The sequence below is a fragment of the Bacillus silvicola genome, assembly GCF_050524305.1.
Lineage (GTDB): Bacteria > Bacillota > Bacilli > Bacillales > Bacillaceae_G > Bacillus_A > Bacillus_A cereus_AT.
This window is the reverse complement of sequence record NZ_JBNGVC010000002.1, coordinates 230,686-287,125: the sequence shown is the minus strand read 5'-3', so window position 1 is coordinate 287,125 and position 56,440 is coordinate 230,686. Positions and strand designations below refer to the sequence as shown.

Genomic DNA, 56,440 nt, shown 5'->3' with positions numbered 1-56,440 from the left:
GCCATGTTTCTCTCTCCCTTCTCATCGTTTCATTACACATGTAATAAAGATTGGTCTCCAATCATTTCTGAAACAGTTTCAATTACTTTCTCCGGCGTTGGTAAATATAACTTTTCAAGTGGTGGCGAGAACGGAACTGGTGTATGTGGTGCTGTAATTCGTTTAATAGGTGCATCTAACAAATCGAATCCTTTATCGGCTACAATTGCTGCAATATCTGTTGCGATACTACATCTTGGATTTGCTTCGTCAATAACAATTAGCCGATTTGTTTTTTCAACAGATGCTAAAATCGTATCCTCATCCAACGGTGATAAAGAACGTGGATCGATTACTTCTACTTCAAGTCCCTTTTTCGATAATTGCTCAGCAGCTGCAAGTGCTGTATGAACTTGTTTTCCAATTGCGATGATTGTTACATCAGAACCCTCGCGTTTAATATCTGCTTTCCCTAAAGGAATTGTATAGTACCCTTCTGGCACTTCACCTTTCATATTGTAGAGTGTTTTATCTTCAAAGAAGATTACTGGGTCATCATCTTCAATTGCCGCTAATAATAAGCCTTTTGCGTCATACGGAGTAGAAGGAACGACAACTTTTATACCTGGAATGCTCGTAAATAACGCATATAAACTTTGCGAATGTTGTGCTGCTGCGCTAAAACCAGCACCATGCATCGTACGTACTGTAACTGGCACTTTCGCTTTACCACCGAACATATAGCGGAACTTTGCACCTTGATTTAATACTTGATCAAGACAACTACCGATAAAATCATTAAACATTAATTCAGCAATCGGACGTAAACCTGTTGCCGCCGCTGCCATCGCCGCTCCCATATAACCTGCTTCTGAAATTGGTGTATCTAAAATACGATTTCGGCCAAATTCTTGTACAAGTCCTTTCGTAACACCGAGTACACCGCCCCACGCTTCATCATCTTGCAAGTGATCAACTTGTGCACCACCTGCAACATCTTCTCCGATTAAAATTACGTTTTCATCACGACGCATTGAAATTTTCATCGCTTCATTAATTGCAGTTGACATACTTACTGTTCTAGTCATTATTTTTCACCCTCCTCTTATTTGTAAGAAACGTATACATCTTTTAATAATTCTGCATCCTCTGGATATGGACTATTTTCACTAAATTCAATTGATTTTTGGACTGCTTCATCTACTGCCTTTTCCATATCAACAAGTTCATTTTCTGTTAATAAGCCTTCATGAATTAAATGCTTACGGAAATGCACAATCGCATCTTTTTCATTTAAATGCTCTTCTTTTTCTTCTGAAGTTTTATATGTTTGTGCTTCCCCTTCAAAATGACCGTAGTTACGATATGTCATACATTCAATAATTGTTGGTCCACCGCCATTACGCGCACGTTCTATCGCTTCTTCCGCGGCTTTATATACTGCAAGTAGATCTTTCCCATCCACCTGAACACCTGGAATATTGTAAGCTTTCGCTCGATCTGCAATGGAATCACAACTTGAAGCATATTCAAATGTCGTTGCTTCACCGTAACCATTATTTTCTGCGATAAAAATAACTGGTAACTTCCAAATCGCCGCTAAATTAACTCCTTCATGAAATGTCCCTTCATTATTTGCTCCGTCACCGAAGAAACAAACACTTACATCTTTCGTTCCTTTATATTTAGCTGTTAATGCTGAACCGCAAGCAAGTGGGAAACCGCCGCCTACAATTCCATTCGCACCAAGCATTCCTTTATTTAAATCGGCAATATGCATTGAGCCGCCTTTTCCTTTACATAATCCTGTCGCTTTCCCAAAAAGTTCAGCCATCATACCGTTTAAATCACAGCCTTTTGCGATACAATGTCCATGTCCTCTATGCGTACTTGTAATACTGTCACTATCTGTTAAGTGGGCACATACACCAACTGCTACCGCTTCTTCACCTGCGTATAAATGAACGAAACCTGGCAGCACGCCTTGAGCGAACAATTCATGTACCTTATCTTCAAACTTACGAATCTCTAACATTTTTTCATACATCCAACGAGCTTGTTCTTTCGAAATTTCATTCCCTTTACTTTCAGTTGTTTTTAACATGTCCAGCCCTCCTATTTTCTTGTTCATCTTTTATATTGCAAGTACTGTGCCAAATTCTAATCCTTGATTTAATAGGTTTTCTCTTTTCTTTCATAATAAAAAAGTGGACAAAATGAGACGTTTGTCTCGTTTTGTCCACTTTTGTTCACCTAATTTGAGAATTATTATCTTATTCATTATCAAAACTCTTCTGTAACTTCCGGATATAAATAATTTGACCAATATGATAAGCATTATGAGTTGTTACGTTTGCTAGCACTTCCCACCACTTCGCACTTACTAGAAATCCAATTACATCACTTTCTACCCTCTCTTCATTGATGAGCTTTTGCCATTGTAACAGTTTCTCTAGTAGTTTTTCTCTTAACTCATCGAAAGATTGATTATCTGAAAGCATAAAACTTTTGTTATTATCACCAATAGCAGGCACGGCATTAACATTCGATTCTTTGTACCTAGTTTGCCACGTTGAGTTCCAATACAGTAAATGTTGTACAATTTCAGCTATACTATTACTCTCTTCATTCGGTTTCCAGAAAGCTTCTCTCTCAGATAAATCTTTCACTGCATCTGAAAATGGAATATACCAACTAGGATCATTTGCATTCGCCAATAATTGATCTGCTAATACATCTTTCACATGGGCCATTTTTCTTCCCTCATTTCATTAACGTATTCATACTCACTTCTTTATATACGCTGAGTCCGAATAATTCCCTCTTTTAAAAATCATTAAAAAATCTCGTATAACATTAATGGGTACTTCTCTCAAAATGAATGTTAGAATAATAGATTTTCTTATCATAACTCGTTATGATAAAAGAAAAAGAAAGCTGGCAGAAAATGAATAAAAAAATCGCAATTATTACAGGATCCTCAAGTGGATTTGGGCTATTAACTACACTTGAACTTGCAAAAAAAGATTATTTAGTTATCGCTACAATGCGAAACCTTGAAAAGCAAGTAAACTTACTATCTCAAGCTGCTAAACTCAACTTACAACAAAATATAAAAGTTCAACAATTAGATGTAACAGACCAAAGTTCTATACATAGCTTCCAATTATTTTTAAAAGAAATAAACAGAGTAGACCTTCTCATTAATAATGCAGGATATGCAAATGGGGGCTTTGTAGAAGAAATTGCAGTAGAGGAATACCGTAAACAATTTGAAACGAACCTTTTTGGAGCTATATCAATCACTCAGCTTGTCTTACCATATATGAGAGAACAGAAAAGCGGAAAAATCATTAATATAAGCAGTATTAGTGGCCAAGTTGGATTCCCTGGTCTATCCCCTTACGTTTCTTCAAAATATGCATTAGAAGGATGGAGTGAATCCCTTCGTTTAGAAGTAAAACCTTTCGGAATAGATGTTGTATTAGTGGAACCAGGCTCTTATAACACCAATATATGGGAAGTTGGTAAACAACTAGCTACAAATCAATCTGAAACTACTTCTCCTTACAAAGAATATATGGATAAAATACAAAAACATATTAATAGCGGCAGTGATACATTTGGTAATCCGATAGATGTTGCTAATAAAATCGTTGAAATTGCTGACGCAAAACGTACTACATTACGATATCCGATTGGAAAAGGCGTAAAATTTATGATTTTTGCGAAGAAAGTTCTTCCTTGGAGATTGTGGGAGTTTCTTGTTTTGAGGAGTTTTAAGAAGATGTAAGTGGCTTTATTGAAAAAATATGTAAGGGGTGCTAATTAAATGCTAGGTTTACCCTATGGTAAAGTGTTTTTAGTTCCGTGGTCCGAAGAGTGGGAATTTGAGTTTTCAAAAGAAAAACAATTAATTGAGGAACAAATTGGAAAATACATTTTAGCGATACACCATATTGGAAGTACTTCCATCCCGCATTTAAGCGCAAAGCCTATTATTGATATTGCGATTGAATTAAGAGATTATACGGTCGGTTTAAACTGTATTAAAGGGTTAGAACTACTAAATTATAAATACAGAAAAGATGTACTACCTGAAAGATACTATTTTAACAAAGGCGAGCCAAGAACTCATCAAATTCATATGTATGAACAAGAGAATACATATTTAATAGAACAATTAAGTTTCCGAGATTACTTAAGAAATAATACAACTGCTCGCATGCAGTATGAGCAGTTAAAGATTCGACTTTCACAAGCAAACCCTAACAATAAACATAAGTATGCGGAGGACAAAGCTAGTTTTATTAAATGTATATTAGATAAAACTAGCGTCTGAAAATATTTTCATTTCCAAAACAAAAAGCAACCATTTATCACCTAACAGATACATGGTTGCTTTTCACTCCATCCCCTTGTTTTCTTCTTTTACGTTAAAAACGGCTGGAAGTAAAGTAACAATGCAATCATAATAATAAATGCAACTAAGCCGATTATCGAAAGAATGCATTCTTTCGATTCCCTATTATATTTCCACTCCATCCATGCCCGTAACGTCCATAAAGTTCCGAAAAAAATGAACATAACATATCCTACATTTTCGCTATTTACATAAGTAAAACAAGTTATGAAATAAATAATAAATAATACTATTTCCAATTTCATATGCAAACTATTCACATACTTATAACCGAAGAACCCCCTCTTCTTCATATTCAATTTTTTTCTTAGAAACTGTTCTAAAAAGTAACCACCTATACCTAGTACAATAATAATAATAAAATAGCAGAGGTTCCCATTTCGCTCCCTCCTATTACCTAATTTATTTTTAGAAATAAAGTTGATTTTATTATGATTACTTTCTACTAAACAATTTAAAATTCCACCAAATTATTAGTGTGCTTTCAATAATTATTTTGTCATGCAGCAGGTGGAACAAAGTAAAACATCATCGAAATCATAAGGATAAACGAAGTTAATCCGAATAACGAAATAATATACTCTTTCGATTTTTTATCATACTTCCATTCCATCCATGCTCTTAAAATCCAGGAAACCCCTAAATAAGTAAAAATGACATACGCAATATTAGCGCTTTCGAATTTGAATATATAAATAAAACTATATAAGTTGAATTAAAAGATTACAATCGAATGCATAATCGATCGATCACTTTTTCAGGTGTGCGATTTAATTCCTGAATAAAAGCCTGTACATTTTTTTGAATTTCATAAATCGATGAATAAAAAACATTATGAATGATGTCTGATTTGAGCCATTTCCATACCCCTTCAATTAAATTTAAATCGGGACTGTAGGGAGGTAAAAACACTAATTCTAAGCGATGACAGTGTTTCCTTAAAAGTGGTTGGATGAGCTTCGCATGATGAATACGCGCATTATCTAGAATAAGAGCTATTTTCCCGTTGGGATACAGTTCAAGTACATGCTGAAGAAAACGAAGAAATGCTTCGGCATCATACCGCTCCTCTTCTACACAAACTAACTCACCTGTTTCATAATTAAGTGTACCAATAAGTTTAACACCTTGGTGTTTCCCATAAGTAGGAATACTGCGTTGTTTTCCTTTTAAAAACCATGTATGCTGCAGTGCTTGGTAATCGCGGATCATGGACTCATCTTGAAACAGAAGATGGTCAATCTCCTCGTTTAAAAGTTTTTTTTTTATAGGCGGGGAAGGTAACTTCCCTAAACTCTTGTTGTTTCACCGGGTCTGCTTTCGCTAATGTATACGTCGGTTTTGTGTAACTAAGCCCTAAATCATGTAAAAGTCGAGACACCCCGCGAAGTGTGTAACTTACGTTCCATTCTCTTTTAATGAAAGAAGCGATAATGGATAAAGTCCAATTATGTTTAGCTGGAAATCCAACATCAACGGGTAGATGAGATGCAATCACTTGAACTAACTCCTGTTCTTGTTCAGGGGCTAATTTACGTGGTGCTCCTGTTGATTGTCCCATGAGTAAGCCATGCAATCCTTTTTCTTTGTAAGCATTCACATAATTATAGATTGTTTTTTCAGAACGACCAATCATGTTCATTATTTCTTTTATAGAAAAGCCTTGTACATAGAAATAGATCGTTTGATAACGTTCATACATTCGTTTCGTTTTAGTCGTTTTCATTGCTACAAGTAGGCTTTCTTTTTCGTTTTGGTGTACATGTGTCATTTTGCTCCGCTCCATTTGTCAATATATGTTACTTATTATATTTCGACAAACAGTAGCTGTAACCTTTTAATTCAACTTATATAGTTATTAAATAAACAAAAATTAGTCCTATTTCTAATTTTTTATGTAAGCTATTTACATGTTTATTATATCCCCATAAGCCTTTCTTTGGCATATTCAACTTTCTTCTTAAAAATTGTTCTAAAAAGTAGCCCACTATACAAAAAACAAAGATTATAATCCAAAACGTATAGGTTCTCATTTCCATTCCTCCTATTAACTCATTGAATTATTTAAAATAAAGTGGATGATATTACAGTTATTCTCTTCTAAATAATTTAAGATTCCTATAGGGTATATTGGCTTCTCCTTTAATTCGTCTAGACTTTTCCAAATTAATATAATATCTTCATGTTCTTTATGCCTTATTTCATTTGTAATTATCTCTTCAACCGTTCCCCAATGTATTAATGTACAATGATGTCCTTTTTCGTTGTTCCACTCAAAAATATGCTCATTTACAACAGCTAACTCTTGAACATCGATCTTCAAATCGTATTCTTCCATTAATTCTCGCATTATTGCTTCTTTTGCTATTTCACCAAATTCAATAGAACCGCCTGGAAAACGATAAAATGTTTTACTTAAATCACATTGTACAAGTACTTTAGAATGATCTTCATTTAAAATCATTACTTCAGCACGTAATTTAGGTATTTTCATTTTGTCTCCCCATTCATTCCACATAGGATTAAATCCAATAACTATAAAAGAAAAGATTAATCATAATTCCTGTTATTATTAATAATGGAACTGTTCCTAAAGAAATGACATATTCCCTCGATTCTTTATCATATTTCCACTCCATATATGATTGAAAGCAGTATAAAGTTATTAAAAATAATAGGGGTAAATTACTAATATAAACGGGATTTAAAGTGGCACATATCATCGTTACAATTATATAAGAAATGATAAGAGCCCTAGTACCCCATTTATGAGCGTTGTTTACATATTTACTATTCCAGTCAGTTTGTTTCGGTATATTTAATTTTTTTCTCACTACTTTTTCCAAAAAAACTAAGAATACGATCCATAATACTAATAAAACCCCTTTAACTAAAAGCAGCGATGTCTCCTCCTTTACCTTTTCACCGGCTGATCACTTGGGTACGTAGCATGCATTTTGTTTTCAACGTCCCAACTAATAATTGTAGCACTATCTCGTCCGAATTGATGATGAACGTGCTCTAATACATGCTGAACACTTTCGTCAAGTTCTATATTATTTCTATTCATGTCATTATATAGATTTAATGGCGTTTCATAACGACGTTCGCCGCATTCTAATACTCCATCTGTAACCATTACAATTCGATTTTTTCCAGTACGTAATTCACGAATTCCTGTTGAATAGCACGGAATAGGTAAATCAAATGTATTTACATTACCAATCCATTCATAAAATTGACGTTGGTTTAATGTATATTGTCCTAATTTATGTAATTCTTCATGAAATACATAAACTAAACAATCGCCAATAGATAGCCACCATATATAATTTTCTTTTCTTATACATATTAAGCAAGCTGTTTCACCTTTTACTCTTTTGCACTTTTCTTTAAATGATTGTGATTGAAAAATTGTAAGTATATGATTTTCAACAGATCGAAATACTGTTTTAATTGATTCTTTCATAATCGCTTTTATATTTTCATATTCTTTTTGGATTGTATTTACTACTAAATCAACACTTTCTGCACTATTATGTCCGTCTAATATAACGGCGAATTCCCAATCACCATTCGACCAAACTAATGCACCGTCTTCATTCTTTTTTGCTCTGGCACTTATATTTCCGCCGTATTTACCAAGTACGATATCACCATATTGCTTTACCGAAACTTCATCTAAACACATCTCTCTACTTCCAACCCATGAATATTGTGTATTATTTGTTATATGCATACTCATTTACCATATACTTTCGTATTCTTTCACATAGTTTTTGTATTTGCTCTGAACCTCCATGCGGTGCACCTGTCCATCCCGCTACTTCAGTTGGTGACCAAAACTCTTTCGGTGTATTCGGATAACGCGGTATGATGTGCATATGCATATGGGGTACACCATTCCCTGAAACGAAAGTGTAAATATGTTCTGCACCTTCGCTTTCTTTTAACGCTTTACTTATTCTACTTGTTATAAGTCCGAATGCTTTTGCCTCATTTTCAGCTAATTCAGCGAGACCAGGTACATGTCTTTTTATATCAATCATTACGTAACCAAGATATGTTTCTTCTGTATCCCAATGGACATGTCCAACGTATACGAGATCGTCTTCATATATAGCACCACCTGGAACTGTAATGTTTCCTTTATGTTTTTCGCAAATAAAGCAGTTTTGTTCTACTTGATTGTTTATTGACATATCCATCACCATCCTTTCCATTTATAATATCATATAAAAAGGAAAAATAGGGTTTATATTCCGAAAATTCAATCTCTTGAATCGTCATCTTTTCTATAAATTTATATTCTACGATTTAAACAAATTTCATATTAAAAGTTTGCAACACATTATTTCTTCAAAACTGTAATCCCAATTCCAACTGCAATCCCAATCGCTATTCCGATTGCTATATGATCAGTAAATACACCAGGAATTACACCGATTACAACACCTATAGCGACACCAATTGTCATAGCATCATTTCTTTTTTTATTTTTAGACAAAATTGCATCTCCTCCCATCATTTCTCCCTGTTCAATATCCATTTACACAAACGTAATGATATTCTAATATATTCATTGTTCACTTGAATATTCCCCCAAAATATACTTTAAAATATATTTTTCCATTTTCTGTACATACTCCTCTTATTATGAAAAAATTTTCGAGTAACCATTAAATATACATAGGCATTTACTATAAGAAAGATTCGTAATTCATTGAAGGAGGAACGATTCAAATGCATCCTCATTGGAATCCAAACTTAAATCAACAATATGTTTACTCACCTCATACTGCAAGGAATACACTGCATTATGATTCGCAATACATGATGCAGCGCATCGCAAGCCTTGAAAGCCAATTGGCTAAATTAATCTCCTTAATCGAGGAAAATAATCATTTAATTAAATCAATGGAACAACAGCAAAACCAAGTTTGTGCACCAGCTGGAGGTTCTGTTATTGTTCGTATGTAATTCGAATGCAAAAAAACACACTTTGTTGTATAAAGTGTGTTTTTTTGCATTATTTTCTTTTTGTATGAAACCCTTGTGTAATGCGGTCTAATATAATCGCAATCACGACGATAGCTAGTCCAGCTTCAAATCCCATTCCGATATTTACTTGTGTAACAGAGCGATATACATCGACGCCAAGTCCTGGCGCTCCTACAAGTGAAGCTGTTACAACCATTGATAGCGAAAGCATAATACTTTGGTTCACTCCAGCCATGATCGTTCCAGTTGCAAGTGGTAATTGTACTTTAAATAGTTTTTGTGATGCTGTGGATCCAAATGCATTCGCTGCTTCAATTAAATCTTCTGGAACTTGTCTAATTCCTAAGTCTGTAAAGCGAATTGTCGGTGGCATTGCAAAAATAACGGAAGCAATAATACCAGGAACAACGCCTACACCAAAAAACGTAATGGCTGGTATTAAATAAACGAAGGCTGGCATTGTTTGCATAAAATCTAATGTCGGTTTTAGAAATTTTGAGAAACGTTCATTTTGAGATGCTAAAATGCCAATTGGAATTCCGACAATAATTGAAATAATAACAGACGTAAGTACGAGTGCTAATGTTTGCATCGTTTGTGCCCAGTAGTTAATATTTAAAATAAATAATAATCCGATGAGCGTAAAAATGACTAAAGATAATTTCCTCGTTGTGTACCAAATGAGGAAACATAGGATAATAATCATCAATATGGCTGGTATTATTGTTAAAAAATTAGTGAGTAAATCAACGAATCCGCCGATAATATATGAGAACCCTCGAAACAGCCCTTCAAAGTGCTCATATAAACTTGCAACAAATGAATCAACCCATTCGCCTAATGGAATGCGCGGAATATTATTCATCGTCCTTCACCTCTTCCTCAATGTTTCCTGCAAGAGCTTGAATGACACTTTCACGTTTAATAATTCCTCTTAACCTTTTCTTCTCATCGATTACTGGTAACGGATATTTCATCTCCGCCATTTTTGCATACGTTTCCTCAAGTAAAGTATCTAAATAAACGTGCGGAATATCATTAAGTAATAAGTCAGCAATTGGCCACTGCTTTTGTACCGCCTTGCTCGCATCGTCTGCTGTTAATATACCTAAGAACTCATACTTTTTGTTTACAACATATACTGTAGAAACACCCGCATTCCTCATAATTTGAAGGGCTACACGCGGTCCACGGTCAATTAATAAAGTCTCCGGTCGTTTTAATATAGATTCCGCCGTAATTACTTTTCCTAAATTCACGTCCGCAACGAACTTCTCTACAAATTCATTGGCAGGGCTCATCATAATTTCTTCCGGCGTTCCAATTTGAACGATTTCTCCATCTTTCATTAATGCGATACGATCGCCAATTCGAAGTGCTTCATCTAAATCATGCGTAATAAATATAATTGTTTTTTCCATTTTATCTTGTAACTCTAACAGTTCATCTTGCATTTCTTTTCGAATTAGTGGATCTAATGCACTAAATGACTCGTCCATTAGTAATACATCTGGATTATTCGTTAGTGCCCTTGCGATTCCAACACGCTGCTGCATACCACCACTAAGTTGACTAGGGTAATTATCTTTATGATGATCAAGTCCTACTAACTGTAGTGATTCTAACGCCTTATTTTCTCGTTCCTCTACTGGAACTCCTTGAATTTCTAACCCGTACGCAACGTTTTGTATCACTGTACGGTGCGGAAATAAAGCGAACTTTTGAAACACCATGCTCATCTTCGTTCTTCTCACTCTTCGTAATTCTTCTTTTCCCATCGTTGCAATGTCTTCACCATCTATGTATATATGCCCCGCTGTCGGTTTGATTAATTGATTTAGCATTCGAACTAGCGTTGATTTCCCGCTACCGGATAAACCCATAATAACGAAAATTTCTCCGGTGTATACTTCAAACGTTGCTTTTTTCACACCAACGTTCATTCCTGTCTCTTTTAAAATTTCTGATTTGCTTTTTCCTTCTTTTAATAAGGTAAGCGCTCTTTGCGGGTGTTTCCCAAATACTTTTGTTACGTTTTCAACACGCACCTTTGTATTATCCATGTCACTACTCCTTTTCTACCCATGTATTTACATAGTGTTGCGATTTTGCAAAGAAATATTACATAAAAATGACATTCATAAGCTTTCTTTAAAATTCTCATTTCCGTTCATAATAAGAATGCTTACTTATACATTTATTTAAAAAGGCAAACGTTACTTAGGAGGTTTTCGATGCGAAAGAAAATATGGCTTATATGCCTTGCATTATTTATTACTATGATTTTCACTTCATGTAATGCAACAAATGCAAATTCGAAAGGGAAAATTAAACTTGGTGTAACAAGTTGGAAAGAAAATATTGCAACTGCAAACATGTGGAAAGTTTTATTAGAAGACAAAGGTTACAAGGTTGAGCTCATGTATTTAGAAAAAGCTGCGATTTGGACTGGCGTCGCCCGTGGCGATGTTGATGCTAATTTAGAAGTATGGCTGCCTGTTACTGATAAACCGCTAAATGCTCGTTATAAAGATGACATTGTCTTAAAATCAAAATGGTATGAAGGCACTGGTCTTGGTTTGGTCGTCCCTTCTTATATGAAAAACATAAACAGCATAGAAGATTTAAACGCACATAAAGATGAGCTAGATAATAAAATTGTTGGGATTGAACCAGGTAGTAGCCTTATGAATTTAACGGATAAAGCAATGAAGGCATATGATATAAAATTAAAACTTGTCCAATCTTCAGAAGCTGCGATGATGAGCGAACTAAAGAAGGCATATACGAAAAAGAAACCAATCGCTGTTACGCTTTGGAATCCGCATTGGGGTTTTTCAGAATTTGACTTGAAATATTTAAAAGACCCTAAGAAAGTATATGGTGAAAAAGATGACATTTATTACTCCGTTCGTAAAGGTTTCGAAAAAGATCATCCGGATATTGTGAAATACTTTGATAAATGGAAAATGAATGATGAACAGCTTGGTACGTTAATGGTCATGTTAAATAAAACGAAAGATCCGGAAGAAGCCGCGCGAAAATGGATTAAAAAAAATCAAGCTTTAGTTGATGAATGGGTAAAAGAATGACAAAAACAAGCTAGGGAATTTATCATATTCTCTAGCCTGTTTCATTTTATTTTTTCTCAATAACTGCATCAACAATTCCATATTCCTTCGCTTCTACTGCCGTCATAAAATATTCTCTTTCTGTATCATGAGCTACCTTTTCTACTGGTTGCCCTGTTCGATCAGATATGATTTTGTTAATATCATGTTTTAACTTCAATATTCTTTTTGCTGTAATTTCAATCTCTGTTGCTTGCCCTTTTACACCGCCGAGCGGTTGATGAATCATGATTTCACTGTTAGGGAGCGCAAATCTTTTTCCCTTTGCGCCAGCTAATAGTAAAAGCGCACCAAATGATGCCGCAAAGCCCATACAAAGTGTTTGCACATCTGGTTTAATAAGGTTCATCGTATCTAATATTGCAAATCCCGCTGTCGTTGAACCGCCCGGACTATTGATATACAAGAATATATCTTTTTCTGCATCTTCCGCTTCTAAAAATAATAATTGTGCTACTACACTGCTTGCAACTTGATCGTTAATTTCTGAACCAATCATAATAATTCGGTCTTTTAATAATCTTGAATATATATCATAGGAGCGTTCTCCTAATTTCGTTTGTTCTACTACGTAAGGAATTGCATTCATATTAAATCCCTCCATCTATTTTATGCCGCACTAAGCATACAACTGTAAGAAGAAGGTTTTTTCATACTGAATAATAACACCGGTTGTATTGATGGTAACTTAGTGAAGTCTATTGTTGGGAGAAGTTTCGTCAACAATTCAGGTCTTTCTTCACGAATAGAAGTTACAACGATTTCAACATCATCCGTGTACTCCACTATTTCAATGCCTTCTTCACTTACAGTTTTCAGCCTATTTCTACTCCTAAATAACGATGCTTTCACTGCACCTTCTGATACCGAACATACTTTAGCAATATCCGCGATACTATATTGAAAAACATCCTTTAATAATAAAATTACAGACTGTTGCACATTTAACGAAGACAATAATTCCCCTACCATTTCATGCAAATCTGCAATTTTTTCATGTGGTTCTTCAAATGTAATTTGCTGTTCTAACTTTTCTTGAACGGATTTTGATTTCATTTGATCTAACCATTGATTTCGAGCAATTTTATACAGAAGCGTTATACAAATTTTCTTCTCACTATACTTTTGAAGAACTTTGCAAATTGCTTCTTGGGCAAGGTCTTCCCCATCCCATTTATTCTTCGTCAAAAACGTACAGTATCTTTTTACCTCTGCATAATGTTCAATTAATAAATTTATATTTGAATGATTCATATCGATATGATTCTTTAAAACCTGAGTTACTTTTGTGCACAAAATAACCACTCCTTTTCAGCGCTTACTTATTAAACGATTGAACAAATAAAAAAGTTACGGTACTTTTAATAAATTTTATGTTTATGTTCATGGATACGGGTCATAAATATGTTATATAGAATTTTACATGAGGAGGAATCAATTTGCCAAAATTAACAGTGGAAGGTACCAGAACTTTTGACATTAAAGAAGGAACGAAATTAGTATTAGCACTTGAAGATAACGGTGTACACATTCTTCATCGTTGCGGTGGCAAAGCCAGATGTACAACTTGCCGAGTTGAAGTCATTGCAGGTGATTTTTGTGAGGCGACAAATGATGAAAAACAAGCTATTACGGAAAAAGGAATTGAAGACCACTTACGATTATCGTGCCAAATGCGTGTACATAAAGATATTACTGTTCGCCCTATACTTACAGTTGAAAATTCCGGTTTAGATGCTGGACCGCGCCCGGCGGAGTAAAATGATGAATTTAAAACAGCTTGCAGGCGAATATGCTGCTGGCTTTGTAAGAGATGGTATGACGATTGGACTTGGTACGGGTTCAACCGTATATTGGACGATACAAAAGTTAGGTCACCGTGTACAAGAAGGGTTATCTATTCAAGCTGTACCGACATCAAAAGAAACTGAAGTATTAGCAAAACAATTATCTATTCCGCTAATCTCTTTAAATGAAATTGATATACTTGATCTCACAATTGATGGAGCAGATGAAATTAATTCAAATTTACAGTTAATAAAAGGCGGCGGTGGTGCATTACTTCGTGAAAAAATTGTTGCCTCTTCCTCTAAAGAACTTATTATTATTGCAGATGAATCCAAACTCGTTTCACACTTAGGTGTCTTTCCACTTCCTATTGAAATCATCCCCTTCTCTTGGAAGAAAACTGAAAAACGAATGCAAGATTTAGGATGCGAAACACGTTTACGTATGAAAGATGGCAGACCATTTATAACTGATAACGGCAATTTAATTATTGATAGTATTTTTCCAAACAAAATACTGAATCCAAATGAAACACATACAAAGTTAAAAATGATTACCGGTGTAGTTGAAACAGGATTATTTATCAATATGACGAGCAAAGCGATCATCGGAACAGAAAACGGTATAAAAGAATATTAACCATTTTAAAAACTGATTTTCGCAAGTCAGTTTTTTCTTTTTGCTTTTATAGCATTACAGTATGATATACTATGAAAACACATTCATATCACACTAGAAAGGGCTGAACAATTTGCAATCCAAACTCATAACAGAACTTACAGATTTAGAAACTGCCTTTCACATTCGAAAAGAAGTTTTTGTAAAAGAACAAGGTGTCCCACTTGAAGATGAATTCGATAAATTTGATGAAATCGGTGAGAAATGTAAACATATTTTAGTTTATTATAACGAGCTTCCTGTAGGAACTGGTCGTATACGATTCGTTGACGGAATGGGTAAACTAGAACGAATTTGTATTTTAAAAGACTATCGCAAATACGGATTAGGCAAAGTAATAATCAAAGCACTAGAAGATATTGCTCGTAACAAAGAAGCAAACAAAGTTAAACTACACGGTCAAACACAAGCTGAAGGGTTTTATGAAAAATTAGGCTATCAAACTTCTTCTGATGTATTTATGGAAGATGGAATTGCGCACATTCTTATGACGAAAGTGTTATCATAATAGAAAGGTTACTATATGATTCTACATTATGTATTCGTATAGTAACCTTTCTGTAGCTTATTCGTTTAAAAGTCTCTTTGTTGAATATTCTAGATTAATACAAAAAGACGACGCTGAATACGTCGTCTTTTTTATAAGCAGAAAAGTTAATTCTCAAGCTTCCTTTTTTTGCATCAAAGCCCATCATCTTTCATTTCATCAACTCCTCGCTTCATATAACATAAAAGTGTCTATATCATTTAATATAGACACCCTTTCACATGTATAGTTTTAATAACGGCCTGTAAATTTAAAAATTTCATCAACTGCTTGCTTATACCCACCTGATTTTCGGAGAGACTCCTTCAAATTCAAAGCAGCTTCTTTACATGGCGGATTATTTAATACTATTTCTACACTTTCACTTAGTTGATTCGCAGTTAATCCTTGCATTTGTAATTTAACTCCTGCCCCGAGACTCTCCACTTGCTTTGCGATTACTGGCTGATCTGCACTTTGCGGAATTACAACGAGTGGAACCCCGTTATATATCCCTTCATGCGTACTGTTCATACCGCCGTGTGTAATAAATAGTTTCGTATATTTGAGAAGTTCAGTTTGTGGTACATAGTTTTTCACAATGAAGTTTTTAGGAATATTACCTAAATTACTTATTTCCGTTTTGTTGCCAATAGACATAACAATTGTATGCTTACTATTCTCGAACGCCTTCATACAAAGTTTATAAAAATCAAGCGCTTCATTAAAAACAGTACCTAATGAAATGTAAATCAGGCTTTTTTCTTCAATTGAAGTGTAATCAAAACCTTCATTTTTCACTTGTGTAGAGATAGATGGACCTACAAATTTGAATGTTTCATTAAATGTATCCCCAAAAGGTTGGAACTCCTTAATTGTATACACAATAGTAAGTGAAGCTGGATTACAGAAAACTTCATACGGTGAGTTTATATCAACACCATATTTTTCTGTAATTCCATTAGTCAAGTTTTCAAAATCATTATGTATTCTATCCTGAACTTCCAGTGGGATACTTTTAGAAAGATGGTCTAACATTTGTTTAAATGATTTTTCATCTTGTGCAAAAGATGTGCATGAATTTATGGCTGGAAGATTAAGAATTTGAGCAATTAAGCGACCACAGCCAAACATCGAATCATGAATAATATAATCAAAATGTTCGCCTTCAATTTGTTCTAAAACACTAGGTATTACAACATCCGTTGTATGTAGAAGGCCGTTTATTCTTTCCTGTAAATAATTTCGACCACCGGAAAGAAATGCTTGTATAAATTTTTGATCATCAATCGTTCGTACAGTAGCACCTGTCTTCTCAATACGCTCCCTGAAAGCCTCTATTGAAAAATAAACTACCTCTTCACCGCGAGAAATCAGTTCTTCTACAACATGTAATGTTGGATTTATATGTCCTTCTGATCCAGCGTTAATGAATAAAACACGTGCCATTCAAAACACTCCTTAAATTTTAAAATTTCTATGTTGTAAAGAATATGGATACGTCCCATACTCTTTACGGTGTTATATGTATCATTTTCCTGCTAAATTGACCTAGCAAGCCTAAAACCGAGATCATCTATATGAAATGTAGGATGACTACGACGGCGACAAGTGGCACCGCAACCTCTAGCTGCTTCAGCCCAACTACCACCACGAAAAATGCGGTATGACCCGTACACTGTTTCATCATACAAATCATAGCACCATTCCCAAACGTTCCCTAACATATCATAAAGTCCCCATGCATTCGGCTCTTTTTTACCGACGTCATGAATTTGTCCACTTGAATTTTCATTATACCATGCTATTTTCTGAAGTTCCCCATACGTATATCCCGTTATTCCAGCTTTACATGCGTATTGCCACTCTGCCTCAGATGGTAATCGGTAACCGTTGGACTCTACATTACAACTAACCTTTTGGTCGTCATCACTAATGGAATAATACTCTGTTAATCCCGCTTTATTAGAAAGTAAATTACAAAAGGCAATTGCATCATTCCATGAAATATTTACAATTGGTTTATTACTATCTTTATCATTATTTGATACACTATTTGTAATAGCATAATATATTTCCATCGTTACAACATATTTTGCCAGAAGATATGGCTTAATTTGAACTTGCCATTCTTTTTTTATTCGATCATCTCTTAATGTTACTTCTCCTGCTGGAATTTTCACCATATAAGAATCAATCGAGCGAATGATTTCATTCAATGTTATCCCCTCCATTTTAAAATGGAACAAAATTTACTCTTTGAGTGCATAAGTTTATACTTGCTGCACTTCTTTTAAAAATCGCTGCACTTCTTTTGGAGATTTTAAAATAATAATTTCTTTATCCTGACTTAATTGATTTAGTCTTTTGAAAATTGCAGGTCTTTTCGACTTAGGATATTCCCATATCCATTTAAAAAATTGTAAGTCAAATCTTTCTTCACATCCAGTGCCCATATCCGGTCTTGTTTTATTCCGATAGTGCACAATTCTTTTAAAAGCACGATAAATACATATTGTTCTATGTATATCAAGAAAGATAATTGTATCAGCTGCGTTAATTCTTATGTCCATTGTCCCGCCATAATTCCCATCAATAATCCACTTTTCTTCTTTAATTAAGTCATTTTGAACTGTTCTTTGTTCCTCCCTCGGAACACCTTCCCAATTCGGTTTCCAAAATAAAGCATCAAGATGATGCACCTTAATATTTAGTTTATTACCTAACTGCCTTGCTAATGTAGATTTTCCTGAACCACCAGAACCAATTAATATAATTTTTTTCATATGAGTACGATTCTTTCTATAGATTCCTCAATTTCTTCCTTATTAGCAAAAATCCATAAAAACATCTCTTCATTTAACTTTAGTAAATCTTTTAACTGAACAAAATAAGTAATAAATATAACTTGAATTGAAAGCATTACATACCAAATTGATTGTAGCTCTTCTCTCGTTAAAATGTTTTGCTTATAATATCCTTTAAAAATTTCACTTACAATTTGTAACCATTTCCCTCTTAATGTTTCATCACTAAATATCTCACTTAAAATACTTGTACAGCAATAGCATAAATCGAATACTCTAACGTTTTCTTCTAGAAGCTCAAAGTCGATAAACCCTTGAAAATCACTTTCTTTAAATATTACATTTGATAAGTGCATATCGCGATGAATAATTTGTTTCGGTAATGAGTGAACCGTTTCCTTGAAAGCTGTATGTATTTGACCCATTTTTTGAATTACATTCCGATGAACATGCTTATTCTTTACTAAATTCGGTAAAGCCCATTCGTATACCACTTTATATAACTCTCTTTTTATTAACTCGTTAGCACTATTCACTGAATTTAGTTCGTGATGTAAATTAGCTATTTCCTCTCCAATTTTGCTTCCTAGCACTTTTAGCTTTTCTGTATCTTTTATTTCTAGTACACTTCCGGTAACATATTCGTACAAACAATAATTCTTCTCTTTATAAAATACGTACCTTTCATCATTTCTCGTTTTTACTAATTTTTGTACTTTAACTCCTTTTTCATGAAGCTGTTCTAATACATTTAGTTCAACTAAAAACTGTTTTATCGATCCCTTTTCCTTTAAAATATACGCTTTTTTATTACAATGAATCTTCGTTACGTTAGGTTGTATTTCAGTAGCTGTGACATCTTTATCTTGAAACCAAAACTTTGCAATTTCCAGTGCATGCTCCATATACAAATCACCCTTTTTTAAATCTCTTATTTTTTCCGTAACATAAACTCGCAAAGCATTCCTACTCCAACACCAATTGTGTAAGCCACTAAATCACTCCATAAAAATCCGTAACCTAATACGAGTCCACCTAAAGTCGTTGCGCGAATGCTATCAATCCATTCCGCATGGTACAATTGGCTAATTTCAATCCCGTAACAAAATATCAAACTAATAGAAGCTAATTTCTTCGTTTCTATTTTAGGAAACAAAAATCCGAATCCAGTAAAAATCATTAATGCCCATAAAGCATCACCTAAGTACTCATTTAACAAATCTGGTAACACAAAAGCAAACTTTCTTGAACTAAGACCTAAAATAATAACAACTATAGTAAACATTGCATATAGTAATCTATTTCGTTTCGTATTCATTTCAAAATCCCCTAATATATAATGTAAAACTATAAATAGCTAGTAAAATATAATCATTTTACTAGCTATTTATAGTCAGCTTCACTTTGTATTTAATCCAATAACTCTTGTTGCTTTTTCTTTGAAAACGATTGCAATACTAAATCATATGACCAATCTATCATCTTATTAATTTGTTCTTGTCCTACATCTTTATGTATGTACACTGTATTCCAATGCTTTTTGTTCATATGATATCCAGGAATTATTGTTTCTGGGTAATCTTCTCTTATTCTTAATGCGAGTTCTGGATCACATTTTAATGTAATTGCAGCTTTTTCACCTTCTTCATGGTTTACTATCGCAAATATTTTATTATTGAGCCTCATACATGTTGCACTCCAGCCATCTGGAGAATCTTCTGTCGCTTTTCTTTTCGATAAACAATACCCTCTCGTTGCATTCATTCTTCTGGCACCTCTTATTCTTTCACTATTTGATTACGATGCATTACTATTTGCTTCGTCGCTTGAAATTGCTGTTCACCATAAAACTTTATTAGTTTCTCTCCGCAAAATAGACTAACAATATCAATATGAGATAACTCTTTCAATAACATTGTAAGCATATTCTCTCCAATACCTTTATTTCTTACACTCTCATGTACGACAACATCTTCTATGTACGCTCGAAAAACACCATCTGAAACGACTCTAGCAAATCCAATTAATTCATTTTCTTCCCATACTCCAATTGCTATGCAATTCTTTAACATCTTTTCAATATCGACTTCTTTTCTTTCTGGCCACCAGCCTACAGAATCGTAAAGTTTCTTTATTTTTTCTACACAGATTGGTTGTTCATGTTGTAATTTATACGTGTACATTTTTTCTCCCCTCAACTAGTATACATAATATTATTATACTCTCTTTTCTAAAAAGTGTTGACTATGCCCTTTAGGATGATCTTCAACAACACCATATTCTCGGTATCCGTGCTTTTTATAAAAATCTGGTGCTTGGAAACTAAATGAATCTAGTAAAATGAGTCTACATCCTTTTTCCATCGCAATTTCTTCTATTTTATGTAACAATTGACTACCATAACCATCATGACGAACAGATTCATCAACCCATAAAAAATCGATATGAAGATGATAAAAATACATCGTTCCTGTTACCCCGCCAAAGATTTTTCCATCTTCATCTTTCACTACGAAGCTTACTTGTTCCATCGGTTGCTTTACTTCATCTGTTAAAATAGACATGTTATATTGAATTACTTTATTTTTTATGTATTCTCCTTCAGTGCGAGTACCATTCTCTATGCGTTTCATATATTTCTTCCTTTCAACTTAGTAAGCTATAATTAATTTCTATTTCTTCTCTTTAATATACTAATGAATACAAATCCACCATATATAATAAAGCAAGAAAACCCAATTATCCCTGGTACAGAGACATAACCAGTTCTCACATAACTTATAACGGCAAAACTAGCGATTAATAATAAAATAGATGGCCAAAATATAAGAGCTGTTTTTCTTCGTCTCTGTTTCGATGTACTTTCTTTCACTTCAGAAATACGTGTACCAAAAAGCAATACAATACAAATGAGAATCGCTGCAAAGTAAATAGTATCTAATGACAATGTACGATCATATAACGCGATGCCAACTTCCAAAGCAATAATTGTTACAATTAAAATGATAATCGTTGAAGTTTTTAAGTTTCTTTTCAATCATTCACCCCGCGATACTTTTTTATATTCTTTGTACAAACACTTCAAAGCTTCTGTAATTGTTTCATCTACCATTTTATTATTAAATCGATTAGGTAAATCTTTACCTCCAATTACATAAAGAAACGGAAATTCATGAAACATTCCTATTATACCAATATTTATTGTAGCCGTGGGTAATCCACCGGTCATATGTGCTAGATGATAATAAGGTATACTTTCATAATCACCTTGTTGTCTTACCATTCCACTTATAATTGGTTCCCATAATTCTGGTGCGGATTTATGTCCTTGGAAAATATGTAATAAAAGCGAAAGAACTTGTTTTAATTCTCCAATATTTTTCTCATCTTTAGGGTTTTCCTGTATATGAATCTTGGAAAAGTTCGTTGAAACATATTCTCTGATAGTATCCCATCCTCCGCAGTGCATAACAATTGACTGAGCGATATAGCTGTCGTGACATGCTACCATTACTTCAACAGCTTTACTAAGTGTTAATGTAGCTCTGTCTTGTAAGTGAGGATATAACTGCGCACTATCTTCATTTGGATTATACTTAATGTGATGAAGTTTATCACTCCAACTAATTAGTTTATCCTTTACCATCTTTGCTACTGCAAATCCAATTGCAACTTTTGCTGCTGATGCTAATGGAACATATAGCTCATCGTTATGGGTAGCAACTATATTTCCATTCTTTGTTGAATAAACAAGTATTCCAACTTGACCAATTTGTATTTCTTTTATTTTTCCAATGACAGCCTGCATATTAATCCCTCTTTTTATATCGTTTTATCATCTTCTCAAAATTCGATATAGAATATAAGAATCCTTTTTTGTTAAATGATATTCACGAATACAATAAGAAAAAGATAGTATGAAATGTCTTCACACTACCTTTTTAAATGAATTATTACGCATAACGAATATATCTATTCTTCGATAGGATTTCCAGGCCCGTTAAGCTCCAATTGATAAAAAGCTAAATCTAGCCATCCATTGAACTTATAACCAGCCTTTTTTATTGTTCCCGAATAAACAAATCCGAAGTTTTTATGCATTGCAATGCTTTTTTCATTTTCCGCATCAATTCCAGCAATTAAGGTCATATACTCTCTTTCTTTTGCAATTGTGATTAATTCTTCCATTAAAGAAGACCCAATTCCATTTTTTCTATATTCCTTATGAACATACACAGAATGCTCAATTGAATATTTATAGGCAGGCCAAGCTCTAAACGGACCAAATGTCGCAAATCCTACTACTTTATTATCTAGTTCGTATACAAAAATCGGATAGCCATCAGCCTTTTTTTGTTCATACCAATCTATTCTATTTTCAAGGGTTACAGGTTTATATGCATATACAGCTGTTGTATTTAGTATCGCATCATTATAAATATCTAAAATATATGTTACATCTTTTTCCGTTGCTTCCCTTATCATAGTTTTCTTCCTTTCATATACGTTATCTTTTTTTACTACCTATTCGTTCCTATTCGTTACACGAACACTAGCTTTTCGGAAGCCATCATAAATGTTTAATGCAGCAGATACTATATAAATAAGAATACCTCCACCAATTAACCACTTTTTAAATTCCTCTGGAGAAGTAGTAAACACATTTGCCACATACGTAATAAATCCTTCGTTAAATAAATGCGGATTTACTACAATTACAATGAATGCTATTGTTCCCGCTAGTTGAAGAATAGCATTCCCAATTGCCAACTTTTTTGTCCATTGTCCCTGCACTAACTTATAAAGAGATATACCTATTTCAAACACAATCATAATCACAACGATTGGCCAATATTGAAGTAAAACCTCTTGATTAAACGTCGGCGCGACAAACTTCAATCCATTTTCCGTGCCATGGTATACGCCAACAAGATGATTCGCATAAAAGTAAAGTGTAGCCCAAACCGCTGTCCACATCAAACCTCCAAAAACTTCAAACTTTGAGATCGACTTTTTCTTTGGAACATACGAAATATTTTTTAAATCATCAGGAGTCCATTTTTTAAAACTTGTTGTTAATGGGTGTGGATCCTTTTCTTTATCAGTTCTTTCTATAACAGCAAATACAAGTGTCAACCAGAAAAATACATGGAGGCCTACTTCGACAATTTCCCCAATGCCTTTACCTATCAATTTTAAAATAACATTTAATACTGCTTGATCACCACTATAGCCTATAAAATTTTCTGCAACCATTGAAATGAGTGCAATAACAGCTGCAATTGGTATAATCATTTTTAATAACGTCGTATATACATCAAAATAACGTGGTCCAATTAAATGCATCGGTCTTTCCAAATACCCATTAGCCAATGAAACTGGACTTCCTAATTTTTCGAGTACGCTCTTCACATCTTCCTCATTATAATCGTCAGGTAACATATCCTCTATTGTTGACCGTAGTTCAAGTGTAATATCTTCACGATTTTTTTCAGGTAATCTCCTCGCAACTTCCTGGATGTAGATATCAACTAAACTCATTCTCATTCTCGTCCTCCTCCTTTAATAAGTTATAAAGTTCCTTCGAATCCTTTATCCATTCCTTTTTCAACTGCAAGAATATCTCTAATCCATATTCACTTAAAACATAATATTTACGAGGTCTACTCTCTGTTTTATCCCAACTACTCGTCACTAGCTCTTGCTTTTCTAAACGGCGAAGTAGTGGATATAAAGTACTTTGACCTATTATAATGCCTGATTTTTCTAACAATTTAACAAGTGAATATCCATACTGCGGCATTCTTAGTTGACTTAAAACCGCTAATGTCAATGTCCCTCTTCTTAGCTCAGTAATTAACGAATTTAATAAAGCATCCATGTATTCACCTCATTTCCATTACTATATGTCATACAGTATATGTTTTATACTATGTATCATACAGTATTATTGTGACAAAAACAATAATTATTTACCAAAAAAATACATAATTAAAAGCACAAACTACATGATTTGTGCTTTTCTAGCCAACTTAAATATCTATAACACGCTTAACTTTGTATCTCTGGTAATATAAACTCTCCTTTTTCTTTAGAAAATGGGACAACCTCTACAATCGCCTCAACATTGATTACTCCATATACATGCGGGTATTCTTGACCGTTTGAAGCAAGTTCATATTTTATTTCTGCTTTTACAAGAGATGGATCTATTGTAAGTAATAAAACATCTTTTTCATGATTGAAATGTTTTTGAGCAACCTTTAAAGCTTGTTCAAATAATGAACAATGAATAAATCCCTCTTCTATAAGTGATTCTTCATTAATTTCTCCAGTTGTTTTTGCGATTTCCCAATTTCTTTTTGTTATTACTTTTGTTATCATAGTTATTTTCTCCCCCGTATCATTATATAGAAAAACAAGAGGTCTTCTGTACATTACTAGAAAAGCCTCTTGAATTTATTATATATTTTTATCTCTTAATTAAAGGTGATACTTCCCCACTATAGAAAATCCATAAATCATGAAGCGATCTTGTACATCCGACATACAATAACTTCGCATCGTGTTTTGTATTTTTGTAATGTTCTTCATCAACATCGATTAGAAGTACTGCATCAAATTCTAATCCTTTCGCCAAGTATACAGGTACTACCGAAATACCACCTTCATATTTACTTTGATCTGCTTCAATAACATTGACTGTCAACCCTGCATTTGTTAATTTTTCATATATATCACGGCATTCATCATCTGTTCTTCCAATTACCGCAATTGTTTTCACATCTTCATTTTGTAAATGCTTTAACGTCTTCATAATTTCAGTGAATTGATCTTCTGCATGGATCACCTTCACGTCTTCACCGCTACGGAAAACTGGTGTTGCCAGTCCCACTGGAATCTCTGCATTTTTAATTATTTCATTCGCGAATTCAATAATTTCTTTTGTAGAACGATAACTTCTCGTCAGTTCATAATAACCTGTTTCTTGGAATACTTCCTTAAAAGCACCCCAGTCTCCAATTCCTTGATAATCATAAATCGCTTGAGATAAATCACCTAATATGGTGAAAGAATTACCTAGTGTAATTTCTTTTAACACATACACTTGGAATGGTGAAAAATCTTGCGCTTCATCAATAACGACGTGATGGAACTTTTGTCCAATTTCAATTCCTGTTATGCGATGATGTATGTAAATTAAAGCTGGTAAGTCTTCTACATACACTTCTTTTTTACTACAATTCTTTTCTGTTTCTTGAACAAGTTCTTCAGGTAATACTTCGAGTATTTCTTTACTCTTTATTATTGAATTATATAGTGAAAGCGGGCTCATTTTCGGCCAAAAATTCATATATGTGTTCAATCTCTTTGTCGCTTCTTTTTTTAGTAATTTTTTCTCGTTTGTTTCTCCAAACTTTTTAAGCTCAATTTCAATCCAGCGCTTCATACGGCCGACTAAACGTTCTCTTCTTTTCTTTAATGGATAGTGTTTATATTCAACCTGCATCCATTTTTTAACGTCTTCCACTGGAATAACAGCTTTATCCCATGCCTCAAAATCTTTTGTTGGCACTAAATCTTTTTCAAATTGAATCATTCTTTCTTCAATAAACGACTTAAATTCCAACGTGCCTTTCAATTTACCTAGCATAACCTTTTTTTCATCGCGATTAATTGAAAAAGCTTCTTTCAATTTTTCTTCTGTCTTCTTCAGTTTCACCGAACCCTCTAACAGACGCAACGCCCAATCTGGAAACGTTGTTTGACTAATATTTCCTACACCTAATTCCGGAAGTACACTCGAAATATAGTCTAAGAACAAACTGTTTGGAGCGAATACGATCATTCTCTCCGCTTCTAGTTGTTCACGGTATTCATAAATTAAAAAAGCAAGGCGATGTAAAGCGATCGTTGTCTTTCCGCTCCCTGCAACCCCTTGAATTAATAATGGTAAGTTTCTTTCCGCACGAATAATATCATTTTGCTCCGATTGTATAGTCGAAACGATATCTTTTAATTTATTATCTTTATTCTCACCTAATCGATATAGAAGAAAATCATCAGTATGCGAGACATCTTCATTTCCTTTTACATATGTATCAACAACACGTTCTAATTCTCTCTTTCGAATGGAAATGTTTCGTTTTAAATAAACATCGCCTTCTACTAATCCGTCTGGTGAATGATAAAATGCTAATTCTTCACCACCGGTAAATGAATAAAACATACTAGCGACAGGCGCTCGCCAATCAATGACCATCGGTTTCATCGTATCTTTATCTGAAACCCCTACTTTACCGATGTAAATCGGCATAACATCTTCTTTTCCATCCTCCTGGAAGTCTAATCTTCCAAAGTACGGCTCTTGCACACCGATACGTAAGTTTTGTCTATTAGACTCCCTCATACTTTCAAGAATTTGCTCTTTAAAATCTTCTCCATAATAAACTGGGATTTTTTCAAGTTGCTCTAATTGCTCATCCATCGTGCATAAAATATCTTTCATTTTCTGTAATTCTTCTTCAAATATATTACTCATTTGATGATTCCCTCCTGTCCGTTCTAATTTTTTCAGTCGAGATACAATTGTATAAAAAATCCATTCATAAAGTCAATAGTTTGAGTAAGAATTTTCTAAAATATAAAAGAGTAGAGATTAATCTCTACTCTTCTTTACTTTAATTCGATATGACAAACATTCAGTTAAACTTGCTAGTTCTTTATATTTCCATTGCTCAAAATCAAATGCTCCCCCTGGGAAGAATCCTACAATACTTAAACCTGCTTTAGTACATAAATCACTAATCTCTTCAACTGTATAACAACGTAAAGACTGTGTTACAATCTCATTAGGCTGATTAGGGTTCCACCAATGATCTAACATTCTTTCATTTATACTATCATATTCATATTTTCTCATAGCTGAACTTAATGGCATTTCTTGTCCACTTATCTTTTTCCAATACAAAGGTTGATAAATATCAATAAGTGCACATCCATCTTCCTTCATCCAATCTTTAATCCGTTTTAGTAGAAACAATTGCTCATCATTTGTTCCTACACCAAATCCATCTAAATAACTAACCACATCAAATTTTTCCTCAAAGTTAATTTGATAAAAATCTCCACAATGAATGGCAATATCACTACTAGAATGTTCTTTTGCAAAGGAAACCAGCTCTGATACAAGTTCAACAGTTGTCATTCTCACATGTAACTTAGACATCGCTCGTGCAAATCCACCATTCCCCGCACCAAGTTCCAACATCGTTTGAAACGGATATCCAACTTGTTCTTGCACCTCTTTAGCAACCTGCTCTATCCAGCTTTCTGTATTTACATCATAATTCGACAGTTCAAATTGTTTTTTGTAAAATTCCTTCACATTTAATTCGTTCATTATTATTCTCCTCCTGTAATAGTTTTTTCTTCTACAGGTTAGAAACTAAATTTCTGATACCCATAATAATCCCCTTTCACTTAACACTACCATTTCAAAATAGTAAAATATTCCCTTTCAACTACATTTAATATAATATCAAAATATACTGAATATTACAACCGAACTCCTTGCAACTTCTCTATTACATGATAATATCTATAAAGTATGTTAAATAACTAAACTTAAATACTCGAAAATGGAACGTGCTTTCTTATTAAAAGATTAGGTAATGCCTCTTTAACATGTCTTATTACTTTGCGCAAAATTGTAACATCCTGCAGCTGCTCGTTATATTCTTCTAATTGCATCAAATACTCATAATTACTTTGAAATATTTTACTTTTTAACATTCCGTTCAAATCCATAACGAGAAAAAGTGTTAACACAGATAAATATTGTCTCTCACCTTCCAAAGATCTTCGTCTTAAAAAAGTGAAAACTTGGTCTTTCGTTTGAAGACAATTATATTTTTTTTGAAAAGATATACCTAATACACGCTTTTCGATTATCTTTATTTGCTTTTTATGCTGTATACACTCCAGTACTGAATTATACAGTTTGTGAGTTAATTGTTGTTTACTGCAAATCATCATTAACCATACTTTTATACCATGCTTATCTCCTAAATGCTCTGTTGCATCTAAAATTTGTTGCAAATAAGAAATATTTGATGTCTTATCAGTTCTCCGTATATTAAATTCATGGTCTATGTAAATAAATTTTTGAAGATATAGTTCTAACAAAATATTTATCATTATTAATATTTCTATATTAGATTGATAAGGAGTTTGTATCGTTCCTTTATCATCATCTATACTTAATAAAAAGAAAAATTCAGGTATTGTTAAACTTTCCATTTGTCATCACCTTCCTTTAGTCAAAACTTTTATTTAAATATATTCACTGTTTAGTTCGTAAGTCCTCTTGCCCTATTAATGAACTAATACAGGATCAGGACAAAAAGTAACCTTGACACTAAAAAACAAATAAGACCCGAATAATGAACATTTTACAAAGCGTTCACTACCCAGGTTTTATATTACTCATAACTATAAGTATTTTTTATTTCTCTCTTTGATACTCCATCCAATCACCAAAATCAATAATCTTCTTCAACATCTCTTTATCCTGAGCAACATACACATATGCATGTATTTCTTTATCAGCAAAATATACTGTTTGCGTTATCCGGTCATATAAATCAGTCTCTGCATTACCTGTATATTCTTCGAGTTCATCTAACTTTTGCAAAACCTCATCATCTACTTCGTAAACTTCCCCATATACCTTTTCCCCGTTTGAACAAATCATTGCCGGATACCCTTCATTAGTATCAAATAATTTACCATACGTCCATGCTTCCTCTGCGATGCATGTTGCACCTTGCATATAATGAGCATTCGTTTGCTCTTTTCTTAACGTGCCATACACAAAAACGTGATGCATATATCCCTATCCCCTTTATATGTCTCTACTTTCTTATTTGTAAATAAGCACGAATCATAAAGTAACTCACTTCATCTGGAAGCTGTTCTTTAATAGATTTCAAACCGCCTTCTGCATTTTGTACGGCAGTTTCAATTAGAGCTTCATACTCTGCTGGAACAAAGCTGTTCCAGTCTACTTGCATACCATCTTCAAAGCAACGGATTAAATGGTTTTCAATCGTTTGTCTCGATAACCCCCGTTCCTTTGCAACCTCATTTAAATCAATACCCTGTTTATACATTTCATATGTTTCTAAATGAGAATTTGCTGAAGCTTTCCCTGACTTTTTACGTTCTGAAACAACTTCTGTCTTAATTGTTTCAGCATAGTTCGGGTTTTCCTCAATAAAGTGCTGTACTGCTTGCAAGAAGTGAGAGCCGTACTTCACAAGTTTGTGCTCTCCAATTCCTTTTACAGTTAGAAGTTCAGAGTCACTTTGCGGCATTTTCGCACACATATCTTTTAATGTTTGATCAGAGAAAATAACGAACGGAGGTACGCCTTCTCCTTGTGCAATTTCTTTACGCACTTCACGAAGCACTTCAAATAAAGGATGGTCTTGAACAATTTGTCGTGTTTCTACTCGTTCTTTACGTAAAACGTTCTCTTTACCAAGTAGCACTTCTTTACCTTTTTCCGTTACTTTTAATGTCGGATATGTACCATGTTCAACTGCGATCAACTCGTCTGAAATTAAAAACTCAATAAACTCACTGACTTCTTTCACACTACGATTGGATAAAAGTCCGTAAGTTGGTAAAGTATGAAAATTAAATTCAATAACTTTTTTATTTTTCGATCCAGTTAATACTTGTGCAATCATTTGTTTTCCAAATCGTTGGTTCGTTCTAATCATACATGATAAAACCATTTGTGATTCTCTCGTTACATCGATACTCTCACGATCGTCCGTACAATTACCACAGCGACCACAATCTTCCTTCGGCTCTTCTCCGAAGTATTGCAAAATAAATGATTGTAAACATTGTTCTGTATGACAGTAATCGGTCATATTTTGCAATTTTTCAAGTTCGTTTGAAAAACGTGATTCTCCAGTTGATTGATCGATTAAAAAGCGTTGTACTTGCACATCTTGAGAAGAATATAACAAAATACATTCACTATCTAATCCGTCACGACCAGCACGTCCTGCTTCTTGATAGTAACTTTCCATATTTTTTGGAAGTTGATAATGAATAACGTAACGAATATTCGATTTATCAATCCCCATTCCAAACGCTGATGTCGCTACCATAACACTAATTTCATCTCGTAAAAAGAGTTCTTGTTGTTCATTTCGATCGTGATCGCTCATACCAGCATGATATTTCGATACCGAAACTCCCGCTTTCCCTAAATCTTCATATAACTGATCGACTACTTTTCTTGTAGCTGCATAAATAATCCCAGATTCCTTCTGATTTTGACGAATATAATCTGCTAAATACGCATTACGATCCTGTCCTTTAATTACTGAAAATGATAAGTTCTCGCGCTCGAACGTTGTCATAATTGTATTTTCTTGATTAATTTCAAGCGTATTGCAAATATCATCACGTACTTGTGGTGTTGCTGTTGCTGTTAACGCTAAAACGAGCGGTTTTTCTGGAAGATAATCTAATATGCGATGTATATGTAAATAACTCGGGCGGAAATCATGTCCCCACTGCGAAATACAGTGCGCCTCATCAATTGCAATCATCGGGATTTTCATATCGATAAGTTGATCAACAAACTCCATAGAATCAAGTCGCTCAGGCGCCACATAAAGCAACTTATAATGTCCTTGTTTCGCCAATTGAATTCGTTGATTCGCTTCTGCAATAGAAATAGAACTATTAATATATGTAGCGGAAATACCATTTTGTATTAATGTGTCCACTTGATCTTTCATAAGTGAAATCAAAGGCGATATAACTAATGTCGTTCCTTCGAATACTAGTGCGGGAATTTGATAACAAATTGACTTACCGCCGCCCGTTGGCATAATACAAACTGTATCTTTCCCATCTAATACATTTTTAATTGTTTCATCTTGTCCTCTTCGGAATGACGAATAACCGAAATAAGACGCTAAAAGTTCTTGTGCTTTTGTAAACAAAAAAGAGTCACCTGCTTTTCTTTATCTTTCATCTATTCCCATTATATCATCAAACTGATTCTCGCCACTTTGAATTTTATAAGTATTTGGGTTCTATTTTCTTCCTACGTTTTCCAACATAAAAAAACAAATCTAGTACACAAGAAGAAAGAATTTCAAAATAAATATTCATTTAATTTACCTTCCTAGAATACTACTAATCGTATACATATGGATTTGAGGAGGTTAAATTATGAAGCGTCGTTACAATAATTCCAACAAACCTAAAGCGTCAAATAAACAACTCCAATTCTCTAATAATGATGCGTGGAAATATGAATCATTTTATAAGTATCAGCCTTTATTTTCTTATAAAAAACTATTTAATTTCCTTTCACAACTTTTTAGGCGTTAATACATGTGCCAAATATATATCATTCAAACAAATTTTCTCAACATTAAACTTATAGACTTACTATAATACAGTTGTTATCCTATATAATAATCTGTTGGATAAACCCCTTATGTTGACCTGCTTAAATTAGCAGGTCTTTTTTATACTTATATATCGTAACCTGATTAAAAAGTCTTTTCTCCATTTTAGAACCCTATTCTGCTCTCCACAAATGATTATAATTCCAAAAAGCAAAATATAAATCCTTTACATTCATACAAGCAATTGATTTTTTTCTCAATACACAAAGTGAATTTCATTTGTTACTATGAAGTTACTCCAGATGAGTTTTTGCTCATCAACATTATCTAGTAAAAGGAATTTGCCGCGGGAAGCAGATTCCTTTTACTTTATTAAATAGTCCTCTTTCCATTTGGACACATTTACCAGGTTATTTTGAAAAAATTTTATGTTAATATTACGTAGTCGAGTCCGACATCTCGGCAATGCCCTTTTTAAGGTCCTGCAATTTCCCTTGCAGGACCTCTATTATTTTAAAATTCTTTTGATTCATATATATCATAAGTATGTTTTTATTCCCCTTCAACTTTCTCCTTTTCCAACTCTCAAAAAAACTCCTGGACATGTAACTTAAAAATAACGTTTATCATATTGTGAGATATACATGTTCAAAGGAGTGTAACTATTTATGTATACTTATTGGCAATCGTATTACTCCCCTTATCATATTACTAATGAAAACTTTGATTCATTTGTACGAAATTACCGAGTTAGTAAAAACGAAAACTTTTTAAAAGGATATATGCGTTCTTTATGGGAACAGCACGTCGCTTGGACGCGATTAGCGATTATAGGCATCGTCTTTAACTTGCCAGACGTAAACGTTACTGTTGGACGTCTTCTAAAAAATGCAACACATATGGGGCTTTCACTTGAACCATTCTACGGTGAAAATGCAGTAAAAAAATATAGTGCATTAATTAAAGACCACTTAGTAATTGCAGCCGATCTTGTTAAAGCCGCCAAAGCTGGTGATCAAAACGCAGCAGCCGCTATAGAAAAGAAGTGGTACGCTAATGGAGATGAAATTGTTGAGTTTCTAACCAGTATCAACCCATATATAGAAAAAGAAGAATTTAGAAAAATGTTTTATGAGCATTTAGCATTAACGAAAGCAGAAGCACTTGCCTTCCTAAATAAAGATTATGATGCCAGTGTAAAACTATACGATAAAATTGAAAAAGAAGCATTAGAAATGGCCGACATGATAACAGACGCAATCGTAAAACAATTTCCGCAAGTGTTTCAATAAAAATAAGCCGATTTGAAAAAAACAAATCGGCTTATTTAGTTTTCTATCAATGATATTTCACCACTCCTCTTTACATTTAACGTATATCGATATATTTTATTAATATCCGTTTTTTATAGGAGGAAATAGTTTGATTAACGCAATTGGTCTCGTATTTATTCTCACAAATAAGCACGAGAAAAAGAAAAAAGTTTATCTGAATGAAAAATTCGCATTAATAGACATTATTGATTCTAAAGAAGTATTTGATGATGAAGGAAACTCATTAGTAGAACTAACATGTAAATACAGTATATATTTAGACGAAAAATACTACTGTAAATCTCTCGATGATTATACTGGACAAGTATTCCCCTTCTTAAGCGCTAAAATAGGAAAAGGACTTCTTAGAAACTTAAATTATTACTTTTCTTACGTTGATGCCTATGATAAAAAACCACCTGTGAAAGAAATAAGACCTCTAATGAAACACGTAACTAACAGATAGAGGACAGTATTCAAAAGAAAGCACCTAACTTCAGATGCTTTCTTTTTTTGAATCAGTAACCCGCTAACTTTCATCTCCTTCTAAATATATGTACCCAAGCATACTTTAAAATAAAAACATTGGAGGATTAGGCTGAATGAAATATTCAGAATCAATCGTAAGTAAACGGCTTCGAAAAATTAGAACAGTTGGTGTATTTTTTATACTATTTTTAATCGCGTGGCTTGGATATACAAAATCCCTTTATGGAAATGGTTTTCTTTTAGAAAAGAAAAATTCAGTGGAAGTAATGAATACTAGCGTTACTGGAGAAATAGAAAAGAATTTCCATGTAAACTTACAAGGCTTTCGCAAAACGAACCTTGATACACTTATAGATGCTAGTAAAACTGATCCGAGTGAATTATCATTAATCGAAATTATTAACACATCTTGTTCTCAAGATTGCATAGGTGAACCTTCAACTTACGTAAAATCGAATCACGGATATATCTTTTATAAAGAAGCTAACGGTAGCCATGTATCTTTAAAAATTAAAAAGCAAGATTCATGGGAAATAGAAAAAAAATCCGTTCAAAATGGAATTTAAAAGGTTCATACAAAAAAAGAGTACTTTACTTCAAAGTACTCTTTCAAAGAAAATTACCACTTACGGCATTTGTCATCATCGTCGTCACGTTTACGATTGCGACGGCAATCATCACAATCACAGTCACGTTTACGTCTACAACCACAATCATCAAAATCTCTGCGTCTACATCTACAAAACATTAAATCATCCCAAAATCTATTACAATCTCTACGTCTACAACCACAATTATTACACATGAATATGATTCCCCCTAATATAAAATAGAATTCATCATATCCTATGATTGAAAGTATAAAACGGCTTGTTTAATAGTCTAATTTAAATGTATAAATGTGATATAATTTGAATCAAGTACTAATTCATGCCTATATTTCCTGATGCCCTTCCACAGCCCCCTTCAATTTCTGCAACATATATCCAATTCCTTTACACCCTTCTAATGGATATGTAATGATTTCTTCTGGATATAATCTTGTTACAACTTTCTTATGCTTTTTTCCTGCAAGCAAAACAATTTCATCAAAATGAATTAAGTATTTATCAATCATCTGTTTTTGTAATTGTTCTATACTAATAATCTCATCGCTCTTTGAATCAAACGCGAGATCATAGTTTTCTTGTACAATATCATTTGGTCTTAAAAATCCATGCTTTGCTGATAATATAACCCAATTCTCGAAAAACTCAGTTGCATACGCCTGACATGCTTTTCCGAATGGGCTAATATATACATCTTTTGCCTCCAGCGGTCCGTAATCTAGATACTTATCCCAAATTTTCTTTTTTCCGCATGGAATTATGCATAACCTTTTCATCGTTATTTCTTACCTCACTTCTAACTTTTTAAATATAAAAATATAGAACTCTCTACTTCTTCATACTCAGCTTCTATATCTCCAATCCCCTCTAAGTTCCAACTATTATTTTTTTCTAGCGGTTTTTCAATCATAATGATATGAATTTGATTCATATTTTTAAAATCTTCTTCAAAAGATGCTAAAACAGGTTGATTTATCATATATGTTTTATTATGTATACAAACACTTAAAAAGGTTTTATGTAATGCTTTATTTCCTTTTAATTTTACATTCATTGGATTAAACATGTTTAATTTTATATCCCCTACAATATACAGGTGATATCCTTTTTCCTTATAAAATTGTTTAAAATCCTCTTCTCTTTCGTTTTGAACAAAATGAAGGATTTGCTTCGTTTCCTTACTTATTGCAATTTCATTATTTAAACTTAAAACAACATTTTTATTTTGTTTTAAACAAGCATATAACGATTTATCACTATTAAAGAAGCATGTTTTCCATTCAGGATGGATTTCATCTAATAATAAACATAAAAGCATTCCTGAGCTATAGCAGCTCTTTCTAATGTTACAATTAGCTTCATATGCATCTAAAATAAATCCGCTATATTTTCGTAATGTTTCACTTTTATCATTTTTATATACTGCATTGTAAGCATTCATTTCAACATACCAAGCAGGCCCCTCTATGCTTTCAACCATACACTCATAAGTTATAAACTCTTCTTTCATAAAACTTGCTCTTTGCTCTCTTAGTTCAATAAATTGCTTAATATAATTATTTTTCTCAGCTTGTGACTTACAATGAACAGCATCATATAAACAAATTCGTTCTTTATTTCGCAATTCTATATTTTCTTCTGTTATAGCATATTGAAATCCTAGAGACTCATTTGGAAATCTACTTTCTTTATTTAAATATTGATAGCAATGAAAAAGTTCATGCACCACAACCGCAAGTAAACTTTCATAATCCTTATACCTATTCATATTCACGATGGCAGTCGGATAATCTTTGAATAAGATAAATGTATCACCTTTAAATTGTTCATCCCACTTTAAAATGGCATACTCACCATCATCTTTCAAAAATAATGGATGATGGAATACATACACATGCTCATCATTATATAATGCAAATGCAGCCCTCTTAAAACCAGGCCATAGCCCATTCAATAAATGCATATTTACATCTTTCTTTATTCGATTTAGTATATTGTTCATTATATATAACACCCCAATATTATTCTACATACACCTATTCTATTCCACTTTAAAACAACCCTTTTATTTACATAAATATTAGAAAAACATATAACTTATCTCAATCTATAATGTATTATGTAAATATACATGTGATAATTTTATGAAAAGGAGGTGAATAAATGAAAAATATATTCCCTGCACTATTACTCTATATTATTGTTTGCATAATCTCTATTATCACTCCAGCATCTCAAGGCTATAATAATGTTGGCTGGAAGTTGTTTGTTGGGCAAGCGTATGCCATACCTATTTTCATCATTACGGCTATCATTACCTTTTATATAAACAAGAGAAAATCTACGAATAAACAGTTATAAGGATAGCTAATGCTATCCTTATTTTAATTCGCTAAGCAGATCCCAAATAACCCTTGTAGTACTTTCTATCCTTGCTTCCGAAAAATCAAATGTAACACCTGTTTTCCTATATATTTCCTGTATAGGTAAGTTCCAATCTGATCTCGCTCCCTCTTTATAGAAAGTAATCGCTTTTTCTGGATCCTCTCGATAAATTTGAAATAATTGCATTGCTCCTATTTGTGCAATTGCGTATTCAATTTGATAAAAAGGAAACTGAACATAGTGAAATGACTCTAACCAACTTGCACCGATTTCATTCTCTAATCCTGCAATATCGACTGATGAATATTGATACCTTTTACATAGTTCAATATATTTCTTATCACGCTCTTCTGATGTATGGTTTGGGTTTGTATAGATCCAGTGCTGGAATACATCTCCTGCAACTGACGACATTAACAAAGACAAAGCGCGATATAATTGTACTCGCTGCACTTCTTTATATTCATCCGCTTGCTTATAAAAAATATTCAGCTTCTCCATTACTAGTAACTCAAGACCCAGGGAATAAAGCTCAGCCACCTCTTCACGAAGATATCTTTCCTGCATACTACTATCATTGTTAAATTGTTTATAAAAATGAAATGCATGTCCCACCTCATGTATTAGTGCATTAATTGCATAAAATGATGGACTAAAATTAGAATACACAAAAACCTCTTTACTATGAGGCAAGGTAAAACAAGCAGCTCCTGGTGCTTTATTTTTCCGTTCTTCTACGTCAATTAATCCAGCTTTCCTTATATGAGTAAATTCCTCATAAAAATATAAATCCGTCTTCTGAAACATTTCTTCCACCCCATTCAATAACTCAATGGCATTTTGAAATGGTGTTTTTGGTAAATTACAAGGAGTAAGGTCCCAAGGGCGATATGTTTTTACACCAAGAGTCTTTTTAGAAAAGCTCCCTAACTGTTCCCAAATCGGTACTACATACTTTTCTATAGATTCATGAAGCTTATAACACTCTTCAATACTATAATCTCTATTTTTTTGTTTGAAAGCATATTCACTATAATTATTAAATCCAACATTTAAAGCTATCTCATTCCGCAATTGTACGAGTTCATTCATAATACAATCTATTTCTATTTTCACTACACTTCTTGCTTCGCATAAAGCATACCAAGCTTTTTCTCGAATTGCTCTATCGGGGGTATCTAGCTTTGCTTTTACGTATGCATACGTCTTTTGCTCACCTTTCCAATTAATAGATATGTTAGACATTATTTCTCTATACTCCGTAATTAGCTCTTGCTCTTTAACGGAAAGGGAAATGTTCTTTTCATTAAACATTTTACTCTTCACAAATCTTGCTTTTTTCATAAATCCATATTTCTGCTCATCTAATAAGTTGGAAAGCTGACACTCTCTAAATTTCTGGTCAAATTTTGCATTGTATCTTTTTAAAAGTGGCTGAATTGTATTTTGGTTATACGTATATAAATCACGTATATTTCTATCATTTGTATCTCTATACATGGCGATTAAACTACTTGTTATCCCCTCTTCTACTTCAGCGTTTAAACGCAGTTCCTCCAAAAGCCAACTCTCTAATTCTGAAACAGACGTAATATTTCGCTCTAAAAGGGACTGTAATTTACTCTCCAAATCATTAAACATACACAATCCTCCTATTTTAAAATTAAAATTTTCTGTTTTTTAGAGATAAAAAAAGACAAGCAGCCAATCCGACTACTTGTCCTTTCTGTTTATCCATACTCAATAATATTAAGCTTGGAATGCTTCTGTTAATACAGGAACGATTTGTTTTTTACGAGATACAACACCTTTTAAAGTAGCAGTGTTGTTTTCTAGAGATACGTTGTATGCTTTCTCAACAACGTTTGCTGCTTTACCGATCGCAAGACCGACAGAATCGTTAGTTAAGATATCAGTTACAACGAATAAGAATAGGTCTAAACCTTTTTCTTCTACTACTGTAGAGATAACTTTTTCAAGTTCCGCTTGGTGTACAAGAACATCGTTTGTATCAACAGCGTTTACTTGTGCGATTTCAACTTTCGCGTTACCCATTTGGAATTCTTTAGCGTCAAGGGAGATTAATTGCTCCATTGTTTTTCCGCTTAAGTCAGCACCAGCTTTTAACATTTCTAAGCCGTAATTATCTGCATCTACATCAGCGATTTCCGCTAATTCGCGAGCTGCTGCTACGTCTTGTTCTGTGCAAGTTGGAGATTTGAATAGTAAAGAATCTGAAATGATTGCAGATAACATTAAGCCTGCAACTTCTTTACGAATTGCAACACCATTTTCTTTGTACATTTTGTTTAAGATTGTAGCTGTACAACCAACTGGCTCACAACGGTAGTATATAGGATCGCTTGTTTCAAAGTTAGCAATACGGTGATGGTCAATAACTTCTAACACACGAACAGATTCGATATCGTTAGCACTTTGTTGACGCTCGTTATGGTCAACTAAAATAACATTGTCCACTTCGCTTGCAACTGTCTCAACAAAACGCGGTCCTTCTACTTTAAAATAGTCTAACGCAAATTGAGTTTCACCGCTGATTTCGCCTAAACGTACAGGCTCAGCATTCATTCCTAATTCTTTTTTCAATTCTGCATAAGCAATCGCAGAACAAATTGCATCTGTATCTGGGTTTTTATGCCCGAAAACTAGTACTTTTTCCATGTTTTCCACCTCTTCATGAAAAGGATATCTTAAAGAAGCAAATATGACAATATTTTAGGCACATTTTTTTATAAATAATTGCAGTTTCTTCTATATTTTTCATCGTTTTCACAAAAAAAGACCATCTAAAATAATTTAGATGGTCAAAAGTTATCTTTTCGTTAAAATAAAGGTGGTACTTGCACTAAGTTGTTAAATGCGAAATTGGCAAAGGCATTCTAATTATCGAATAGCCCTCTTCCTCTCAGATTTGCGGAAACAGGCTCCTTTCCTATTTCACGTGCCCATATAGATAACTGGCCGATATGGTGGATTTCATGGACAATGACATGACGTATTATCTCTCCGTGTGTACATTCAATGACTCGGCGCCTGATTGGGGCGTCTCTAGAGCTTATCGGCTCTTCATTGAAATCAGTTTTTGAAAGTTTCCGAGAATCCATTTCATTTGTCCAAGATGTCACAAATTGCTTCACTTTCTCGTGGTATTGATCCGAAAGATTTTTCACTTTTTGCAAGCTAGCATAATCTTCAAACAATGGCTCCTCAGGCACTGGTTCACCTCGCAAACCTAAGATCCACATATATTCCACATCTACAATGTGAAATAGGGTATGTAGGATGCTACCAAATCCACCAACCCGTTTCTTTAATAGTTCTTCAGCCGACATATCTTCGCACAATGTAAACCAATCATCACGAACTTGCCAGTTATATTGAAACAGTTTCAACATCACAACAACCTCCATTTTTTAGATTAACATTTTAATATTCACCAAATGACTTCAAAATCAAAATCTAAAAAAACTGTTAAAACTCTCTACAGACTGTCCCTTTAAATTAAACATTCCAGATGAAGGTAAAAGGTCAAAAGAAAAACACTATTATACATGGTTGTATCAAACATTGTTTGAAATCATCCCTCTTTTCAAATAAAAAAACTAAATCATTTTATAATAAATTACCGTTGCATCTAGCTCACCATTTGGAGAAATTGCATATTCCGGTATTTTTCCAACTTCTCGATAGTCTAATGATGTGTACAATTTATTTGAAGGATCTCCTTCTCTAGTATCTAACACTAAAAGAGACCTATTTTCTTGCTTTGCTCGCTCCTCTGCTTTTTTCATAAGTGAACGTCCGATGCCGTTACGTCTAAAGTTGGGATGAGTCATTAACTTACAAATTTCAGCTCTATGGATTCCGTTTGGCTTTGTAACTAAATGTAATTGAACACTTCCTGCCACTTCATTGTTTATTTTAGCAACATACAATATCACTTCTGGTTCTAATACAGTTTGCCAATAATTTGTTGCTTCTTTTTGTTCAAGTGGAGGTAAAAAACCAATTGACGCCCCATCATCTACTACAGTTTTCAATAGTTTAGAAAGCTCTTCAATATCATTTTCTAGTTGCTTAATTTCTTCAATTACTAAATTTCGCATTACTTTTCCCCCTTTTGTTTCAGTGTAACAAATTTTAAAGAAGGAAAAATTAAATTCTAAGATGAAATTATTAAATATATAATTTTTTAGAGAAAGGATACCTATATGAAATATATATTAGATAGGACATATGCAAGAGAATTACTCCAGTGGGCATATGAACAAAACCCAGGTCCGTGGTTCGAACATTCATGTAATGTTGCCCTTGCCACTGAAAAGATAGTTGCTGAACTTATTAATAATGGGTACGATCTAGATACTGACATAGCATACAACGCTGCCCTCCTACATGATATAGGAAGATATAAAGGTTTTACTAAATCTGTTATTCATTCCTATGATGGTTATATGTATATGAATAATTTAGGGTATACAGGAAACGCCATTATATGTGTGACGCATTCATTTCCTTGCAAAAATGAGCATTTAGATATCGCGGCAGAGTGGGGCCTTGTTCCTGATTATATGGAAAGCAGATTAATTGAAATATTGAATGAAAACAGTGACTACGACTTATACAATAAGGTGATTACCCTTTGTGACGCACTTGCTGATGCGGAAGGCTTTACTACTCTTGAAAAAAGATTGATTTCAGTTGGTTTACGACATGGAACAACCTCTCATTCCTCTTTACATTGGAAAGGTTTCTACACAATTAAGAATGAATTAGAATCATTAATCGGTAAGAGTATATACAGAGTTCTTCCTGACGTAGAGAAATCGATTTATAAAAATATGGAATATTAAATTACATACAACTTGAAAACGATAGAATTTGTATGTGTAATTCTAAAGAACTCATTGAAAAGTGGAGGGGTTAATTATTAGTAAAATAGGATTTGACTTAATAAATCATGAGGATAACTTTGATCTTGGCTATGCAGATATCGAGGAGATATCTAAGGGATGTAAATTTTCTAACTGCACTCATACAAATGAATCACACTGCGCAATTATAAAAGCTATGTCCAACGGAAGTCTTACAGCAGACATAATGAATAGTTATTATAGAGATAAGAATGAATTCGAATATGTATGTAAACAAAAAAACAAAACAAAGGCCATTGACTATATGAAACAGTTAAAACTATTTCGAAAAGATTAGAATACAATAAAGTGAAACTTTAATCAGTGGGGGTTTTGTTCATCCCCCACTGATTATTAGTTGAACCAATCGGGCTTTTACAGGCGGTTGATCCCCCATCTAACTTCTTTGCTTTCGCTGAATTTTAAAGCGGGGGGCTTACTGCCCGTTAATGCGGGATAAAAGGTCTCCCCTTTTCATTTAATTTTAAGGAGAGACTTTTTATATTTAAAGATTTTAATTTTGCTGCACACTCTTACATTAAAGTCGTTTCTTTGCAGTTAAATAGAATTTACCCACTTAAAAAGATTGAATTTTCAGTTTTTAAACTCTAAAATTTTACACTATCATCCACTGTTACTTTTTCAGTAGAGTTTTTTCTTTCAACTTCTTTACTTTTTTCTTCCCAAAATGTTAAACCTTCAATTCCCACATTTTTAGGGTCAAACACTGGATCTTTCCCTTCTTTTTTCTGTGCTTCATAATCTTTTAACACTTTTAATGCGATTTTACTTAATAGTAGAATCGCGATTAAGTTTAACCATGCCATACTACCGATTCCTAAATCTCCAAGGTTCCATAATAGCGACGCTGATTCTACGCTACCGATATAAACCATAATTAAAAACCCAATTTTCAATACTGGTTTTAACCAGCTATATTTGAGGTCACGATCTAAATAAGTAAGCGTCGTTTCAGCGATATAGTAGTAAGCGAGTAAAGTTGTAAATGCGAAGAAGAAGATTGCGATTGAAATAAATATTGGACCAAATCCTGTCATAACAGTTTCAACTGCTTGTTGTGTATAAATTGGACCTGCATCTACATTTTCTATATTCTTTACAATAGCGCTTTTCCCTTCAGGTATTACATTATACATACCTGTTATTAAGATCATAAGCGCTGTCGCTGTACATACAACAATTGTATCGATATATACAGAAAACGCTTGAACTAACCCTTGTTTTGCAGGATGCGATACTTCAGCAGCCGCGGAGCTATACGTCGCTTCTCCAACACCAGCGACGTTTGAAAATACAGCACGCTTTACTCCCCATGCAATTGCTGCACCGACGATTCCGCCAAACATTTCATTTACACCAAAAGCACTAGAGAAAATTAATGCAAACATACTTGGAATTTCCGTTACATTCGCAATTAATACGATACATGTAACAATTACATAACCAATTGCCATAAATGGAACAAGCATTTGCGAAACGCCGGCAATTCTCTTTACGCCACCAAAAATGATCGCTGCTAATAATATAACTAATAATATACCAGTTATATATTTGCTAATACCATTAGAATTTTCAAATCCAACTGCGATACTACTAGATTGAATACCTGGTAATAAAACGCCATATGAAAGTGTTACAACGACCGCTACAATGACTGCAAACCATTTCATTTTTAAACCTTTTTCAATAAAATATGGTGTACCGCCGCGATATTCATTCCCTACTTTACTCTTATACACTTGAGATAATGTTGATTCAACGAACGCACTAGCGGCCCCTAGCAAAGCCATTATCCACATCCAAAATACAGCTCCAGGCCCGCCAAAAGCGATAGCTGTCGCTACCCCTGCGATATTACCTATTCCAACCCTACCTGATAAGGCTAAACAGAACGCTTGAAAGGATGATATTCCCGTCTCCGAGCTCTTCCCTTCAAATAATAGTTTAATCATCTCTTTAAAATAACGAATTTGTAAAAAACGAGTGGCAATTGTAAAATACACTCCTGCTCCTAATGCGAAAACAACTAAACCAATACTCCATACTTGCCCTACTAACCATTCTACTAACTGCTCCATCCAAATCCCCCTTATAATTCTTTTGAAAAAGCAATTTTATATATAAGAAAACGGACAACCTTTTTCATACCTTCCAGTTGTCCGCATCTCTTACTATATTACATCATTTTATTATCCCACTATTTGCAGGCAGTAAAACTCCTCACTGAATAGCGTTTCACTTTATATTTACCCAAACACTTTTCACTTCTGTATAATTATCAAGTGCATATGAACCTAACTCACGTCCAATACCTGATTGTTTATATCCACCAAATGGTGCCGCTGCATTTTCTAAGTTATAATCATTAATCCACACTGTTCCTGCCTTTAATCTATTAGCAACTTGATGTCCAGTTTTAATATTTTGTGTCCATACCCCAGCAGCAAGCCCATATGAAGAGCGGTTTGCTCTTTCAATTACTTCTTCTGTCGAATCAAATGGAAGTACAACGACAACTGGTCCAAAGATTTCTTCCTTAACAATTGTCATATCATCCGTAACATTTGTGAATACTGTCGGCTGAACAAAATAACCTTTTTCAAATGCACGCTCACCACCAGCTGCAACAGTAGCACCTTCAGCTCTTCCTTGTGCAATGTAATTTAGCACACGCTCTTGTTGTTTTTTAGATACGAGTGGACCCATTTCTGTATCTGTTTCCATCCCGGCTCCAAGTTTAATATTATTTGCCCTTTTTACAAGCTCTTCTACTACAGTTTCATAATGCTTCCGATGAACAAATACACGGGATCCTGCACTACAATTTTGACCATGATTGTACATAATGCCTTGGAATGCACCGTTAATCGCTTCTTCTAAATCAGCGTCTTCTAAAATGATATTTGGTGACTTACCACCAAGTTCTAAAGTTACATGTTTAATTGTCTCTGCAGATTGACGCATAATATATTTCCCTGTAACTGTGGAACCTGTGAAAGCTACTTTATCAATATCATGATGGTTTACAATTGCAGCTCCTGCTTCTTGGCCGAAACCTGGTACAAAGTTTACGACACCACTTGGAAAACCAGCTTCTTTAAATAGCTTCGCTGTATATAATAAAGATAAAGGCGTTTGCTCTGCAGGTTTTAGTACAATCGTACAACCTGTCGCAAGAGCGGCACCCATTTTCCAAGAAGACATAACGAGCGGAAAATTCCACGGAATAATTTGACCAACAACACCAACTGGTTCATGGCGTGTGTAATTTAAATAATCTTTTGAAATCGGAATGGTTTGCCCGATAATTTTTGTAGCCCATCCCGCGTAATAACGATAATTTTCTACAGTCGCTGAAATATCATCATCAAGTGCTACTTGATATGGCTTCCCATTATCTAAAGCCTCAAGCTGTGCTAATTCTTCTCTATGTTCTTCAATTAAGTCTGCTAATTTATAGATAAGATGCGCTCTTTCAGCAGTAGTCATTTCTGCCCAAGGGCCTGATTCAAAAGCCAATCTTGCCGCCTTTACTGCGACATCAATATCTTCTTCTTGTGCTTCACATACGACAGCTAGAACATCTTCTGTTGCTGGATTGTATGTTTCAAACGTCTTCCCGCTAATAGAAGGAACAAATTCTCCATTAATAAACATTTTGACTTCTTCATTTAAAAACGCTTTCACTTTTGGTTTCAGCTCAATGTTTGTCGTTAACATATATGCTCTCCTCCTTATTTAAACAGCTACATGAGCTGCGATTTCGGATAATATCGTTTGAAGTTTTTGATCTTCTTCTTCAGTTAATCCTAATCTCGGATAACGTGAAGGCCCTCCGACTTGCCCGTGTAATTCCATTGAACGTTTAACGATTTGTACATATTTCCCAGACCCTTCAAGAAACTCACAAAGAGGTAAAATAGCATCGTTTATTTCCCATGCTTTTTCTAATTCACCATTTTGAAAATGCTCATACATTTTCGTAACGAGACCTGGAACGATATTTCCAGCCACTGAAACCCATCCCGTTGCACCAACTAAATAAGATTCCATAACTAAATCTTCAGACCCACAGAAAACTTGAAAAGCACCTTCGCCTTGTCTTACTAAATCTCTCGCTTTTCGAATATCTCCGCTAGATTCTTTAATATGTGTAACATTTTCACACTCTTTTCCAATACGGAGCATTAGCTCTGTACTCATATCAACACCAGAAGTAAATGGGTTATTGTATAACATTATTGGTATATTTACAGCGTTTGAGATTTCTTTAAAATGAAAATAGATTTCCTTTTCCTTCGGTTTACAATAGTAAGAGTTTATAATTAATGCACAATCCGCTCCGTGCGCTTCTGCATGTTTCGTATATTCAATCGTTTCTTTCGTCGTCTCCGCAGCAGTTCCAACAATGACTGGAATACGGCCATCAACTTCTTTTAATACTGTTTCTACCATGTTAAATCGTTCTTCTTTTGATAAACTAACAAATTCTCCCGTACTTCCATTAATAATAATTCCAGCTACTTTTTTCTCAATAAAGTAGTTTACGTTTTGCTTTACACCTTTCCAATCAATCTCTTGAAACTCATCCATTGGTGTTATTAATACTGGAAATGCCCCTTTAATATTTTGCATCTTTATCTCTCCCTTTAACATTTTATTTTAATAGAAATCCTGTTGGAAACGGATCTGTAGGGTCTAATAGAAACGTCTGCATGCCTGTAATAAACCCTCTACTTTCAAAACGGAAAATGTATCCTAGCTCTTCTTTCTTCACTTGTTCCACTGTTATAAAGCTATTAAAAATACTTTCATTTTTAAAAGCTTTATCCGCTATATATTCATTTTTAAATAAAGCATGAACATAAGACACAATAGTAGAAACAAAACCTGGTGAACGCACTATAAAGTTATCTTCATGAAATGTAATCGACTTTATATGGTTCTTTTCTTTTTGCATAGAATCTACTAAAATAAGTCTTTTTATTAATGACTGTGTTTGTATAGCTTGAAGTGTAGCTTCACCCCATTTTTTTAATTTAGAGATGTTTTCAATACTGATTTCTGGCGAATACGTATCCTTTTCTACAACTGCATATACTTTATCTGCCTGTATGAGAGAGTAACTTATATTACCAGCCTTTAAATTTTTCTCAATCATATAACATAGTTTACTTTCAAACGACACCGAAATAACTTCATCATTCTCTACATAGGCATGGACTGAAAATATTCCAGATAGTGTTTCAATTTTGTATTGATTAGACTCTCTCTTTTTTAAATATCCACTTTCTAGTAACATCGTTATTACCGCAACAATACCTCCATAATGAAGAGGAATAGATCCTTCATTATTAAAAAATAATACAGCTGCATCAACTTCTTTATGAATAGAAGGAACGACAATACATCCATTTAACCCAATAAAACCACGTGGTTCATTTAATAAAAGCTGCATTTCTTCTGCTAATTCGCCTGAAAATTGTTCATTTAAATGTTCTAAACTGTAGTAGTATTTGCATGGTACGTCCTTTATTACACGAAATGCTTCGCCAGCTACGTGCACATCTACTGCTGTATACATTTTTTGAATGTTCATTTTACATCCTCCGTTTCATGTTCCATCGGCGGAATTAGCAAGAAGCCTTCTTTAAGTGGATCCTTTTCATTGTAAAAAAATCTATGCATACCCATAAGCCAAGCTGATCCCGTAATTTTCGTTACTACAGCTTCAATATTTTCTACATATGTTGTATTCATAACACACCCTTTAAATAAAGAACCTACAATACTCTCATGAACAAATTCTTCATCGATATCAATTTTTTTATGAGCGTATAATACAGCTAACTTCGCTGATGTTCCTGTGCCACATGGAGATCGATCAATTCCTCCTGGCGGAACAACAACTGTATTTTTCACATGCGCACTTTCATGAGTAGGATCTGTATAAAATTCAACATGTGTTAATCCTCTTATAAACGAATACTCTGGATGAATGATTTCAAACTTCTCATTAATTGTATTTCTAATATGAATCGCCTTATCAATGATTGTAGATGCGTTTTCTGGTATTAACTCTAAACCTACTGATTTCGCATCGATAATGGCATAAAAATTCCCTCCATACGCAATATCCGCCTCTACAGTTCCAATTTCTTCGACGTGCACAGAAATATTTTTCAGTAAAAAAGCTGGTATGTTACAGAAGGAGACTTCTTTCGCTTTCCCATCTTGAACAGAAATATCTACTTCAACTAAGCCAGCTGGTGTATCTAGCTTTAAAGAAGTAACCGGTTCAATTACTGAAATTAAACCTGATTCAACTAAAGCTGTACATACACCGATTGTATCGTGGCCACACATCGGTAAATATCCACCTGTCTCTATGTATATAACACCTATATCAGCTTCAGGATGACACGGATCTGTTAATAGTGCTCCTGACATTACATCATGACCACGTGGCTCATTCATTAACAATTTGCGAATCCAGTCATACTCCTTTTTCATATGTAACATCTTCTCTGCCATCGTCTCTCCAATTAACTTAGGAAGTCCGCTAATTAATGTCCTCGTTGGATTCCCGCCCGTATGTGTATCAATCGTCGTAAAGACTTTCTGTGACCTCATCCATTTAACACCCTTTCTGTAAAACGACTCAAACGAAGTGGTTCAATAGGAATGATTGTTTCTTTTTCATTTAATAACTCCTCAATCACTTTCCCAGTAACTGCCGCAAGACTAATTCCATCGCCTTCATGTCCTGCTGCTATAAAGTAGTTCGGAATATGTTCCACTCCTGAAATGATTGGCAAATGATCTTCTGTCCACGGGCGTAATCCAGCATATGAACGAATCACCATCATATCTGCCATTTTCGGATAAAAACGAATTGCTCTATTTGCAATACATTTAATAACCTCGTTATTTATCCTCGTATGAAACCCTACAAACTCTCGACTACTACCAATTAAAAAATTTTGGCTTTCTGTCGGTTCAAATACAAGAGCTACCCCGTATTTCTCAGTTAAAGCATCCACTTTTCGTTTTCCGCCAAATTTAGAAATTAAATAACCAAATTCCATTACTTTACGGCAGCCAACGTGTTGTTGCCTGGAAGCTACAATAATATGCCCCTTTCTCGGTTCAATTGGGATATTGACATCTAACATCTGTCCAATTTTAGGAGCCCACACACCGGCTGCGTTCACCACTTGCTTCGCAGTAAACGTCCCATTTGTCGTTTCTACAATAAAGGAACCGTCTGTATCTCTTTTCATTTCTTTTACTTCTGTATGATTAAAAGCTTTCGTACCAAATTTCTTCGATTCTGCAAGAAGTGAAAAAGCAAGAAGATATGGATTTACAGTCGAATCCGTTGCGCATTCTAAACCACCTAATAAATCATCCGCAAAAAATGGCGATTCTTCTCTTATATCTTGCCGATCAAGCATTCGAAACGGTAAACCAGCTTCTTTTTGACGATTCACCCATTGCTGTGCTGCCTCCATCTCTTCGTCTGATTCACAAACGAGAATACTTCCTGGCGCTCTATATTCAAATGAGTGCTCCAACTCTACACTTAATTCAGTTACTAAATTTTGACTTACTAACGACATTTGACTATCAAAACCTGGGTCTTTATCAATAGCCAAAATGTTCCCATCACACCGTGAAGACGTCCCACTGACAAATTCTCCTTTTTCAATGATTGTTACGTTTCTTCCGTATTTTGATGTGTAATACGCGATAGAGCAGCCTATAATACCACCGCCTATTATTAAAACGTCACAGTGTCTCACATAGCACCCCCCTTTCTCCTAAATCTCTCACTTTCTATTTATGCAATTGGTGTGCCAATTCTACATGCTGAACTATTTATATAAAATAATTTTTATTTGTAAAAATATTTTAAATTTATCGTAAATAGGTGTATTATTTTTTTATCACTGTCTAAATTTTTATACATAACAGGAGGGCATTATGACATTTTCATTTCCAACAATAAAAGAGTTTATAAAAATTTTATCAATCGATCGTACAAGTATGTTTAAGTACATGAAACAAGTAGGTGGCAAATTTTATTACATCCATTCATCTACTGAAAAATGGAGTTGTGCAGTTATATATGAAAATGACTCTTTCAATGCTTTAATCGAAGCCTTTTCTAGCTATTCAGCGGTCGTTATTATAAACGAAACTCAAGAACCTATATGCTGTATAACTGCTCAGCGAACGATTCCTTTTCTTTATAAGTATTACAATGAACTACAAGCTTTTTATAATACTGTTATTCAAACAACTGATTCTTCTGTTACAGTCATCGATGATAAAGAATGCGTCCGTACTTGGACGGATGGCGCCGAAAAGATTTTTTCAGTCAACCATAATGAAATTATCGGACAACCAATCACTCGCTTTTTTGATTATAAAGATTTAGAAATTTTACAATCATTACATGACGGAAAAAGTATAATCGCTCAGTTCCATCAACCTCGACCAGATTTGTTCGTATTAATTAACTCAAATCCAGTTTATTACAACGAGGAAATTATAGGAGCAGTCGTTTCCGAAACTGATGTTACAAATCAAGTCGCTTTGAATGAAAAATTATTTAATATGTCGCATGAAATGCACCGATTGGAACAAGAAGTAGCAAAATATAAAGATACATCCGATCCTTTCCTTGCGATGAATGGAAAAAGTCCTGTTATACAAAGAACCATTCAATTAGCAAGAAAGGTTTGTTCGGTAAAATCAACGGTTTTAATACTTGGCGAAAGCGGTGTTGGAAAAGAAGTATTTGCGAAAGCAATTCATGAAGCAAGTGAGACAGCAAATGCCCCTTTCATTTCGATCAACTGCGGTGCAATCCCAGAAGCGTTATTTGAAAGTGAATTATTCGGTTACGAGCGCGGGGCGTTTTCTGGTGCAAATAGTAAAGGGAAGAAAGGGAAAATTGAGCTCGCACAAGGCGGTACTTTATTCCTTGATGAAATAGGCGAAATGCCTCTCGATATGCAAGTGAAACTTTTGCGTGTACTGCAAGAACGAAAGTATTACCGAGTTGGTGGAGAAAAAGAAATAAATATTGATTTCCGTATTATCGCTGCTACAAATCGTGATTTACAAGAAGAAATGAGAAAAGGAACTTTCCGAGAAGATTTATACTATCGCTTAAATGTAGTTAGCTTGCATATTCCGCCACTACGCGAAAGACGAGAGGATATTATCGAATTAACATACTCATTCTTAAACGATTTTTCAATAAACTATAACAGACCAATTCGAGACTTACCTTCAAATATTATGCATGAACTACTTCATTACAATTGGCCTGGTAATATTCGCGAGCTCCGCAACGTAGTTGAAAGACTCGTCGTATTTGCGACAGATGGTATTATTAAACAAGAATATTTACCATTTCATACAAATGAAACTTTAGACAATCATGCAGCTCAATCCCTATTACTTAGCAACAATAATACGATTCTTTCTTTACAAGAAGAAATGGATGAGCACGAGAAAAAGGTCATTGAGCGAGCTTTACGCATTTTAGATGGTAATAAATTAGAATGTGCGAAACAACTTGGCGTAACGAGGGCCACTTTATATAACCGTTTAAAAAGACTGGGGTTACAATAAAGTGAAACTTTAATCAGTGGGGGTTTTGTTCATCCCCACTTGATTATTAGCTCTCACCAATCGGGCTTTACGGGCAGCCCGACCCCCACCTAACTTCTTTGCTTTCACTGAATTTTGAGGTGGGGTCTTACTGCCCAGCAAATAGCGGGATACCCCCTCTTCTCCTCTATATTGGCATAGTTTTTGCATAATAATTTGTGCAAACCGAACTAGAGGAGGAATACATATGACGAATAAAGAGAACTTAATTGTTTGTCGTTGTGAAGAAGTTACATACGGACAACTTCAATCGACAATTGCTGAATATAAATGCTCGGCAAGAGAATTAAAACTAAGAACACGTGCTGGCATGGGATTTTGCGGTGGCCGCACATGTAGAATGATGATAGATCGAATGATTGAAAATGCAAACCCTGACATAACTCCTAATGAAATACCTTTAAAATATCAACCACCCGTGCGTGCGGTTACTTTTGGAGCGGTAGGTGAAAGTAAATGAGTAGAATTACAAATCACCCTATTTTAGGTAGTTTAAATAATAGTGAACGCATCACTTTTCAATTTAACGGTCAACAATACGAAGCTTATGAACACGAAACTATAGCTGCTGCCCTGCTAGCAAACGGAATACGAACTTTAAGGGTCCATGAAGATAGCGGGACACCACGAGGTATTTATTGTAATATCGGACATTGTTCAGAATGCCGCGTGACAGTAAATAATCAAACGAACGTAAGAGCGTGCTTAACTGTTGTAGAAGACAATATGGTTGTTGAAAGTGGAAAACAGCATCCAAATATCGTGAGAGAGATGGTGAAAAAGCAATGATAGATGTAATTATTATTGGCGCAGGACCAGCAGGATTATCAGCGTCTATCTCTTGTGCCCATTTTGGACTTAACGTACTTGTTATTGATGAATTTATGAAGCCTGGCGGGAGATTGTTAGGACAATTGCATCAAGAGCCTACTGGAGAATGGTGGAACGGCATAGAAGAATCCAAACGCCTTCACGAAGAAGCAAAATCACTTTCAGTCGATATTCGGTGCGGTGTTTCTGTCTTTAATTTAGAAAAAGATGAGAACTCTTGGCTCATACATACAAATATCGGTACATTAGAAGCATCGTTCGTACTCATTGCTACTGGTGCCGCTGAGTATTCTATTCCCATTCCTGGCTGGACACTTCCAGGGGTTATGTCAATTGGAGCAGCTCAAGTTATGACGAATGTTCATCGCGTGCAAGTTGGAAAAAAAGGAATCATTATTGGCGCTAACATTTTGTCATTCGCTATTTTAAATGAACTACAGTTAGCTGGAATTAATGTGGATCATATTGTACTTCCCGAAAAGAGTGATTTAAGCCAAAAGGCTGGTGAACCAGAAGAAGTTTTGAACTCTCTTTTAAATGCGGCTCACCTCGCTCCTTCTGCTTTGCTGCGTATAGGTAGTCGTTTTATGAAATATGATTGGATTCGAAAAGCTGGATTAACCTTCTATCCAAATAACGGAATGAAAATAAACGGGACACCACTTCATCTCCGGAAAGCTGCACTTGAAATTATCGGTACAGATCAAGTTGAGGGTGTGCGTGTAGCTAATACTGATTCTAACGGAAATGTTATTAATGGCTCAGAAAAGATATATGAGGCTGACTTCGTTTGTATTGCCGGAGGTTTGTATCCTCTTGCTGAGCTTGCCGCTGTAGCGGGATGCCCATTCTATTACATTCCGGAATTAGGCGGACATGTTCCACTTCATTCAGAAGAAATGGAAACCCCTCTTCCCGGTTTATTTGTAGCTGGAAATATTACCGGAATTGAAAGCGGGAAAATCGCGATGGCACAAGGGACTGTCGCTGGATATTCAATCGTAAAACAAGCTAATAAAACATCTAATCCGGTTGAAAAACATTTACAACAAGCAATTCAAAATGTTCACACTGTACGTCAGAAAGCTGCGATTCAGTTTAATCCAATGGTTGATGTTGGTAGACGGAAGATGAATGAAATTTGGCGTGATTTTCAATCATTTGAAGAAAATCAACAAATGAAAGCGGGAAAAATTAGCATATAAAAAAGCGGTGGATTCATTTCCACCGCCTTTTTTATAATTTTTGTACTACATCTAGTATTTCTGTTACGTCAATTATAGAAACCAAAATTACCTATTTTTCATTCCGACTAAAACTTTCGATATCGACATCCATAAATTTATAAACATTATAATTCCGCAAACATCAGCGACAATTACATACAATCCTATAAATTGTTTTTCAAAGTGGAACAACGGAGTGTAATAAATGGCCATTATTAAGGCTATAACCATGGAAAACAGAAGCAGTTTTTTCCTAGTTATCATATAAATACAATACAAAAACGTATAATAAGCCCAAAATTGCGCAGCATACCATGCATGAGATAGTCGAATACCTGTTTTCGTATGCAAAGTTGTTAAAACCAGTATGTATATTACAAGTAATACAATTAATGGTGCAAATCTAACAAATTGCAAAAGGTTTATTAAAAAGCGTTTTTTTGAACTTGAGTGATTTATTTCGTATTTAAACATCTGTTTCGTTATATAATGAACAAAAAATATTAATCCTACACTAATAGCTAACATAAAGAATTTCATTACTATGCCTTCTTTTCTAAAATTTTTATCAACTATATTTTAAAAATCAATAGGACTTAACCTAATAAAAATTACACCAAATAAAATTTTTATTAAACCATCCACTACAAAAAAGACATCTAGATTTACGTTAGTAATGATTAATCCTATGGATGCATTGATTATTAAAATAACGGACAGTAAAAACATCATCTTCCCATGTACTGGAATAAACGGTATAAAATGAATACCTACTGCTAAAAGGATTAGTAGCCAACAACTTCTATAATCATCACCACCAAAATGTAAAGCGAGAAAAACTAAAATAGCCAATATAATTATTGAAAAATCAGCCCACTTTTTTTGTTCCGGTGTTCCAGAACCAACCGCTAATCTCCTCCTAGTTTTAGGGCTCAATTGCCATATCATTCCTGATATATAAACAATAATAAAAGGCCACACATTTGGATATCCGTTATGTTTTATTAAAAGTAAGAACATTGCTGCTCCAGCAATTATTAGCCAAATCCCATTAATCTTTTGTCTAGGATACTTGTAAGTTTGTGTTTCCATGTTCCGTTCTCCTTTTTCGAACTTTTCTAATCTTCTCGATATACACACTTCTTTTTTACCAGAAGCCTTATGAGCAAATTCAGCTAAATTCACACCATCATTCTTCTACCTCGCTTTGAATAATAAAATATAAGATTTCTGAACTATCATATCAAATATAGTTGCGATTCATTTGTCGTAATTAGTCGAATAAATAAATAAAAGTCGTTTTATGTCAAAATTATTATTTATTTGGATAGCCAACTTTGGTGTAGATAGTTAAAATGATGCAAATACTAAATTGAAGACACATGGAATACTGGATTTTATTCTAAAAGAAGAAACATACCAGCAATATTAATCCAAATAAAAAACTGTTAGAGCATACAGCTCTAACAGTTTTATTGTTCATTATTATTAAATTTCGCTAATGCGTAAATGCCTTCTTCATCATCTAATTCAAGTTGCAATCTTGCAGCAAATGAATTAACGTTGTATTCTCGATCAAGTAGTAAGCGTAGCGCTTCGATTAAGTTTGCTTGAATTAAAATTTGCTGGCGACCATTTACCTCTACTTCTGCAGAGAAACCGTAGTCATCATCATACATTAGTTCAACTGAAACTTCTTCTGGACCAACTTGTCTTTTTTCAGCGATATATACACAAAGTGCATTTATAAGCTCTTGTTCAGAAATTTTTATTGTTTCCATGCTACTTCATCTTCTTTCTTCTTACGTTGATCTTTGAAGTATTTAAATGCACGAACTGCTAACATTACGATACCAGCCATTACTAACATATTTACCATAAACGCTAATACAGAGCCAAGAGCTCCCATATTTGCAAATAAGCTACCCATTAGTAAGCCACCAAGACCACCTAGTAATAAGCCTTTCATAAAGCTTCCTTTATTACTTTTTGGTGCTGTGTTTGTTGCTTTTGTTTTTGAATCTGTTGTCGTTTTTTGTGAATTTACATTAGAATCTTTTTTGTTTAAATCAACTTTTGACTTTTGACCAGAACTTGGTGTATATGATTTTTTACCAGATTTGTAACTTTTCGCTTCCGCATGATTTACGAACATAAAGCTACTAGCCCCAAAGATAACCATGAATGCTGTCATTACTGCTACAAGTTTTTTCAACATATTATATCCATTCTCCTTTTATATAGATATATGTGAAATCTACCTTTCTTGTAAATTTAGAATGATAGATTTGTTTTAAAACCATTTTAAAGGTTCTTATGAACTTATTATATGAACTTTTGTCGAAATATGCAAGTATTATTTACTTACGACAATTTCATGACAAAGGAAAAATTAAGCAAAACGGAATTGACTTTAAATGAAACAAAACATATTATAAGTTCATAAGAACTTTTTATAATTTTGGAGGTGAAAAGATGGAAACATTTCATCTCACACGAAACGAAATGGCAACGCTCCTTCTATCACTTAGAGGATGGAATACGAAAAAGCCTCTTAGCATTTTACAAGAAGCTTGGGCAAAGTCACATAAAAAAGATATTGAAAGCGGACAAAGCGTTACAGCTTTTATTACAACCGCACTTTCACCTATTTTTGAAAAATTAATTAAAATCGATGATACGGATGTCGGTTTTTCTTTAAATGAAATAGTTGCGCTTGGTAATCAGATTGAAAACACAAGTTTCTCTGTAACTGCTATGCAAAACTGGGTGAAACGAGATATAAAAGAAATGATTGGCTCCCCTCAAAAAGGGAAGAAATACTCAATCGAACAGGCAGCCTTATTATTTATTGTTGAAGATTTAAAAACAGCGCTTGATTTTGAATCTATTCGTAAACTATTACGACTCATCGTAAATGACCCGGCCGATCGAAGTGATGATTTAATTAACCCTGTTCATTTATATGTAGCTTATTCCTCTTTATTTGAAGAACTAAATCAAGGGAATTGCATACAACTAAATGCTACAGATACCATTCATACAATTGAAAACATTGTAAAAGAAAAAGCGGATAAAATCGCAAGCAAGTTCGATCAAATAAATAACGAACAACGCGAAGCAATTCGTAACGCTATTATTATCGCTACACTATCTGTACATACCGCA

General features: G+C 34.1%; 69 protein-coding genes and 3 pseudogenes (2 of these 72 running past the window's edge). 19 read left to right on the top strand and 53 right to left on the bottom strand.

All coding sequences use genetic code 11. The annotated features are described in order from the left end of the window. From ACP6L7_RS08565 to ACP6L7_RS08550, 4 genes are all read right to left on the bottom strand, one after another. Positions 1–5, bottom strand: partial view of a dihydrolipoamide acetyltransferase family protein gene (locus tag ACP6L7_RS08565; RefSeq protein WP_097829370.1) — the beginning only. It extends 1,195 nt beyond the left edge of the window; 5 of the gene's 1,200 nt are visible here — the first part of the coding sequence; it begins with the start codon at positions 3–5; its stop codon lies off the left edge, out of view. A 27-nt stretch (positions 6–32) separates the two neighbouring features. After that, a complete protein-coding gene (gene acoB / locus ACP6L7_RS08560; protein ID WP_097829371.1) occupies positions 33–1,067 on the bottom strand; it encodes an acetoin:2,6-dichlorophenolindophenol oxidoreductase subunit beta in 1,035 nt (344 codons plus the stop codon). A 17-nt stretch (positions 1,068–1,084) separates the two neighbouring features. Beyond that, on the bottom strand, positions 1,085–2,083 hold the full coding sequence (gene acoA / locus ACP6L7_RS08555) for an acetoin:2,6-dichlorophenolindophenol oxidoreductase subunit alpha (RefSeq protein WP_097829372.1): 999 nt from the start codon (positions 2,081–2,083) through the stop codon (positions 1,085–1,087). Positions 2,084–2,252: 169 nt separating this feature from the next. After that, a complete protein-coding gene (locus ACP6L7_RS08550) occupies positions 2,253–2,732 on the bottom strand; it encodes a DinB family protein (protein WP_097829373.1) in 480 nt (159 codons plus the stop codon). A 194-nt stretch (positions 2,733–2,926) separates the two neighbouring features. Between ACP6L7_RS08550 and ACP6L7_RS08545 the strand changes: the two genes are divergently transcribed. Together ACP6L7_RS08545 and ACP6L7_RS08540 are read left to right on the top strand one after the other, a co-directional pair. Next, on the top strand, positions 2,927–3,772 hold the full coding sequence (locus tag ACP6L7_RS08545; RefSeq protein WP_218011733.1) for an oxidoreductase: 846 nt from the start codon (positions 2,927–2,929) through the stop codon (positions 3,770–3,772). Positions 3,773–3,811: 39 nt separating this feature from the next. Further along, entirely contained in the window at positions 3,812–4,321 is a 510-nt protein-coding gene (locus ACP6L7_RS08540) for a GrpB family protein (protein ID WP_097829375.1), read from the top strand. An 89-nt stretch (positions 4,322–4,410) separates the two neighbouring features. Here ACP6L7_RS08540 and ACP6L7_RS08535 read toward each other — a convergent pair whose 3' ends face one another. The 9 genes and pseudogenes from ACP6L7_RS08535 to ACP6L7_RS08495 form a co-directional block, all read right to left on the bottom strand. Beyond that, positions 4,411–4,761, bottom strand: a complete 351-nt coding sequence (locus ACP6L7_RS08535) for a DUF4181 domain-containing protein (RefSeq protein ID WP_141533390.1) — start codon at positions 4,759–4,761, stop codon at positions 4,411–4,413. A gap of 140 nt (positions 4,762–4,901) precedes the next feature. Next, positions 4,902–5,105: pseudogene (locus tag ACP6L7_RS08530) on the bottom strand (DUF4181 domain-containing protein); the annotation flags it as partial. A 20-nt stretch (positions 5,106–5,125) separates the two neighbouring features. Beyond that, a pseudogene (locus ACP6L7_RS08525) lies at positions 5,126–6,173 on the bottom strand (IS630 family transposase). 85 nt (positions 6,174–6,258) lie between these two features. Further along, positions 6,259–6,435, bottom strand: a pseudogene (locus ACP6L7_RS08520) (DUF4181 domain-containing protein); the annotation flags it as partial. Positions 6,436–6,449: 14 nt separating this feature from the next. Continuing rightward, on the bottom strand, positions 6,450–6,896 hold the full coding sequence (locus ACP6L7_RS08515; RefSeq protein ID WP_097829378.1) for an NUDIX domain-containing protein: 447 nt from the start codon (positions 6,894–6,896) through the stop codon (positions 6,450–6,452). Positions 6,897–6,924: 28 nt separating this feature from the next. After that, positions 6,925–7,248, bottom strand: a complete 324-nt coding sequence (locus ACP6L7_RS08510) for a DUF4181 domain-containing protein (protein WP_097829379.1) — start codon at positions 7,246–7,248, stop codon at positions 6,925–6,927. A gap of 68 nt (positions 7,249–7,316) precedes the next feature. Continuing rightward, a complete protein-coding gene (locus ACP6L7_RS08505) occupies positions 7,317–8,141 on the bottom strand; it encodes a PP2C family serine/threonine-protein phosphatase (protein WP_097829380.1) in 825 nt (274 codons plus the stop codon). Beyond that, entirely contained in the window at positions 8,125–8,616 is a 492-nt protein-coding gene (locus ACP6L7_RS08500; protein WP_141533400.1) for an HIT family protein, read from the bottom strand. Before ACP6L7_RS08500 ends, ACP6L7_RS08505 begins: the two co-directional genes overlap by 17 nt. Positions 8,617–8,753: 137 nt before the next feature. Next, positions 8,754–8,927 (bottom strand): glycine zipper domain-containing protein, encoded by a 174-nt coding sequence (locus ACP6L7_RS08495; protein WP_097829382.1) that lies wholly within the window; start codon positions 8,925–8,927, stop codon positions 8,754–8,756. A 218-nt stretch (positions 8,928–9,145) separates the two neighbouring features. Here ACP6L7_RS08495 and ACP6L7_RS08490 point away from each other — a divergent pair, with 218 nt between their 5' ends. Continuing rightward, positions 9,146–9,382 carry a hypothetical protein gene (locus ACP6L7_RS08490; protein ID WP_128280232.1) on the top strand — a complete coding sequence of 79 codons (237 nt, stop codon included), beginning with the start codon at positions 9,146–9,148 and terminating at the stop codon, positions 9,380–9,382. A 49-nt stretch (positions 9,383–9,431) separates the two neighbouring features. Here the strand turns inward: ACP6L7_RS08490 and ACP6L7_RS08485 are convergent, their stop codons facing one another. Beyond that, on the bottom strand, positions 9,432–10,268 hold the full coding sequence (locus ACP6L7_RS08485; protein WP_097829383.1) for an ABC transporter permease: 837 nt from the start codon (positions 10,266–10,268) through the stop codon (positions 9,432–9,434). Beyond that, a complete protein-coding gene (locus ACP6L7_RS08480; RefSeq protein ID WP_000370622.1) occupies positions 10,261–11,466 on the bottom strand; it encodes a quaternary amine ABC transporter ATP-binding protein in 1,206 nt (401 codons plus the stop codon). The genes ACP6L7_RS08485 and ACP6L7_RS08480 overlap by 8 nt, the downstream gene beginning before the upstream one ends. Positions 11,467–11,637: 171 nt before the next feature. Here ACP6L7_RS08480 and ACP6L7_RS08475 point away from each other — a divergent pair, with 171 nt between their 5' ends. Then, entirely contained in the window at positions 11,638–12,495 is an 858-nt protein-coding gene (locus ACP6L7_RS08475) for a glycine betaine ABC transporter substrate-binding protein (protein WP_097829384.1), read from the top strand. 46 nt (positions 12,496–12,541) lie between these two features. Here ACP6L7_RS08475 and clpP read toward each other — a convergent pair whose 3' ends face one another. Further along, positions 12,542–13,123 (bottom strand): ATP-dependent Clp endopeptidase proteolytic subunit ClpP, encoded by a 582-nt coding sequence (gene clpP, locus ACP6L7_RS08470; protein WP_430529023.1) that lies wholly within the window; start codon positions 13,121–13,123, stop codon positions 12,542–12,544. A gap of 20 nt (positions 13,124–13,143) precedes the next feature. Continuing rightward, positions 13,144–13,830: an RNA polymerase subunit sigma-70 gene (locus ACP6L7_RS08465; protein ID WP_097829385.1), complete on the bottom strand. Its 687-nt coding sequence runs from the start codon at positions 13,828–13,830 to the stop codon at positions 13,144–13,146. 143 nt (positions 13,831–13,973) lie between these two features. Between ACP6L7_RS08465 and ACP6L7_RS08460 the strand changes: the two genes are divergently transcribed. The 3 genes from ACP6L7_RS08460 (at position 13,974) to ACP6L7_RS08450 (ending at position 15,508) form a co-directional block, all read left to right on the top strand. Continuing rightward, positions 13,974–14,294 (top strand): 2Fe-2S iron-sulfur cluster-binding protein, encoded by a 321-nt coding sequence (locus ACP6L7_RS08460; RefSeq protein WP_097829386.1) that lies wholly within the window; start codon positions 13,974–13,976, stop codon positions 14,292–14,294. A 4-nt stretch (positions 14,295–14,298) separates the two neighbouring features. Continuing rightward, positions 14,299–14,961, top strand: a complete 663-nt coding sequence (rpiA, locus tag ACP6L7_RS08455; RefSeq protein ID WP_097829387.1) for a ribose 5-phosphate isomerase A — start codon at positions 14,299–14,301, stop codon at positions 14,959–14,961. 112 nt (positions 14,962–15,073) lie between these two features. Then, positions 15,074–15,508: a GNAT family N-acetyltransferase gene (locus ACP6L7_RS08450; protein WP_097829388.1), complete on the top strand. Its 435-nt coding sequence runs from the start codon at positions 15,074–15,076 to the stop codon at positions 15,506–15,508. A 270-nt stretch (positions 15,509–15,778) separates the two neighbouring features. Here the strand turns inward: ACP6L7_RS08450 and ACP6L7_RS08445 are convergent, their stop codons facing one another. The 19 genes from ACP6L7_RS08445 to recQ form a co-directional block, all read right to left on the bottom strand. Next, positions 15,779–16,975 (bottom strand): macrolide family glycosyltransferase, encoded by a 1,197-nt coding sequence (locus ACP6L7_RS08445; RefSeq protein ID WP_097829389.1) that lies wholly within the window; start codon positions 16,973–16,975, stop codon positions 15,779–15,781. A gap of 92 nt (positions 16,976–17,067) precedes the next feature. Then, positions 17,068–17,745 carry a formylglycine-generating enzyme family protein gene (locus ACP6L7_RS08440; RefSeq protein WP_141533389.1) on the bottom strand — a complete coding sequence of 226 codons (678 nt, stop codon included), beginning with the start codon at positions 17,743–17,745 and terminating at the stop codon, positions 17,068–17,070. Positions 17,746–17,799: 54 nt separating this feature from the next. Continuing rightward, positions 17,800–18,312, bottom strand: a complete 513-nt coding sequence (locus tag ACP6L7_RS08435; RefSeq protein WP_097829390.1) for a DNA topology modulation protein — start codon at positions 18,310–18,312, stop codon at positions 17,800–17,802. Further along, complete coding sequence (locus ACP6L7_RS08430; protein WP_097829501.1) at positions 18,309–19,238, bottom strand: phosphotransferase enzyme family protein; 930 nt, start codon at positions 19,236–19,238, stop codon at positions 18,309–18,311. The genes ACP6L7_RS08435 and ACP6L7_RS08430 overlap by 4 nt, the downstream gene beginning before the upstream one ends. 26 nt (positions 19,239–19,264) lie before the next feature. Next, positions 19,265–19,651: a ribosomal maturation YjgA family protein gene (locus ACP6L7_RS08425; protein WP_097829391.1), complete on the bottom strand. Its 387-nt coding sequence runs from the start codon at positions 19,649–19,651 to the stop codon at positions 19,265–19,267. A gap of 92 nt (positions 19,652–19,743) precedes the next feature. Further along, positions 19,744–20,097 (bottom strand): MmcQ/YjbR family DNA-binding protein, encoded by a 354-nt coding sequence (locus tag ACP6L7_RS08420; RefSeq protein WP_097829392.1) that lies wholly within the window; start codon positions 20,095–20,097, stop codon positions 19,744–19,746. Positions 20,098–20,111: 14 nt separating this feature from the next. Continuing rightward, positions 20,112–20,516: a GNAT family N-acetyltransferase gene (locus tag ACP6L7_RS08415; protein ID WP_097829393.1), complete on the bottom strand. Its 405-nt coding sequence runs from the start codon at positions 20,514–20,516 to the stop codon at positions 20,112–20,114. Positions 20,517–20,549: 33 nt separating this feature from the next. Beyond that, positions 20,550–20,966, bottom strand: a complete 417-nt coding sequence (locus tag ACP6L7_RS08410; protein ID WP_097829394.1) for a GNAT family N-acetyltransferase — start codon at positions 20,964–20,966, stop codon at positions 20,550–20,552. 32 nt (positions 20,967–20,998) lie between these two features. Then, entirely contained in the window at positions 20,999–21,370 is a 372-nt protein-coding gene (locus tag ACP6L7_RS08405) for a hypothetical protein (RefSeq protein ID WP_097829395.1), read from the bottom strand. Continuing rightward, positions 21,371–22,141 (bottom strand): serine hydrolase, encoded by a 771-nt coding sequence (locus tag ACP6L7_RS08400; RefSeq protein ID WP_097829396.1) that lies wholly within the window; start codon positions 22,139–22,141, stop codon positions 21,371–21,373. 164 nt (positions 22,142–22,305) lie between these two features. Next, complete coding sequence (locus ACP6L7_RS08395; RefSeq protein ID WP_097829397.1) at positions 22,306–22,818, bottom strand: GNAT family N-acetyltransferase; 513 nt, start codon at positions 22,816–22,818, stop codon at positions 22,306–22,308. 39 nt (positions 22,819–22,857) lie between these two features. Next, positions 22,858–23,874, bottom strand: a complete 1,017-nt coding sequence (locus tag ACP6L7_RS08390; protein ID WP_097829502.1) for an HAAS signaling domain-containing protein — start codon at positions 23,872–23,874, stop codon at positions 22,858–22,860. Next, positions 23,861–24,214, bottom strand: coding sequence for a PadR family transcriptional regulator (locus tag ACP6L7_RS08385; protein WP_430529022.1), 354 nt, complete (start codon positions 24,212–24,214; stop codon positions 23,861–23,863). Before ACP6L7_RS08385 ends, ACP6L7_RS08390 begins: the two co-directional genes overlap by 14 nt. Before the next feature lie 170 nt (positions 24,215–24,384). After that, a complete protein-coding gene (locus ACP6L7_RS08380) occupies positions 24,385–24,717 on the bottom strand; it encodes a DUF952 domain-containing protein (protein ID WP_071772747.1) in 333 nt (110 codons plus the stop codon). Between the two features lie 88 nt (positions 24,718–24,805). Further along, on the bottom strand, positions 24,806–26,875 hold the full coding sequence (locus ACP6L7_RS08375) for a HelD family protein (protein ID WP_097829399.1): 2,070 nt from the start codon (positions 26,873–26,875) through the stop codon (positions 24,806–24,808). Between the two features lie 117 nt (positions 26,876–26,992). Continuing rightward, complete coding sequence (locus ACP6L7_RS08370; protein WP_097829400.1) at positions 26,993–27,736, bottom strand: class I SAM-dependent methyltransferase; 744 nt, start codon at positions 27,734–27,736, stop codon at positions 26,993–26,995. Positions 27,737–27,960: 224 nt separating this feature from the next. Continuing rightward, entirely contained in the window at positions 27,961–28,635 is a 675-nt protein-coding gene (locus ACP6L7_RS08365; RefSeq protein ID WP_098361718.1) for a hypothetical protein, read from the bottom strand. Positions 28,636–28,840: 205 nt separating this feature from the next. Next, entirely contained in the window at positions 28,841–29,224 is a 384-nt protein-coding gene (locus ACP6L7_RS08360) for a gamma-glutamylcyclotransferase family protein (protein ID WP_097829401.1), read from the bottom strand. A gap of 25 nt (positions 29,225–29,249) precedes the next feature. Continuing rightward, a complete protein-coding gene (gene recQ / locus ACP6L7_RS08355; protein ID WP_097829402.1) occupies positions 29,250–31,367 on the bottom strand; it encodes a DNA helicase RecQ in 2,118 nt (705 codons plus the stop codon). 232 nt (positions 31,368–31,599) lie between these two features. Here recQ and ACP6L7_RS08350 point away from each other — a divergent pair, with 232 nt between their 5' ends. The 4 genes from ACP6L7_RS08350 (at position 31,600) to ACP6L7_RS08335 (ending at position 34,149) form a co-directional block, all read left to right on the top strand. Then, positions 31,600–31,761 (top strand): hypothetical protein, encoded by a 162-nt coding sequence (locus ACP6L7_RS08350; protein ID WP_097829403.1) that lies wholly within the window; start codon positions 31,600–31,602, stop codon positions 31,759–31,761. Between the two features lie 688 nt (positions 31,762–32,449). Further along, positions 32,450–33,073: an acetylglutamate kinase gene (locus tag ACP6L7_RS08345; protein ID WP_097829404.1), complete on the top strand. Its 624-nt coding sequence runs from the start codon at positions 32,450–32,452 to the stop codon at positions 33,071–33,073. A 130-nt stretch (positions 33,074–33,203) separates the two neighbouring features. Beyond that, entirely contained in the window at positions 33,204–33,560 is a 357-nt protein-coding gene (locus ACP6L7_RS08340; RefSeq protein WP_023522187.1) for a hypothetical protein, read from the top strand. Between the two features lie 136 nt (positions 33,561–33,696). Further along, on the top strand, positions 33,697–34,149 hold the full coding sequence (locus ACP6L7_RS08335) for a hypothetical protein (protein ID WP_097829405.1): 453 nt from the start codon (positions 33,697–33,699) through the stop codon (positions 34,147–34,149). 53 nt (positions 34,150–34,202) lie between these two features. On the opposite strand, the gene ACP6L7_RS08330 is transcribed toward ACP6L7_RS08335, so the two are convergent. The 3 genes from ACP6L7_RS08330 to ACP6L7_RS08320 form a co-directional block, all read right to left on the bottom strand. Continuing rightward, a complete protein-coding gene (locus ACP6L7_RS08330) occupies positions 34,203–34,388 on the bottom strand; it encodes a hypothetical protein (RefSeq protein WP_097829406.1) in 186 nt (61 codons plus the stop codon). Between the two features lie 129 nt (positions 34,389–34,517). Then, the gene (locus ACP6L7_RS08325) at positions 34,518–34,967 is read right to left on the bottom strand and encodes a DUF6884 domain-containing protein (protein WP_097829407.1); all 450 of its coding nucleotides are present in this window, start codon (positions 34,965–34,967) and stop codon (positions 34,518–34,520) included. A 20-nt stretch (positions 34,968–34,987) separates the two neighbouring features. Further along, entirely contained in the window at positions 34,988–36,193 is a 1,206-nt protein-coding gene (locus ACP6L7_RS08320) for a peptide ABC transporter permease (RefSeq protein ID WP_097829408.1), read from the bottom strand. 161 nt (positions 36,194–36,354) lie between these two features. Between ACP6L7_RS08320 and ACP6L7_RS08315 the strand changes: the two genes are divergently transcribed. After that, positions 36,355–36,552 carry a DUF4017 family protein gene (locus ACP6L7_RS08315; RefSeq protein ID WP_097829409.1) on the top strand — a complete coding sequence of 66 codons (198 nt, stop codon included), beginning with the start codon at positions 36,355–36,357 and terminating at the stop codon, positions 36,550–36,552. Between the two features lie 18 nt (positions 36,553–36,570). Here the strand turns inward: ACP6L7_RS08315 and ACP6L7_RS08310 are convergent, their stop codons facing one another. The 4 genes from ACP6L7_RS08310 to ACP6L7_RS08295 all read right to left on the bottom strand — a co-directional run bounded on the left by ACP6L7_RS08310 (position 36,571) and on the right by ACP6L7_RS08295 (position 40,700). Then, the gene (locus ACP6L7_RS08310) at positions 36,571–38,217 is read right to left on the bottom strand and encodes a M3 family oligoendopeptidase (RefSeq protein WP_097829410.1); all 1,647 of its coding nucleotides are present in this window, start codon (positions 38,215–38,217) and stop codon (positions 36,571–36,573) included. A gap of 108 nt (positions 38,218–38,325) precedes the next feature. Further along, entirely contained in the window at positions 38,326–39,255 is a 930-nt protein-coding gene (gene ppaC / locus ACP6L7_RS08305; protein WP_071772756.1) for a manganese-dependent inorganic pyrophosphatase, read from the bottom strand. 218 nt (positions 39,256–39,473) lie between these two features. After that, a complete protein-coding gene (locus ACP6L7_RS08300) occupies positions 39,474–39,989 on the bottom strand; it encodes a DinB family protein (protein WP_097829411.1) in 516 nt (171 codons plus the stop codon). 207 nt (positions 39,990–40,196) lie between these two features. After that, on the bottom strand, positions 40,197–40,700 hold the full coding sequence (locus tag ACP6L7_RS08295; protein WP_097829412.1) for a GNAT family N-acetyltransferase: 504 nt from the start codon (positions 40,698–40,700) through the stop codon (positions 40,197–40,199). Positions 40,701–40,805: 105 nt separating this feature from the next. Between ACP6L7_RS08295 and ACP6L7_RS08290 the strand changes: the two genes are divergently transcribed. Together ACP6L7_RS08290 and ACP6L7_RS08285 are read left to right on the top strand one after the other, a co-directional pair. After that, the gene (locus ACP6L7_RS08290; RefSeq protein WP_097829413.1) at positions 40,806–41,447 is read left to right on the top strand and encodes an HD domain-containing protein; all 642 of its coding nucleotides are present in this window, start codon (positions 40,806–40,808) and stop codon (positions 41,445–41,447) included. Between the two features lie 61 nt (positions 41,448–41,508). Then, positions 41,509–41,805, top strand: coding sequence for a P-loop NTPase family protein (locus ACP6L7_RS08285; protein WP_097829414.1), 297 nt, complete (start codon positions 41,509–41,511; stop codon positions 41,803–41,805). 310 nt (positions 41,806–42,115) lie between these two features. Here ACP6L7_RS08285 and ACP6L7_RS08280 read toward each other — a convergent pair whose 3' ends face one another. The 6 genes from ACP6L7_RS08280 to ACP6L7_RS08255 form a co-directional block, all read right to left on the bottom strand. Then, positions 42,116–43,606: an alanine/glycine:cation symporter family protein gene (locus ACP6L7_RS08280; RefSeq protein ID WP_097829415.1), complete on the bottom strand. Its 1,491-nt coding sequence runs from the start codon at positions 43,604–43,606 to the stop codon at positions 42,116–42,118. A 157-nt stretch (positions 43,607–43,763) separates the two neighbouring features. After that, positions 43,764–45,248, bottom strand: coding sequence for an aldehyde dehydrogenase family protein (locus ACP6L7_RS08275; RefSeq protein ID WP_071772761.1), 1,485 nt, complete (start codon positions 45,246–45,248; stop codon positions 43,764–43,766). A gap of 18 nt (positions 45,249–45,266) precedes the next feature. Then, the gene (gene dapA / locus ACP6L7_RS08270) at positions 45,267–46,163 is read right to left on the bottom strand and encodes a 4-hydroxy-tetrahydrodipicolinate synthase (RefSeq protein ID WP_430529021.1); all 897 of its coding nucleotides are present in this window, start codon (positions 46,161–46,163) and stop codon (positions 45,267–45,269) included. A 22-nt stretch (positions 46,164–46,185) separates the two neighbouring features. After that, positions 46,186–47,127 (bottom strand): proline racemase family protein, encoded by a 942-nt coding sequence (locus ACP6L7_RS08265; protein WP_097829416.1) that lies wholly within the window; start codon positions 47,125–47,127, stop codon positions 46,186–46,188. Beyond that, positions 47,124–48,161, bottom strand: coding sequence for a proline racemase family protein (locus ACP6L7_RS08260; RefSeq protein WP_097829417.1), 1,038 nt, complete (start codon positions 48,159–48,161; stop codon positions 47,124–47,126). The genes ACP6L7_RS08265 and ACP6L7_RS08260 overlap by 4 nt, the downstream gene beginning before the upstream one ends. Further along, positions 48,158–49,333, bottom strand: a complete 1,176-nt coding sequence (locus tag ACP6L7_RS08255) for an NAD(P)/FAD-dependent oxidoreductase (RefSeq protein WP_097829418.1) — start codon at positions 49,331–49,333, stop codon at positions 48,158–48,160. Before ACP6L7_RS08255 ends, ACP6L7_RS08260 begins: the two co-directional genes overlap by 4 nt. A 181-nt stretch (positions 49,334–49,514) precedes the next feature. Between ACP6L7_RS08255 and ACP6L7_RS08250 the strand changes: the two genes are divergently transcribed. From ACP6L7_RS08250 to ACP6L7_RS08235, 4 genes are all read left to right on the top strand, one after another. Then, positions 49,515–51,176 carry a sigma-54 interaction domain-containing protein gene (locus tag ACP6L7_RS08250; RefSeq protein WP_071772766.1) on the top strand — a complete coding sequence of 554 codons (1,662 nt, stop codon included), beginning with the start codon at positions 49,515–49,517 and terminating at the stop codon, positions 51,174–51,176. Positions 51,177–51,402: 226 nt separating this feature from the next. Further along, positions 51,403–51,675 (top strand): (2Fe-2S)-binding protein, encoded by a 273-nt coding sequence (locus tag ACP6L7_RS08245; protein WP_071746196.1) that lies wholly within the window; start codon positions 51,403–51,405, stop codon positions 51,673–51,675. Then, entirely contained in the window at positions 51,672–52,004 is a 333-nt protein-coding gene (locus tag ACP6L7_RS08240) for a (2Fe-2S)-binding protein (RefSeq protein WP_097829420.1), read from the top strand. Before ACP6L7_RS08245 ends, ACP6L7_RS08240 begins: the two co-directional genes overlap by 4 nt. Beyond that, the gene (locus tag ACP6L7_RS08235; RefSeq protein ID WP_097829421.1) at positions 52,001–53,251 is read left to right on the top strand and encodes an NAD(P)/FAD-dependent oxidoreductase; all 1,251 of its coding nucleotides are present in this window, start codon (positions 52,001–52,003) and stop codon (positions 53,249–53,251) included. The genes ACP6L7_RS08240 and ACP6L7_RS08235 overlap by 4 nt, the downstream gene beginning before the upstream one ends. A gap of 87 nt (positions 53,252–53,338) precedes the next feature. Here ACP6L7_RS08235 and ACP6L7_RS08230 read toward each other — a convergent pair whose 3' ends face one another. From ACP6L7_RS08230 to ACP6L7_RS08215, 4 genes are all read right to left on the bottom strand, one after another. Further along, positions 53,339–53,812 (bottom strand): hypothetical protein, encoded by a 474-nt coding sequence (locus ACP6L7_RS08230; RefSeq protein ID WP_071772769.1) that lies wholly within the window; start codon positions 53,810–53,812, stop codon positions 53,339–53,341. A 39-nt stretch (positions 53,813–53,851) separates the two neighbouring features. Further along, complete coding sequence (locus ACP6L7_RS08225) at positions 53,852–54,364, bottom strand: DUF6609 family protein (protein ID WP_097829503.1); 513 nt, start codon at positions 54,362–54,364, stop codon at positions 53,852–53,854. Positions 54,365–54,744: 380 nt separating this feature from the next. Then, positions 54,745–55,053: a YxcD family protein gene (locus ACP6L7_RS08220; RefSeq protein WP_000447767.1), complete on the bottom strand. Its 309-nt coding sequence runs from the start codon at positions 55,051–55,053 to the stop codon at positions 54,745–54,747. Then, entirely contained in the window at positions 55,041–55,490 is a 450-nt protein-coding gene (locus ACP6L7_RS08215; protein ID WP_097829422.1) for a hypothetical protein, read from the bottom strand. The genes ACP6L7_RS08220 and ACP6L7_RS08215 overlap by 13 nt, the downstream gene beginning before the upstream one ends. 257 nt (positions 55,491–55,747) lie before the next feature. Here ACP6L7_RS08215 and ACP6L7_RS08210 point away from each other — a divergent pair, with 257 nt between their 5' ends. Then, positions 55,748–56,440 carry the 5' portion of a DUF1836 domain-containing protein gene (locus ACP6L7_RS08210; protein WP_071772772.1) on the top strand. 72 nt of this gene lie beyond the right edge of the window, so only the first 693 of its 765 coding nucleotides appear in the window; the start codon lies at positions 55,748–55,750; the stop codon falls past the right edge of the window.

What these genes read in the sequence shown, in the direction of transcription:
- ACP6L7_RS08390 (WP_097829502.1), bottom strand. Translation starts at nt 23,874, where the DNA reads ATGAGTTTAGTTGATATCTACATCCAGGAAGTTGCGAGGAGATTACCT.
- ACP6L7_RS08265 (WP_097829416.1), bottom strand. Translation starts at nt 47,127, where the DNA reads ATGAACATTCAAAAAATGTATACAGCAGTAGATGTGCACGTAGCTGGC.
- ACP6L7_RS08295 (WP_097829412.1), bottom strand. Translation starts at nt 40,700, where the DNA reads ATGCGAAATTTAGTAATTGAAGAAATTAAGCAACTAGAAAATGATATT.
- ACP6L7_RS08315 (WP_097829409.1), top strand. Translation starts at nt 36,355, where the DNA reads ATGAAAAATATATTCCCTGCACTATTACTCTATATTATTGTTTGCATA.
- ACP6L7_RS08425 (WP_097829391.1), bottom strand. Translation starts at nt 19,651, where the DNA reads ATGAATACGAAACGAAATAGATTACTATATGCAATGTTTACTATAGTT.
- ACP6L7_RS08495 (WP_097829382.1), bottom strand. Translation starts at nt 8,927, where the DNA reads ATGGGAGGAGATGCAATTTTGTCTAAAAATAAAAAAAGAAATGATGCT.
- ACP6L7_RS08550 (WP_097829373.1), bottom strand. Translation starts at nt 2,732, where the DNA reads ATGGCCCATGTGAAAGATGTATTAGCAGATCAATTATTGGCGAATGCA.
- ACP6L7_RS08215 (WP_097829422.1), bottom strand. Translation starts at nt 55,490, where the DNA reads ATGTTGAAAAAACTTGTAGCAGTAATGACAGCATTCATGGTTATCTTT.
- ACP6L7_RS08310 (WP_097829410.1), bottom strand. Translation starts at nt 38,217, where the DNA reads ATGTTTAATGATTTGGAGAGTAAATTACAGTCCCTTTTAGAGCGAAAT.
- ACP6L7_RS08545 (WP_218011733.1), top strand. Translation starts at nt 2,927, where the DNA reads ATGAATAAAAAAATCGCAATTATTACAGGATCCTCAAGTGGATTTGGG.
- ACP6L7_RS08380 (WP_071772747.1), bottom strand. Translation starts at nt 24,717, where the DNA reads ATGATAACAAAAGTAATAACAAAAAGAAATTGGGAAATCGCAAAAACA.
- ACP6L7_RS08385 (WP_430529022.1), bottom strand. Translation starts at nt 24,214, where the DNA reads ATGGATGCTTTATTAAATTCGTTAATTACTGAGCTAAGAAGAGGGACA.
- ppaC (WP_071772756.1), bottom strand. Translation starts at nt 39,255, where the DNA reads ATGGAAAAAGTACTAGTTTTCGGGCATAAAAACCCAGATACAGATGCA.
- ACP6L7_RS08500 (WP_141533400.1), bottom strand. Translation starts at nt 8,616, where the DNA reads ATGGTGATGGATATGTCAATAAACAATCAAGTAGAACAAAACTGCTTT.
- ACP6L7_RS08410 (WP_097829394.1), bottom strand. Translation starts at nt 20,966, where the DNA reads ATGAAACGCATAGAGAATGGTACTCGCACTGAAGGAGAATACATAAAA.
- ACP6L7_RS08485 (WP_097829383.1), bottom strand. Translation starts at nt 10,268, where the DNA reads ATGAATAATATTCCGCGCATTCCATTAGGCGAATGGGTTGATTCATTT.
- ACP6L7_RS08300 (WP_097829411.1), bottom strand. Translation starts at nt 39,989, where the DNA reads ATGTTGAAACTGTTTCAATATAACTGGCAAGTTCGTGATGATTGGTTT.
- ACP6L7_RS08260 (WP_097829417.1), bottom strand. Translation starts at nt 48,161, where the DNA reads ATGAGGTCACAGAAAGTCTTTACGACGATTGATACACATACGGGCGGG.
- ACP6L7_RS08540 (WP_097829375.1), top strand. Translation starts at nt 3,812, where the DNA reads ATGCTAGGTTTACCCTATGGTAAAGTGTTTTTAGTTCCGTGGTCCGAA.
- ACP6L7_RS08360 (WP_097829401.1), bottom strand. Translation starts at nt 29,224, where the DNA reads ATGCATCACGTTTTTGTGTATGGCACGTTAAGAAAAGAGCAAACGAAT.
- dapA (WP_430529021.1), bottom strand. Translation starts at nt 46,163, where the DNA reads ATGCAAAATATTAAAGGGGCATTTCCAGTATTAATAACACCAATGGAT.
- ACP6L7_RS08225 (WP_097829503.1), bottom strand. Translation starts at nt 54,364, where the DNA reads ATGGAAACACAAACTTACAAGTATCCTAGACAAAAGATTAATGGGATT.
- clpP (WP_430529023.1), bottom strand. Translation starts at nt 13,123, where the DNA reads ATGAATGCAATTCCTTACGTAGTAGAACAAACGAAATTAGGAGAACGC.
- ACP6L7_RS08240 (WP_097829420.1), top strand. Translation starts at nt 51,672, where the DNA reads ATGAGTAGAATTACAAATCACCCTATTTTAGGTAGTTTAAATAATAGT.
- ACP6L7_RS08230 (WP_071772769.1), bottom strand. Translation starts at nt 53,812, where the DNA reads ATGAAATTCTTTATGTTAGCTATTAGTGTAGGATTAATATTTTTTGTT.
- ACP6L7_RS08330 (WP_097829406.1), bottom strand. Translation starts at nt 34,388, where the DNA reads ATGTGTAATAATTGTGGTTGTAGACGTAGAGATTGTAATAGATTTTGG.
- ACP6L7_RS08280 (WP_097829415.1), bottom strand. Translation starts at nt 43,606, where the DNA reads ATGGAGCAGTTAGTAGAATGGTTAGTAGGGCAAGTATGGAGTATTGGT.
- ACP6L7_RS08220 (WP_000447767.1), bottom strand. Translation starts at nt 55,053, where the DNA reads ATGGAAACAATAAAAATTTCTGAACAAGAGCTTATAAATGCACTTTGT.
- ACP6L7_RS08250 (WP_071772766.1), top strand. Translation starts at nt 49,515, where the DNA reads ATGACATTTTCATTTCCAACAATAAAAGAGTTTATAAAAATTTTATCA.
- ACP6L7_RS08325 (WP_097829407.1), bottom strand. Translation starts at nt 34,967, where the DNA reads ATGAAAAGGTTATGCATAATTCCATGCGGAAAAAAGAAAATTTGGGAT.
- ACP6L7_RS08420 (WP_097829392.1), bottom strand. Translation starts at nt 20,097, where the DNA reads ATGAATGCAACGAGAGGGTATTGTTTATCGAAAAGAAAAGCGACAGAA.
- ACP6L7_RS08430 (WP_097829501.1), bottom strand. Translation starts at nt 19,238, where the DNA reads ATGGAGCATGCACTGGAAATTGCAAAGTTTTGGTTTCAAGATAAAGAT.
- ACP6L7_RS08515 (WP_097829378.1), bottom strand. Translation starts at nt 6,896, where the DNA reads ATGAAAATACCTAAATTACGTGCTGAAGTAATGATTTTAAATGAAGAT.
- ACP6L7_RS08475 (WP_097829384.1), top strand. Translation starts at nt 11,638, where the DNA reads ATGCGAAAGAAAATATGGCTTATATGCCTTGCATTATTTATTACTATG.
- ACP6L7_RS08445 (WP_097829389.1), bottom strand. Translation starts at nt 16,975, where the DNA reads ATGGCACGTGTTTTATTCATTAACGCTGGATCAGAAGGACATATAAAT.
- ACP6L7_RS08365 (WP_098361718.1), bottom strand. Translation starts at nt 28,635, where the DNA reads ATGGAAAGTTTAACAATACCTGAATTTTTCTTTTTATTAAGTATAGAT.
- ACP6L7_RS08480 (WP_000370622.1), bottom strand. Translation starts at nt 11,466, where the DNA reads ATGGATAATACAAAGGTGCGTGTTGAAAACGTAACAAAAGTATTTGGG.
- ACP6L7_RS08395 (WP_097829397.1), bottom strand. Translation starts at nt 22,818, where the DNA reads ATGATAAGGGAAGCAACGGAAAAAGATGTAACATATATTTTAGATATT.
- ACP6L7_RS08400 (WP_097829396.1), bottom strand. Translation starts at nt 22,141, where the DNA reads ATGCAGGCTGTCATTGGAAAAATAAAAGAAATACAAATTGGTCAAGTT.
- rpiA (WP_097829387.1), top strand. Translation starts at nt 14,299, where the DNA reads ATGAATTTAAAACAGCTTGCAGGCGAATATGCTGCTGGCTTTGTAAGA.
- acoB (WP_097829371.1), bottom strand. Translation starts at nt 1,067, where the DNA reads ATGACTAGAACAGTAAGTATGTCAACTGCAATTAATGAAGCGATGAAA.
- ACP6L7_RS08415 (WP_097829393.1), bottom strand. Translation starts at nt 20,516, where the DNA reads ATGTACACGTATAAATTACAACATGAACAACCAATCTGTGTAGAAAAA.
- ACP6L7_RS08290 (WP_097829413.1), top strand. Translation starts at nt 40,806, where the DNA reads ATGAAATATATATTAGATAGGACATATGCAAGAGAATTACTCCAGTGG.
- acoA (WP_097829372.1), bottom strand. Translation starts at nt 2,083, where the DNA reads ATGTTAAAAACAACTGAAAGTAAAGGGAATGAAATTTCGAAAGAACAA.
- ACP6L7_RS08245 (WP_071746196.1), top strand. Translation starts at nt 51,403, where the DNA reads ATGACGAATAAAGAGAACTTAATTGTTTGTCGTTGTGAAGAAGTTACA.
- ACP6L7_RS08490 (WP_128280232.1), top strand. Translation starts at nt 9,146, where the DNA reads ATGCATCCTCATTGGAATCCAAACTTAAATCAACAATATGTTTACTCA.
- ACP6L7_RS08370 (WP_097829400.1), bottom strand. Translation starts at nt 27,736, where the DNA reads ATGAACGAATTAAATGTGAAGGAATTTTACAAAAAACAATTTGAACTG.
- ACP6L7_RS08335 (WP_097829405.1), top strand. Translation starts at nt 33,697, where the DNA reads ATGAAATATTCAGAATCAATCGTAAGTAAACGGCTTCGAAAAATTAGA.
- ACP6L7_RS08320 (WP_097829408.1), bottom strand. Translation starts at nt 36,193, where the DNA reads ATGAACAATATACTAAATCGAATAAAGAAAGATGTAAATATGCATTTA.
- ACP6L7_RS08350 (WP_097829403.1), top strand. Translation starts at nt 31,600, where the DNA reads ATGAAGCGTCGTTACAATAATTCCAACAAACCTAAAGCGTCAAATAAA.
- ACP6L7_RS08235 (WP_097829421.1), top strand. Translation starts at nt 52,001, where the DNA reads ATGATAGATGTAATTATTATTGGCGCAGGACCAGCAGGATTATCAGCG.
- ACP6L7_RS08375 (WP_097829399.1), bottom strand. Translation starts at nt 26,875, where the DNA reads ATGAGTAATATATTTGAAGAAGAATTACAGAAAATGAAAGATATTTTA.
- ACP6L7_RS08505 (WP_097829380.1), bottom strand. Translation starts at nt 8,141, where the DNA reads ATGCATATAACAAATAATACACAATATTCATGGGTTGGAAGTAGAGAG.
- ACP6L7_RS08435 (WP_097829390.1), bottom strand. Translation starts at nt 18,312, where the DNA reads ATGAAAAAAATTATATTAATTGGTTCTGGTGGTTCAGGAAAATCTACA.
- ACP6L7_RS08345 (WP_097829404.1), top strand. Translation starts at nt 32,450, where the DNA reads ATGTATACTTATTGGCAATCGTATTACTCCCCTTATCATATTACTAAT.
- ACP6L7_RS08275 (WP_071772761.1), bottom strand. Translation starts at nt 45,248, where the DNA reads ATGTTAACGACAAACATTGAGCTGAAACCAAAAGTGAAAGCGTTTTTA.